Origin of the sequence: Paraburkholderia phenazinium (assembly GCF_900100735.1) — a bacterium.
In the GTDB taxonomy this organism is placed as follows: Bacteria; Pseudomonadota; Gammaproteobacteria; order Burkholderiales; family Burkholderiaceae; genus Paraburkholderia; species Paraburkholderia phenazinia.
In genome coordinates this window covers 55,830-112,441 of sequence record NZ_FNCJ01000008.1, presented here as the reverse complement: position 1 = coordinate 112,441, position 56,612 = coordinate 55,830, and the positions used below count along the sequence as shown (strand labels likewise).

Here is a 56,612-nt window from a genome sequence, read left to right as displayed (position 1 = left end):
GTTGCGCAGGAACGCGTTCAGCGGCCTTCTTCATCAGTTGAACGATGTGTTCTTCGGTCGGGATGTTCGGCGAGTGAATGTCGTACACGCCCGGGCCGATTTCGTTCGGGTAGTTGAAGTTGTCGAATGCGTCCAGCAACTCCATATCCGAGCGCGAGGTCTCGATGGTGATGACGTCGGCGTCCATGTCGGCGATCGACGCGATGATGTCGTTGAACTCGGAATAGCACATATGGGTGTGGATCTGCGTTTCGTCATCCACGCCGTTGGCGGTGATGCGGAACGACGTCACTGCCCAGTCGAGGTATTCCTGCCATTGCGACTTGCGCAGCGGCAGACCTTCGCGCAAGGCTGCTTCGTCGATCTGGATCACGCGCACGCCGGCCTTTTCGAGGTCCAGCACTTCTTCGCGGATCGCCAGCGCCAACTGGTAGCACGACACGGAACGCGGCTGGTCGTCGCGCACGAAGGACCAGTTCAGGATCGTGACCGGGCCGGTCAGCATGCCCTTCATCGGCTTGCTGGTGAGCGACTGGGCGTACTTGATCCATTCGACGGTCATCGCCTTCGGACGGCTGATGTCGCCGAACAGGATAGGCGGCTTCACGCAACGCGAGCCATACGACTGCACCCAGCCGAACTGGCTGAACGCATAGCCGTCGAGCTGCTCGCCGAAGTATTCGACCATATCGTTACGCTCAGCTTCGCCGTGCACCAGCACGTCCAGCCCCAGCGCTTCCTGTTCGCGTACGCTGCGTTCGATCTCGGCGCGCATTGCGGTCTTGTAACCGGCTTCGTCCAGCGCGCCGCTCTTGAACTGGCTGCGTGCATGGCGGATCGTGCTGGTCTGCGGGAACGAACCGATGGTCGTGGTCGGGTAAGCCGGCAGCTTCAACAGTGCGGCCTGCTTGTCGGCGCGCGCCGGGTAGGTGTTCTTGCGCTGACCCAGAGCCGGGCTGATCTTCGCGAGGGCGGCCTTGACTGCCGGGTTGTTCACACGCGGCGACGCACGACGCGCGGCGATCGCGGCGCGGTTGGCGGCCAGTTCTGCCTTGACGGCGTCGCGGCCGTGGTTCAACGCGCTAGCCAGCAGCTTCAGTTCGCCCAGTTTTTGCAGCGCGAAGGCGAGCCACGAGCGGACTTCCACGTCCAGCTTCTGTTCGCTTTCGAGGTCCACCGGCACGTGCAGCAACGAGCACGACGGTGCGATCCACAGACGCTCGCCCAGTTGCTTCGCAACCGGTTCGAGCCAGTCGAGGACGCTCGCCAGATCCGTCTTCCAGATGTTGCGGCCGTTGATCACGCCGAGCGACAGCACGCGGTCCTGCGGCAATTGTGCAATTACGGCGTCGACTTCAGCGCGCGCGTTGATCGCATCCAGATGCAGGCCTTGCACCGGCAGCTTGACGGCCAGCGACAGGTTGTTGAGCAACTGGCCGAAGTACGTCGCCAGCAACAGCTTCACCGTGCCGTTCGCCAGCGCCTGGTAGGCGGTGACATACGCTTGCTGCCACTCGGCAGACAGTTCGGTCACGAGGATCGGCTCGTCGATCTGCACCCATTCGACGCCTTGCGCCGCCAGCGTGCTCAGCAGTTCCGCGTAGACCGGCAAGATGCGCGGCAGCAGGGCCAGCTTGTCGGAGTCGTCCTTGGCCTTGCCGAGCGCGAGGTACGTTACGGGGCCGACGATCACCGGCTTGGCCTTGACGCCTTGTGCCTTGGCCTCAGCCAGCTGTTCCAGCAGGCGCGACGGGTCGAGCTTGAATTCGGTGCTCACGCTGAATTCGGGGACGATGTAGTGATAGTTGGTGTCGAACCACTTGGTCATCTCGCCGGCAGCAACGCCGCCGCAGCATGCGCCGTGGTCTTCGGCACACTTGGCCGAGCGGCCGCGGGCGACGCGGAAGTAGTTGTCGAGGGTGTCGCCGTGGAAGCCTTGCACGCGTTCCGGCAGGTTACCCAGCATGAAGCTCATGTCCAGCACCTGGTCGTAGAAGGCGAAATCGCCCACCGCCGCCAGACCGAGGTCGGCCTGGTGCGCCCAGTGACGCTGGCGCAACTGGGCTCCCAGCGCTTTCAGTTCGCCGAGCGATGACTCGCCTTTCCAGTATGACTCGAGTGCGAATTTCAGTTCGCGCTTCGCGCCGATGCGGGGGAAGCCTAGATTGTGTGTCGTTGCCATCGTGTCGCCTTGATTCGGTCAGGTTGCGGATGGCTGCATCCTAGCGAAGGCGTTTTATGAAGTAAAATGGTGATAATTCAACGAACCATTAGTTTTGCTCATGTGTCATCATGCTTGAGAGAATTCATCTGGCCATCGTCCAGGCGGTGGACAAGCACGGCTCGCTTACCGCGGCGGCGGACATCCTGTGCGTCACGCAATCCGCGCTCAGCCACTCCATGAAAAAGCTGGAGCAGCAACTGGGTACGGATATCTGGTTGCGCGAGGGGCGCAGCCTGCGCCTGACTCAGGCCGGTGAATACCTGCTTGCCGTCGCCAATCGCGTGCTGCCGCAACTGGATCTGGCCGAGCAGCGCCTTAAGCAGTACGCGCAGGGCGAGCGGGGCGCGCTGCGCATCGGTATGGAGTGCCATCCCTGCTACCAGTGGTTGCTCAAGGTGGTCTCGCCTTATCTGGCGCGCTGGCCGGACGTGGATGTCGACGTCAAGCAGAAATTCCAGTTTGGCGGAATCGGCGCCTTGTTTGGCTACGAGATCGACCTGCTGGTGACGCCGGATCCGCTCTACAAGCCCGGCTTGCGTTTCGAACCGGTGTTCGACTATGAGCAGGTGCTGGTGGTGAACCGCGAGCACCCGCTGGCGGGCGTCGAGTATGTGAAACCGGAGCAGTTGACGCGCGAGGTGTTGGTCACGTATCCGGTGGAGACCGACCGGCTCGACATATACAATCAGTTTCTGATGCCGGCTGGCATCACGCCACGGCGCCACAAGGCGATCGAGACCACCGATATCATGCTGCAGATGGTGGCGAGCGGCAGGGGCGTCGCGGCGCTGCCGCGCTGGCTGGTGGAAGAGTATGCCGGCAAGATGAATCTCGTGCCGGTGCGGTTGGGGCGAAAGGGCATCGCCAAGCAGATTTTCCTCGGCGCCCGTGAGACCGACACCGAAATTGATTACCTCAAGGCCTTCATCGAGCTGGCGCGCAAGCCGTTAGCCCCCGATGCCGACACGGCTTTATCAACCTGATCCCAACGTCCATGCTGCTACGCGACCCCATTCACGGCGATATCGAGCTGAGCAGTGTCGAAACGGCGGTGCTCGACCTGCCTGTCATGCAGCGGCTGCGCGGCATCAAGCAGCTCGGCACGGCGCACCTGGTCTACCCGGGAGCGCTCCATACACGCTTTGATCACTCCATCGGGGTGTGTGCCGTCGCGCACCGGATCGTGGCGGGGCTGCGCCGCTCGGGCGTGCAGATTCCCGCTGAACTCGAAGAAGCCATCGGCGTGGCTGCTTTGCTTCACGACGTCACGCACGTGCCGTTCGGCCACACACTCGAAGACGAACGCCGTTTGTTCGCGCGGCACGACAAAGGCTCGCGCCTTGTGGACATGTTCGCGGGTGAGCTGGGCGATGCCTTGGCTCGCCTGGGCATTCGGGACGCGGTGGGGAGCCTGCTTGGCCTGCCATCGCCTGAAAGCGTACCGCGTTGGGCACAGGAGATCGTATCGGGCAGTATCGATGCCGACCTGCTCGACTATTTGCGCCGCGACAGCTTCTTTACCGGTCTCTCCCACGACTACGACGACCGGATCTTCCGCTGCTTTGCCGAGCACGACGCTCGTCTGGTGATCAGGCTGGCCAAGCATGGCATGGACAGGCCCGATGCCCGTTCGGAAATCATCGGCGTGCTGCGGGTGCGATACTTCCTCACCGAACGCGTCTACTATCACCACACCAAGGTGGTGGCGGGCGCGATGATTTCCAAAGCGGTGGAGATCGCACTCGATCATGGCGTGCTGGCCGAGAGCGATCTGCTGGAGCTCAACGACTGGACACTGCTTGATCGCCTCGCGCGTTGCCGTATCGCGGATGCCGCCGCCCTTGCGCGCCGCACCTTGAACCGCGACCTGCTCAAACGCGGCTACGTGGTCTCCGGCCGCAGCGTGCCCCTCGCTCTGCGCAAGGACTGGGTGGCGCGCTACCACGCGTCGCGCATACAGCGCGCGCAGGCCGAGGCGGAGCTGGCGGAAAAGCTGGATCTGCCGTTTGCGGACGTCGTGTTGTACTGCCCGGCGCTGACCGCCATGAAAGAAGCCGCCGTGCCTGTCGAAACCAGCCGCGGACTCGAATCTCTGAACGATGCCGGCAGCGGGACTTTCGCAGAGATAAGCGCACTGCAGGATCGCTATGCCGATCTGTGGCGGTTCTATCTCTTCGTGCCGGCACATGCGGTTGGGCGTGCCGCGCTGATTGCGGCCGAGATGTTCCAGACGCCATGTGAGCTCACCTCGCGGCACGTCTGAATCAGTCAGATTGGCCCCGCCACCTCTTTGTTATTCGTGACGCGCATTTGCCGTTTTTCGATAACACTCCGTTTTTCGTCCCCCTATGATCGTCTGCACCCGTTGCCGGTACGGCGGCCCGTGCGGCCGGCGCTATCGGCATGGCTGCCAGCATCAAGGAGCGCGGAGTATTACCCCAGCCGATCATCACCATAAAGAATACTGATTGTTGTTGATCGGGATTTTTCTCGTTCCTAAGATGAATCGACTGTAAGAAAAACAAGCGGTTACCCGGAGACACTGTCTATGGATGCGCATGCGAAGCCCGAACGGGCAATCAAAACAGTAGAGGATGCGATTCGCCTGGTAGAGGCGAGCCGGCTGACACATATCAAGGTCGGTCTGTCCGACGTCGATGGCGTTCTGCGCGGAAAATATTTGCGCAAGGATAAATTCCTGGCGGCACTGCGTTCAGGTTTCGCGTTCTGCAATGTCGTACTGGGCTGGGACGTGGACGACCAGATGTACGACAACACGAAATATACGGGCTGGCATACCGCCTATCCGGACGCCATGGTGCGCATCGTGCCGGAGAGCTGCCGGCGTCTGCCGCTGGAACAGGGCGACGGCGAAGACATGTTGTTCTTCCTGTGTGAATTCGCAGAGGATGCCGAAGCAATCTGTCCGCGCGGCCTGTTGAAGCGCGTATTGAAGCGTGCGGCCGAGATGGGTTTCGAAGCTTTCGCTGCACTTGAATATGAATTCTTCATGTTCGAGGAGACGCCGCACTCGGCGCGCGAAAAGAATTACCGCGGCCTGAAGAACTGGACGCCGGGCAATTTCGGCTATTCGGTGCTCCGCAGTACGGTCGAGGGCGATTTTTACCGGCAATTGCTCGATATGTGCGAGCAGATGGATATGCCGATCGAAGGGCTGCATACCGAAACCGGCCCCGGCGTGCTGGAGGCCGCGATTGCGGTGGACAGCGCGGCTGACATGGCGGACAAGGCCATCCTGTTCAAGACTTTCACCAAGGCACTGGCCCAGAAGAACAATCTGATGGCCACCTTCATGGCGAAATGGTCGCATGAGCATCCGGGGCAGAGCGGTCATATCCACATGTCCTTGCGCGAGACGAGTACCGGCAAGTCGGCGTTTTACGACGAAAGCCGCCCCTACAACATGAGCGCGAAGCAAGCCAGCTTTATGGCGGGCGTGCAGCGCTATCTGCCCGAATTCATGTCGATGTTCGCGCAGACCGTCAATAGCTATTCGCGCCTGGTGCCGGGTTACTGGGCGCCGCTCGATGCCACCTGGGGCGTCGAGAATCGAACCACGGCCTTGCGCCTGATTCCGGGTTCGGAGAAGTCTCAGCGTGTGGAAGTCCGCATCGGTTCGGCCGACGCCAATCCCTATATCGCCCTGGCAGCCGCGTTGGGCGCCGGCTTGTATGGCATTGAGCAGGGCCTGGATCCGGAGCAGATCGTCAAGGGCAACGCGTATACGCAGGACTTTCCCGCCCATCTGAAGCTACCCAACACCCTGTGGGAGTCTGCGCAGCGACTGCGCCATTCCGAAGCCGCCAAGACCTTGTTTGGCGAAGCGTTTGTCGAGCACTTTGTCGCGACTCGCGAATGGGAAGAGCGGCAGTTCCGTCGGCATGTGACCGATTGGGAACTGGCCCGCTATTTCGAAATTATCTGAGCCCAAGAGTTCAAGCCCACCATGACGAAAGACGAGTTGACTACCATTAGCCCGATCGACGGCAGCGAATTCGTGCGCCGGCCCTATGCGAGCGAGTCGCAGATCGAGCAGACGCTAAGGCGTGCGCAGACTGCCCAGAAAGCGTGGGCTGCAAGACCTCTGTCGGAGCGGCTCGCGCTGGTTGGCCGTGCCGTCGAGCACTTTGTCGAGAACAAGGCGGCCGTCGCCGAAGCGATTACGCGCCAGATGGGACGCCCGCTGCGCTATACCGGCGGCGAGGTGGACGGCTTTGCCGCACGGGCGCGCCATATGATGGCGATTGCGGAAGATGCCTTGAAGCCCGTGCAGGTGGAACCGCAAGCGGGCTTTACGCGGTTTGTTTCGCGTGAACCGGTTGGCGTGGTGTTGACCATCGCGCCGTGGAATTACCCCTTGCTGACGGCGGTCAACAGCATCGTGCCGGCATTGCTGGCGGGTAACACGGTGATTCTCAAGCACTCCGATCAGACGCCGTTGTGCGCGGAACTGATTCATCAGGCCTTTGTTCAGGCCGAGTTGCCCGAGGGCGTATTCCAGTATCTGCATGTCGACCATGAACGTGTGCGTCGGTTGATCCGCGCGAACGAGATCGGCTTTGTCTGTTTCACCGGTTCGGTGGGCGGCGGCCGTATCGTCGAAGAAGCGGCGGCGGGGCGCTTTATCGGTGTTGGGCTGGAACTGGGCGGTAACGATCCGGCCTACGTGCGAAGCGATGCCAAGCTCGATCACGCCGTGGAGACGCTCGTCGACGGCGCCTTCTTTAACTCTGGCCAGTCGTGTTGCGGTATCCAGCGTATCTATGTGGCTCAGCCGCTGTACAACGACTTTGTCGAGCGCGCCGTAGCGCTGACGAAGCAGTATGTATTGGGCAATCCGCTCGATGCGCAAACCACCTTGGGCCCGGTTGTGCGCACGGCGGCCGCGGACGGGGTGCGGGCGGTGATCGCCGATGCTCTCGCCAAAGGCGCCAAAAATCTGCTCGACGAAAGCCAGTTCGGCTTGTCGCGGGCCGGCACGCCTTATGTGGCGCCGGGCGTGTTCGTGAATGTCGATCACGGCATGACGTTGATGAACGACGAGTGTTTCGGACCGGTGGTCGGCATCATGCCTGTTTCCGGAGACGAGCAAGCGATTGAACTGATGAACGACAGCCCGTACGGGTTGACCGCGAGTGTCTTTACCCGCGACGAAGAAGCCGCGCTATCGATCGGGCGGCGTGTCGAAACCGGCACCTTCTTTATGAACCGCTGCGATTATCTCGACCCGGCGCTCGCCTGGACCGGGGTGAAGAATACCGGCCGGGGCGCGACCTTGTCGGTGGTCGGCTACGAGCACCTGACGCGACCCAAATCTTTTCATCTGAAAACCGGCGTCTGACCGGGACTCTCGAAGGAATTTCGCATGTCACTTCCGTCCGTCAACTGGAATTACCCGACCGCAGTCAAGGTCGGCGCAGGCCGCGTTCGCGAATTGCCGCAATGGTGTGAAAGTCTCGGCATGCGCCGGCCGTTGCTGATTACCGATCCTGGTCTGGCGGCATTGCCGCTGATCGGCAGCGTGCTCGATCACTGCCGCTCTGCCGGCCTCGAGTGCGGGCTGTTTCACGATATCAAGGGCAATCCGACCGGCAAGAATGTCGACGATGGCGTGGCGATTTTCAAGGCCGGCGGCCACGACGGTGTAATCGCCTTCGGCGGCGGCTCGGCGCTCGATGCGGCCAAGGCCGTGGCGCTGATGGTTGGGCAGGATCGTCCGCTGTGGGATTTCGAAGATGTCGGCGACAACTATCTGCGCGTCAACGTGGCCGGTATGGCGCCCGTGGTGGCGGTGCCGACTACCGCCGGGACCGGCTCGGAAGTCGGGCGGGCTTCGGTGATCACCGACGACCACGCCCACGTGAAACGGATCATCTTTCACGCGAAGATGTTGCCCGCGGTCGTCATTCTCGATCCTGAAGTAACGGTAGGTTTGCCGGCGAAACTGACGGCGGCGACTGGCATGGACGCCTTGTCGCATAACCTCGAAGCCTATTGTTCGCCGTTTTATCACCCAATGGCCACGGGCATCGCGCTCGAGGGTATCCGGTTGATCAAGCAGTTTTTGCCACGTGCGGTCAAGGACGGTCAGGATCTCGATGCTCGCCTGCAAATGCTGGTGGCGTCGAGCATGGGCGCCACCGCGTTTCAGCGCGGCCTGGGGGCGATGCATGCGCTGGCCCATCCGTTGGGTGCGTTGTATGACGCCCACCACGGCATGCTCAACGCCATCCTGATGCCCTATGTGCTCAAGGCCAACGAATCGGCTATCGCGGAGCGGATCGAATTGTTGGCGCGCTACCTCGAGCTGGCACAGCCGTCGTTCGCGTCTTTCCTCGACTGGGTCTTGACGATGCGCGAATCGCTCGGCATTCCCCACACGCTGAGCGAGATAGGCATCGATGCGCGAGAGGCGGCGAAGGTCGGCGAAATGGCCGTGGTCGACGGCTCCGCCGGGACCAACCCGATTCCGTTTAGTGCTGCCGACTATAGCCGTATTTTCGTAACGGCAGTCGAAGGCATGTTGTAACGCCAATCGGCACGAGTCAGCTTTATTGAGAGGATGGTGTGGCAAGAATCGGCATCGCGGGTTTTTTACACGAGACGAATACCTTCGCCGCCAGCCGGGCGCGCTTCGCTACTTTCGTCGAGGCGGATGCGTGGCCCGGTCTGCTGGTTGGCGAGGAGATGTTCGGCGCGGTTTCGGGCGTCAACCTGGCGATCGACGGTTTTATCCAGGCTGCGCAGCCGTTGCACCAACTGGTGCCGCTATTGTGGGCCTCGGCCAACCCTAGCGGCCCAGTGACCGAAGATGCGTTCGAAGCGATTGCCTTCATGCTCGACCGCATGATCCGTGATGCGGGTCCGTTAGACGCGCTGTTTCTCGATCTGCACGGCGCGATGGTGAGCGAGCATCTGGAGGACGGCGAGGGCGAGTTGCTGCGGCGCCTGCGGCACAGAGTCGGCGCCACGCTGCCGATTGTCGTAGCGCTCGATTATCACGCCAATATCACACCGGCCATGTTCGAACATGCGAGCGGCCTGCTGACGTACCGCAGCTATCCGCATGTCGATATGGCGCAGACCGGGCAGCGTGCCCAGGTGTTGCTCGACCGTTTGCTTGGCGGCAGAGTGTTGCACAAGGGCTTTCGCCAGTTACCCTTTCTGATTCCCATGCCTTGGCAAAGCACATTGACCGAACCGATGCGCGGTTTGATTGCGCTCGGCGAATCGCTGGCATCGGAACAGGTTTTTGCGGCCGAGTTTGTGCCGGGTTTCCCGCTTGCCGATATCTACCATAGTGGCCCCAGCGTGATTGCCTATGGCCATGATCGGATGGCGGTCGAGCGGGCGGTCGCATCGTTGACGCAGGCTGCTCTTGCCAGCCAGGCCGATTTCGGCGGACATCTGTATGCGCCGACCGAGGCGGTCGCATATGCGCTTGAGCAGGGGGTGCGAGCGGAGGGCGCTACTACGGTCATCCTGGCCGACACCCAGGACAACCCGGGCGGTGGAGGGAGCGGCGATACGACCGATATCCTGCACGAACTGCTGCGGCAACAAGCGCAGCGGGTATGCGCTGGCGTGTTGTGCGATGCCCGATTTGTCGAAGCGGCAACGCATGCTGGCATCGGTGCTGTTATTGAGGTTCCGTTGGGTGGGTCTAGCGGCGTAGGGGCGCCTCCTCTGCAGGTTCCGTTTGAAGTGCTAGCACTGGGAACCGGCCGTTTCACCGGCACGGGACCGTTCTATCTTGGCTGCCAGATGGATCTCGGGCCGATGGCACGAGTGCGGTGCGGTGGCCCTCGCGGCGTCGAGATCGTAGTGTCGAGCCGCAAACAGCAGGCCGCCGATCAGGCCATGTTCCGCCATGTCGGCGCCGATCCAGCGGACTACCGCATCCTGGTCCTAAAGAGCTCGGTCCATTTCCGGGCCGATTTTGCCGCCTTGGCCGAGGAAATTCTGGTAGTGGCCGCGCCCGGGGTCAACGTCGCGGATTTGCGCCAGTTGCGTTACGAAAAATTGAGGCCGGGCATCAGGCTGCTTTGAAATCAGCCCAACACAATGGAGGGGAGCAGCCACGGCGCGTTCGCATCGATGATCGGCAGGAAGCGATTCTTCAGCAATTGCACGCTGTCTTGAGCGAGTTGCTGCGGCAGCAAACCCAGATCGTCCTGACGGGCGACCATGGTGAGTTCGCGGAAGAACTCCTCGCCGGGAATCGGCAGCAGGCGAAACGCCTGCGAGAACTTGTTGTCCGGGGTCAGCCCCGACTGCAACAGGCATAGCGGCGTGGTGATGGTCCAGCCGGCATTGGCCATCACGAGAGACATGATGGCGAAGGTATTGTCGAGCTGCAGGCGTACCGGTGGTTGAATCCCCCATTTCTCCAACTGGGTTTCGATGCTGCGGCCAATCACGGTGGTATTGCTGTAGCGGATGAAGTCGTCTCTGACCAGCAGGCTGCGCAGCGAGGGTACGGTTCCTTTGAAGTCGCCGGGCAACACCAGTACGAATGGTTCGCGCAAGATACGCTGACGGTACAGCGAAGGGTTTTTTGAAACCGCATCATCGGAGACGATAATGTCTACGCGTCTGGACAACAAGGCTTCGGCATGTTGATGCGATTGGCCGGTCACCATCGACCAGTTGGAGGTGCGCTGCCGTATTGCGGCCAGCAGCTCGGCGCCGATGCTGGTAGCCATGGAATCGACCAGCGCAATGCGAATATGTTTGAGCGGTTCGCCGTGCGGCTTGCAGAACTCTTGACTCAAATGCCTGGCGTCGTCCAGCAGCGCGCAGGCCCGGTTGTAGAACTGGCGACCCACGGGTGTCAGCATTGGGGGCCGTTGCGAGCGGTCCAGCAATTGCAGATTGAGGGTTTGTTCCAGGTTCGATAGCGTTTGCGAGACCGAAGACTGCGTGAGGTTGAGCCGTTGACCGGCGGCCGTCATGCCACCGGATTCGACGACGAGCACGAAGACTTCGAGCGCCTTCAGATCGAAATTGATGCCATTTTGCATAAGACCGGCTGATTTGCCGCCGCGAGAAGTAGCCAGGAGCGCGTGGGGTGCGCCACACCTCGGCGTAGTGTACCCGCTGTGAGCGGTGGAGTAAAAACGGCACTCAAACCTGACAAGTACGCATATGACTTTATTTTCTGCTGAGCCAGAGCTTGAAGGATCCTATGGGTCGTCGATTGCGGACGCCGCGGCGCCGGACCTTGCAGACGGTTTTTGCGTCAGCACGAGGGTCGCGAGAGATGCGGACGAGCAAGCAAGAAATCTTTCGGGCTGGCGGCAAACCTACGATCAACTGACGCCCGGTGCCTTTTCCGGTAGCGTGAGCGAGTTATGTCTGCTCGACATGACGGTATTCTGTGAAACCACCAGTCATGCGCTGCGGCAAACCTGCGAGGTTGGTTCGGATGCCTACTGGTTCGGCATTCCGTTGAAAAATGATGGCCCAGGTTTGATCGACGGTCATCTGATTGCGGACGACGCGCTCGCGGTGATGCGCGGGCGGGACGAGTTCGAGTTGGTGACGGCGGGCGGATACCGGATCCTGGGCGTGGTGATCGACGAAGCCGAATTACGCACCTATGCCCACGAGGTCGAGCGCATCGATTTTTCTGACGAGGTGCTGAGACGGCAGATTCTCCATGTCGGCGCAGCGCGCAAGGCTCACTTGTGCGAAGCCTTATCGATTCTCTTGCAGACTGCGCAAGAAGATTCGCAGCCGCTTTCCGCTGTCGCAAGCGCTAACGTGCAGTCGTGTGTCCTTGCCATGTTGTTCGATCTGGCGGGCTCGTGGCAAACCGACGATCTGCCTGAAAGCCGCTCGAAATCGGATCGATATTGGATCGTCATGCAGGCGCGTGACTATATCCTCGCCAACCGTAATCGCCCGGTTTCGGTCCCCGAGTTGTGCCGCCAGTTTCACGTCAGCCGGCGTACCTTGCAGTACTGTTTCAAAGAGACCTTGGGCATGACGCCCATGTCGTATCTGCGAGCGATCCGGCTCAATGGCGTGCGGCGCGATTTGAGCTCACCGCAGGACCGGCTGCCGAAAACGGTGCAAGGCGTTGCTGCCGATTGGGGGTTCTGGCATTTGAGCCAGTTCGCGACGGACTATCGCAAGCTATTCGGCAAGCTGCCTTCGGAGTCGTTGCGCGAGGCGGTCCAATAAGGCCGCGTCGCGTCGCGTCGCGTCGCATCGCATGCGGTGCGAGTGCTTTCACCTGCTATGAGCGTGCCGCGCTCGCCCAAGCTGCCGCCGCCTTTGCTCGATCCAAATCCCTCCTTGCCATGCGGATAGTTCCGCAGTAGTATTTTAATCCATAACCATATGGCTATGGATTCAATATGCCGAACGCCCAGGATATGCTCTTCAGAACGCTCGCCGATCCGACCCGGCGAGCTATCTTCGAACGCTTGTGTCGCGAAGGAGAGCAAACGGTCGCCGCCCTGACGGCTCAAGCCGGCGTTTCGCAACCGGCCGTGTCCAAGCATCTTGCGCTCTTGAAGCAAGCCGGCCTCGTGCTCGACCGCCATCAAGGTCGCCAGACACACTACAGCGCACAGTTCGGCGCGCTTGCTCCACTGTTCGACTGGACAAGTCAGATGGCCAGTTTCTGGCAGAGCCGGTTCGACCTCCTCGAAGACCTGCTGAAAAGGATGGACCAATGAACGACAAGCTGACCGAAACGCTCTCCGTCGTCGTCGAACGTGAGATGCCTCATCCGCCAGAAAAGATCTGGCGCGCGCTGACTCAACCACACCTGATCGAGGAGTGGCTGATGAAGAGCGACTTCAAGCCCGACATGGGCCACCGTTTCAATCTTCGTGCAGACTGGGGCGCTGTCGACTGCGAGGTTCTCGTAGTCGAGCCAAACAAAACGCTGTCTTACACCTGGGCGGCCTACGGTCTAGAGAGTGTCGTCACCTGGACTCTTACCCCTACGAGTACGGGGACGCACCTGCGCATGGAACAGTCGGGCTTCAGGCCGGATCAGCAGCAGGCGTACCATGGCGCCGGGTACGGGTGGAAGAAGTTCTTCGCGAACCTTGAGCAGGTGTTGGCGCGGATAGATTGATGCCGGCACAACTAAAAACGGGAGATCCAATGAAGCCTTCGGAACAAATCGACCAACTGATCGCAGGAATTACAGACTGGCGTGGCAAAACGTTCGCTACTGTCCGCAAGACTATCCTCGCGGCCGATCGAGACATCGTCGAGGAATGGAAGTGGATGGGAAGTCCGGTGTGGTCTCGCGACGGAATGATTGCGGTCGCGAATGCCCATAAAGGGAAGGTGAAGGTTACTTTTGCGCACGGGGCGGGCTTGCCGGATCCCGACAAGCTCTTTAACGCGGGCCTTGAAGGCAACGCGAGGCGGGCGATCGATTTTTTCGAGGGTGACGAGGTGAATGAGCGTGCGCTAAAAAAGCTCGTCCTTGCCGCTATTGAATACAACCAGCTCAAATTGAAGAAGAACGCGCCAGCGCGTTCCCGAGCGAAAGCAAAGAGCGAAGAGGCGTGAGGTTGGCGGGCCTCAACTTTATCTTTAGCCGATAGTACGTCTCAATCCAAGAGATTCCATGAGCGATATAGCAGGGACCGCGGGATATGGCGCCGAGGCGGCGAAGCTGGCCATCCAGTATGAAAGCATTAAATTCGAGGATGTTCATAGGGATGTGATTCACTTGATCCCTCTGAAAGCCAGTCACGTGCTCGACATCGGGGCCGGTTCCGGCCGCGATGCAGCGGCGCTTGCCAAGCTTGGGCATCAGGTCGTAGCAGTCGAACCAACGCCGGAGTTGAGGAGCGAAGGGCAACGGCTTCACGCGCTTGCGAATCTCGAATGGGTTGATGATCAGTTGCCTATGCTGCATGTCATGCGCGGCAGGCGTCAGCGATTTGATCTGATCTTGCTGACTGCCGTCTGGATGCATCTCGATGCGTCGGAGCGCGAAATAGCTATGTTCGCGATTGCGGAGTTGCTGGATGAGGGTGGCCTGGTGATTATGTCTCTCAGGCATGGCCCAGTGCCGGTTGGGCGGCGCATGTTCGATGTGTCCGCGGACGAGACGGTCGCGCTTGGGATGCGGGCTGGACTGCACAAGCATCATTGCAGCAGTCGCGAGGATATGCTTGGGAGAGCGGATGTGAGTTGGAGCTTTGTTGGGTTGAGGAGGTAGCAGTGGGATCTGGAAGTATCGTCATCCGCACCGCGATGCCCGCAGACGCTACGGCTCTTCAATCGTTGTATCGCCAATCAGGCTTAATCGCCGGCCAGTGATACAAAGCGACCGCTCCGCGCATGCGTCCTTGCCGGGTGGCGGCCACCTGACGACCGCGAAACCAGAACGCAACCGATACGACCCGTGTGCCGGGCTTTAACATTCCGTCGAGCAGGTTGGCCAGCTTAACCATCGGATTGCGCATCAAATAGCAGGTCACTGCATCGGCATCTGCCAGGTCGCGCTTGTTGAAGTCTCCCCATATCAGCGAAACATTCGGCATCTTGCGGGTCCGGAACCGAGCCACCAGGTAGGGCAGAGGCGATATTTCGATGCCTCGCACCTCGGCATTCGGGAACGCGCGTGCCAAAGCGATCACAAGCGCGCCCCAGCCGCTGCCTAGCTCATAGATGACCGCCCGTTGCGGAAGGTTCGCGTCTTTCAATAGCGCAATGGCGTCAGCGGCTTCAGACGCGCTCAAGGAAAGCGAAGGGACGCCCGTCAATAGCTGAACGACAATGAGCGATAAACAAGCAGTGGTGACGACGAAGATCGCCAGAAACGAAACGATATCTGACATGGCGGGTTGCCGGTTCGCTATGTGCTTTTCAAGTGCCGTCAATTCGTCAGCCGAGGTGACGGCGTTCTATCGGTGCAATGCGCTTAGCCTTCCTGACGAGTAGGGCGGAACAGGATTTCGTTCACATCCACTTCCGGCGGCTGGCTAATTGCGAAGGCCACCGCGCGGGCGAAAGATTCGGCCGGGATCGCGATGTCTTCGTAGAATTTTTGCACAAATCCGGCGACGCCGGGCTCAGTGATACTGCTCGGGAGTTCGGTGGCCACGGCGCATGGAGAGATAACCGAGGCTGGCGAGCATCTGCTGCGGCGAGTCGGCCCGGCGCTGGCCGACCTGGAAGATGGAATCAACGAAGTGGCCTCGGCAGGCGACCGGCCATCTGGATCGATACGGATCAGCGCCGCCGAAGCCGGGGCCAAACCGCTGGTTCGTCATGTCCTGCCGGATTTTCTGGCCGCTTATCCCGGCATCCACGTCGAAATTGTCGTGGACACCCGGCTCGTGGATATCGTCGCCGACGGTTTTGATGCCGGCATCCGGGTTCTTGGCGACGTGCCGCGCGATATGATTGCCGTCGAATTCGGCCCCGGGTTCCGCTTCGCCGCAGTCGCGTCACCGGCTTATCTTTCGCACCACAAACCGCCGAAAACCCCGCAGGACCTGAAGCAGCATAGGTGCATCCGTTTCCGGTTTGCGAGCGGCACGCTCTATCGCTGGGATCTGGAACGCCGGGGCAGCAGCGCCAGCATCGACGTTGACGGTCCGATGACGCTTGGCAATACGAACCTGATGGTCGATGCCGCGCTGGCCGCCATCGGCATTGCGTGGGTTCCGGAGTATCACGTGGTGGAGCACCTCGCGTCTGGCCGACTGGTGCATCTGCTTCCTGACTGGAGCCCTTCGTTACCGGGCTTGTGTCTCTACTATCCGGCCAATCGACATTCGCCGACCACGCTCAGGCTGTTTTCGCAGGCCGTGCGCGAATGGGCCAAGTGGGAGTCTCGTTAGAGGAAACGTAGCAGACCTTTGTACCTTCAATAGATTACGCCGCACCACGCAACCGGCGCGTGGGCTCTGTCCTATGCAGATGCACGGCATAGGTGTCCCAAGGCAATTTGATGCCTTGTTCCGAGCTTTTGGAAATCTGAACCAGAATCCGTCCTGCCTCACCGCGGTGATAACCGCCATGGGTCACGACATGGGTCAGCATTTCTTCGCGCGTCATATACCCATTGTCGCCATCGGTGAAGGCAAACGCAACAGATTCGGACAGCATCGCCGGTGTAACCGTCCGCAGGTAGTCAAGGTACCACTGGTCTGTCGCCGCCAGGTTAGCACGCAGTTCTGCGAGATCTGGGGTGTCCGGCGTATTGTCCGCCTGGAAGTGATGAGGTTCGCCTGTGAGATGAGCGACGAAGATCCTGTTCACCACCAGGCAATGATTCATCAAGCGGATGGCAAGATGCAGTTCCGCAGGATGACGCTCTGCGCTCACGCTATCCATTGCATCGAGGAGCTCGCCATTGGCCCACGCCTGATAGCGGAACATCTTCAGCAGCAATTCACTTACACCCATCGTGTCACTCTCCTGATTCGAACAAAATGTGAGCTTGGCTCCCACATTATTTCGGGAGAGATCTCACATGTCTACTCGCGTTTCCGATCTTGCAGTTGCGCTGCGAAACAAGCCGCGCCAAGCTATTTTCAGGGCCGAGGTACTGGCAAGCGTCGCGGCATGAACTCGCGTTCTGGATTCTTCTACCGCTACGGCGTACCTCGCGAAGGTGCGCCCATCCCACCGGTTTTGCTATCATTACTGTATAAACATACAGCCCCCGTGATTGCCTTTGGTGACAGATGCTCCCTGACGCGCCTTCCGTCGCTCCTGCTGAGGTTCCTTTCGCTGTCGCCGGCGCGCCTTCGGCTACTGCTAACGTCTCCGGAACCTCCTCCGCGCCGCAACCCGTCTCGCCCGCCGCCCTGTACTACCTGCTGAATTTCGAGCGGGCGCTGGCATGGCTCGCCGGGCGCTATGACGACATCTTTAGCCCTGACGAACGCAGTTTCCTCGAAGCCTTCCGCAGCCTGCCCCAAACCTCACGGGCCTTGCTGGTCCGAATGCTGATGCGCAAAGGCACGTTGTTCAGGGCGAGCCGCCTGAGCTACGAGGAGATCGGCTGTCCGCTGCACGCCGCTGCGCCGCTGGTCGCGCTCGGCTGGATCGATCCCGCGCCGCACCTGAGTCTCGATGAGTTGTTCGCGCTCGCCACCCGCCCCGAGCTAGTGCAGATGTTCGCCGGCATCCTCGCGCGCAAGGGTAGCCGCAAGTCGGATTTGCTCGACGGGCTGCGAGCCACGCACGGCGACCCGCGTCCCTTTGATGTCTGGAACCCGCAGTCCACCGACCAGGTTTTCCATGTCGCCATCGCGCCGCTGTGCGAGCGTCTGCGGCTAATGTTCTTCGGCAACATGCACCAGGACTGGTCGGAATTCGTCCTCGCCGACCTCGGCGTGTTCCAGTACGAAACGGTGGCCTTCGCACCGTCGTCGCGGGCCTTCCGTCAGCGTGCAGATGTGGATGGCTATCTCGCCTTGCAAGCCTGCCGGGAAACGCTTGAAACGCTTGCGGAGGGCGAACCCATCGAGCCGTTGCTTGCCGAAATCCACGCCATCGAAACCACCAACCCGTGGCTCGAAACTCGCCGCGCCAAGCTGCTGTTTCTCATCGGCCAGCATTGCGAGCGTTATCAGCAGTGGGACACGGCGCTCACCGTCTATGGCGCTTGCAGGTGGCCGGGGGCACGTCATCGGCGCATGCGGGTGCTGGAGCGCTGCGGCCGTTTCGAGGCGGCTTTGACGCTGGCGTTGCAGGGAGCCGAAGCGCCGGAAAGCGAAGAGGAGCGGCAGCGCGTGGTGCGCATGCTGCCGCGCTTGCAGCGCCGCTTGGGCCACCCAGTTGCGAAGGCAGCTGTGGCGCGCCGCATCGAGCGCAGTGCGCTGGTATTGGTGAGGCCCGCCGCACCGTTTGCCGTCGAATATGCGGCGCGCGACCACCTGAGCAGCGCAGAGGCGCCGGTCCATTACGTCGAGAACGCGCTGATCAACTCGCTTTTCGGTCTGCTGTGCTGGGAGCCGGTTTTTGCGGCGATTCCGGGTGCGTTCTTCCATCCGTTCCAGCGCGGCCCAGCCGATCTCCATGCGCCCGATTTCCATACGCGCCGCGCCGCCCAGTTCGACGCCTGCCTCGCGCAGCTCGACACAGGGGTATATCGCGAGACGATCCTGCGGCACCTCGAGAGCAAAGCCGGGCTGCAGTCGCCGTTTGTGTTCTGGGGTGTCCTCACACCCGAACTGATCACGCAGGCACTCGACCGTCTGCCGGCCGCGCATCTGAAACTGTGGTTCGAGCGCTTACTGCGCGATATCCGCAGCAACCGCTCCGGTCTGCCCGATCTGGTGCGATTCTGGCCGGCCGAGCGGCGCTACGAGTTGATCGAGGTGAAGGGCCCAGGCGATCGTCTGCAGGACAACCAGATCCGTTGGCTGGAATACTGCGCACAGCACAGCATGCCGGTGCGGGTGCTCGACGTTCGCTGGGCCGACGACGCACTTGCAACCGGCGACGAGGCTGCCGCATGAGCTACGTGGTGGCGGTGCGGGCGATGTGCGAGTTCACCGCGCGGCGGGGCGATCTCGACCTGCGCTTTACCCCTGCGCCCACGGCGTCGGAAGGGATTGCCGGGCACGCCACCGTGGCTTCGCGGCGCGGCAGCGGCTACGAAGCGGAAATCACACTCGCCGGCACGCACCGCAGCCTGAGCGTGCGCGGCCGGGCCGACGGCTACGATGCCAGGCTCAACCGGCTCGAGGAGGTCAAGACCTATCGCGGCGATCTCGAGGCGATGCCGGACAATCATCGCGTGCTGCATTGGGCCCAGGCGCTCGTCTACGGGCATCTGCTGTGCCAGACACGCGGGCTTGCCGAACTGCACGTCGCGCTGGTGTACTTCGACATCGCCAGCCAGAAGGAAACCATCCTGACGCAGTTGCATAGTGCGGCTGCGCTGGAGGCGTTCTTTGTCGAGCAGTGCGAACGGTTTATCGGGTGGGCGATGCAAGAGGAAGCGCACCGCAGCGCACGCAACGCAGCCTTGAGCACGCTGGCGTTTCCGCATGGCCAGTTCCGCAGTGGTCAGCGTGAGCTGGCGGTCTCCGCCTATCGTGCCGCGCGCGACGGGCAGAATCTGATGGCGCAAGCGCCAACCGGCATCGGCAAGACGCTTGCGACGATTTTTCCGCTGTTGAAGGCTTGCGCCGAGGATCAGGTGGAGCGGATCTTCTTCCTGACCGCGAAAACGCCGGGGCGTGCCCTCGCGCTGGATGCGATCGAGACGCTGCACGCCAGCGCCGCGTCCGCAGCGGACGCTGCTGCAAGCCTCGACACCGCCGCCACGAGCCCCGCCGCCACGTCACCTCTACCGCTACGCACGCTGGAACTGGTCGCCCGCGACAAAGCTTGCGAGCACCCCGACAAGGCCTGCCACGGCGACTCTTGCCCGCTCGCTCGCGGCTTCTACGACCGACTCGACGCCGCCCGCAGCATGGCGCTGGCCGGGAATCGCCTGGACCGGGCGGCGGTCCGCACGGCGGCGCTCGCGCATGACGTCTGTCCGTACTATCTCGCACAGGAACTCGCGCGCTGGAGCGACGTGGTGGTGGGCGACTACAACTACTACTACGACAGCAGCGCGCTGCTGTATGCGCTCACGCAGATGAACCAGTGGCGGGTCGCGGTGCTGGTCGACGAAGCGCACAACCTGCTCGACCGGGCGCGTCGCATGTACACGGCTTCGCTGGAACAAACGGCGTTCCGGGCCGCCCGTAAGAGCGCACCCGCTGGGCTGCGCAAGCCGCTCGAACGGCTGAACCGCGAGTGGAATGCCTTGAATCGTGCGCAGACCGATGCCTACCAGGTGCATCCGGACATTCCGCCGCGTCTGTTGAGCGCTGCGCAAAACCTGATCGGCGCGGTCACCGAGCAGCTAGCCGAAGCGCCGCTGTCGATCGACGAAACCCAACTGCGTTTCTATTTCGACGCGATGCATTTCGTCTCGCTCGCCGAGCAGTTCGGCGAGCACTCGGTGTTCGACGCAACGCTCGCGCCGGACCGCTTTGCCGCCCGTCCGAAAACCGCCTCGACCCTGTGCGTACGCAACGTGATTCCCGCGCCGTTCCTCGCCCCGCGCTATGCAGCGGCGCGCACCACGGTGATGTTCTCGGGCACGCTCAGCCCGCATCATTTCTATCGCGATACGCTCGGGCTGCCGGAAGAGACGCGCTGGCTCGACGTCGAGGGGCCGTTTCGCGCGGAGCAACTGAAGGTGCACGTGGCCGGTCACGTGTCGACCCGCTGGCGCGACCGCGAGCGCTCGCTCGTACCGATCGTCGATCTGATCGCGCAGCAGTACGCCGCCCAGCCCGGCAATTACCTGGGTTTCCTGAGCAGTTTCGATTATCTGCAGCGCGTGGTGGCGTTGATGCGCGAACGTTATCCGGAGCTGCCGGTGTGGGTGCAAGAGCAGGGCATGGACGAGGCCGCGCGCGAAGCCTTTCTGGCGCGCTTCAGAGCGATGGGCCGCGGTGTCGGCTTTGCGGTGCTGGGCGGGGCGTTTTCGGAGGGCGTCGACCTGGTGGGCGAACAACTGATCGGCGCCTTTATCGCCACGCTCGGCCTGCCGCAGATGAACGACGTCAACGAGCAGATGCGCCGCACCATGGAGGCGAAGTTCGGCAACGGCTACGACTACATGTATCTGTATCCGGGCCTGCAGAAGGTAGTGCAGGCAGCGGGGCGGGTGATTCGCACGGAGCAGGATGTAGGCGTCGTCCATCTGATCGACGACCGCTACCGCCGCCCCGAGGTGCGCCGCTTGCTGCCCCGCTGGTGGCAGGTGCCGTAAGCTCAGGAAGCGGAGCGCTTCGGCGAATCTGCCTGCACTTGCGCCGCTGCTGGCGCTGGTGTCGGCGCGGGTGTTGAGCTTGGCGCTGCCGCCGGCGCCTCAGACGCAAGCGGATCTCCTGCAGCCGTCTCTTGCGGCTCCGCCGTCGCCGCCTGAGCATCGCCCCGCACGAACACCGTCCGCTGCGGATTGGCGATCTGGATGCCGCGTGCCTGAAACAGGTCGAGTACGCGCCGGTTGAATTCGCGCTGCACCCCCCAGCGTCCGCTGTCGCGGCACTGGATCTGCCCGGTCAGCGTGACCGCGGCGCCGTCCACCGAATCCACGCCCCAGAATGCGAAGTCGGACAGAATGCCGTCCTTGAACTGCGGGTCGTCGCGCAACGACGCACCGATTTCCTTGAGCGTCGCAATCGCCAGCTCTACATCCTGGCCATAGATGATGCTGACCTTGACCGCCGCGTTGCCGAGGCCGCGATTGGTGTTGTTGACCGTCGACACCGAACTGAACGGCACCGTGTAGAGCGAGCCGTCGCCGCCGCGTAGCCGCACGGTGCGGATCGACAGATATTCGACCGTGCCCGATACGCCGGCGAGCGTCACCCAGTCGCCTACCTGCATGGCGTTCTCCATCAGCAGGAAGATCCCGGTGATGAAATCCTGCACCAGCTTTTGCGAACCGAAGCCGAGCGCCACACCGAAGATACTGGCGCCGGCGAGCAGCGGCCCGATGTTCACGCCGAGTTCGCTGAGGCCGGTCAGCACCACCACCAGCGCGATCACGACGAACAGCAGGCTGCGTAGCATTGGTAACAGCGTGCGCAAGCGGGCGGCGCGCACCAGATCGCCGGCGGTGGTCCACTTGTGCAGACGTCGCTCGACGGCGACATTGGCCGCTTCCCAGACGAACAGCGCGACGCCGGCGGCCACCGCAATCGTAATGAGCGCGGAAGCGAGCCGGTGGCCGATGGTGCCGCTTTCGAACAGCACCCGCACGTTCGCATCCCACACCTGCAGCAGGACGAGCACCGTAGCGGCGCCGACCACCGACGAGACGATGCGGCGCAGCAACGGGTAATAGCGGTACGCGTGTTGATGCACGAGGGAGTCGTTGGTCTGGCCGTCCTGGCTGTCGAACAGCCGCGCAAGCGCGCCGAAGATCACGATCGACAGGACTCGTGCGCCGACCAGCACCGCAATCGAGATGCCGCCGAGATGCACCAGCGCGTGATAGCCGTTGCGCACGTCGAGCGCCCACACGAACCACAGCGCCATTACCGCGAACACGCTGACGGTAGCCCACGAGTCGGCCAGTGCATTGCCGAACACCGCCAGAGAACGGCTCGCGGCACAATGGGCCCGGATGCGTCGGGCAACCGGCCGGCGGCATTGCAGGATCAGCAGCGAGATCATGACGTGGCCGATCAGTGCGACTACCTTCATCAATGCGAGATGGGCCGCTTCGTTGAGGCCGAGCGCCACCGCGGTTTCGGCGAGCGCCGAGCCGGCGCCGACCACGCTGACGATCGTTACCACCCAGCGCTGTGTAAAGGCCGCCCACGTGGTGCCCATCTGCAGCAGACGCAGACGTGGGGCGTCGGGCTGCAGGAAGAAGCCGCTGACGATCACGATCAGGCGGCACAGGACGTAGATGTCGATGATCGAATCGAGCGCGTGGTCTTGCGGTGTGCCGTCGTCGGTGAGGATAGACATCAGCAGGCTCGCTGCGCCGATGAATACGGCGAGCGGTACGAACCGGACCAGCATGCGCAATGCGGCGCGCGGCAAACGGCGCAGCAGCGAGTAGTGATGCGCGGCGTGGCGCTTGACCGACGTGTCGCTCGACGGCGGTGCAGCGGGAGCGGCTGCTGCCGCTGTCGCTGTCGCTGCCGCAGAGGCCGCAGCGTCGGCCGCCTGCGTGACCTCGGAGGGTTCGTCGAAGAACAGCTCACGCGGATCGACGTTGCGGCGGATCGCCAGTGCGTGAATAGCGCGCCGTAGCAGGCGGCGTGCCAGCCACTCGAGCGCGAGAGCGGGCAGCAGGGCGCCCAGCAGCGTCAGCACAATGCTGCCCAGCTCCGCCCGATGTTGCGGGCTGCTCATCAGATCGGTCCACCAGAACCGCACGGACGACATGTCCAGCAGGGCCGCCAACGAGCGGCGCAGCGCGAGCGCTACCTGCACGGCGCCATGTGCACCTTGGCGCGCCAGTTGCGAGGCCAGGCCATTCGACTCGAACGCCTCATGGACCGTGGCGGCCGCGCCGCTTGCCGCCGCCGGCGCGGAAGCGAGCGCTGCGGCAGAGGCAGGCGCGGGGGCGCTGAGCGCACCGGCAGCGGCGATCGCATGCAGCGTGTCCTCGATCTGCGCCCGCCGTTGCGGATCGTTGAGGACGGCCAGCGCCTCGCGGGCCTGCTCCGGCGTCAGCGTGACAGCAGGATGGGGCGCGGCTGCGGCGGGCTGCGCAGGTGCGGCAAGGGCCGGTACGGCGCACAGAATCAGAAACCAGACGACAAGTAGTTTGCGCATAGGGGAATCAGCAGGACGGCCGTGCGGCGCGGCGCCGTCCGGATACAGGCCGGTTCGGCCGAAATGACGGAGATATAAGACGACAGCGGCCCAGCTACACAAGTTCCGCACGACGGGGACGGATCGGGTATCAATCAGTCACTCCCCCGGTTATGTCGGTGAATCGTAAGCAGGGCTCAGGCGTCGATTATGCCCGTCCCGGACCGCGCGGTGCGCCGAGCGCGCCGTCCACGAGGGGTGTTCCTGCATTGCGTGTTGTCATGCACGCGTGCCATTATCGACGCTCCACCCACGGAGAAACACCATGGCGACGCAAGCACCTGACGACCATGCCGCCGGCGCGCCCGGGCAAGCGGCTTGCGGGACTCTGCCGGGCCAGGTGGTCTTCGTTCTGCAGGGCGGCGGGGCGCTCGGGGCTTATCAGGCCGGTGTGTACGAAGCACTGCATGAAGCGCAGATCGAGCCCGAATGGGTCATCGGCACGTCGATTGGGGCGATCAACGGTGCGATCATCGCCGGCAATCCACCCGAACAGCGTATCGAGCGCCTCAAGCACTTCTGGGATCAGGTGGCCTATCACGGTAGCGCCACCGCCGGCTGGCTGCCCTTCCTCGACGCCTGGCTGCGCAACGTGTCGATCATGACGCGCGGCATCCCGGCATTCTTCGCGCCGCGCCCCAGCGCCTTGCTTGGCCTGCATGAACCGGACGGCATGTGGCCGGCGGCCTTGTATTCGACGCAGCCGCTGCGCGAGACGCTGCTCTCGCTGATCGATTTCGCTTACCTGAACAACCAGCAGACCCGTTTGACCGTGGGCGCGGTGAGCGTCGGCAGCGGGCGCATGCGTTACTTCACGAACCGCGACGCGCCGCTCGATGTCGACCATATCATGGCGTCGGCTGCGTTTCCGCCAGGTTTTCCGTCCGTGCGGCTGGAAGGCGAGACCTGGTGGGACGGCGGCATCTACTCCAATACCCCGCTCGAAGCCGTGCTCGACGACCATCCGCGGCGCGATTCGGTGATTTTTGCGGTGCAGTTGTGGCCGGCGCATGGACCGGAACCGAAGTCGGTCTGGCAGGCCATGAGCCGGCAACGCGACATTCAGTATTCGAGCCGGGCCGAGAGCCACCTCGAGCGGCAGAAGCAGATCCACCGGCTGCGGCACGTGATTCGCGAACTGGAGCACTACATTCCCGCCGAGCAGCGCGACGCCGCAGAGGTGAGGGAGTTGCTCGGCTGGGGCTGCGGCACCACCATGCAGGTGATCGAACTCGACGCGCCGCGCCTCACAGGCGACGACCTGCACAAGGACATCGATTTCTCCGCGGGCGGTATCCAGCGGCGCTGGAAGGCCGGTTACGAGAACACCGTACGCATGCTGGAGAAGGCGCCGTGGCGCGAGCCGCCCGATCCGATGGAAGGCATTGCCGTGTACCGCTCGGATCCCGAGGCCGATCCCACTGCTCGCTGAGCGCCGCAGCGGCGCTGGTAAGCCGCAAGGAACGTACGCGGCCGTCTGCGGCTTTCGGGTTCAATCAGCTCGTTCAATGATGCGACACAGTGAGCGAGGGTAACTCCCGCTCACTCTCTTCGTCGTCCTGCGGCGCCCCTGCGTCTGCCGACGCGCGGCCCGCGGCCCCTTCCTGATTGATGCGATTAGCATGTATCAGCCGGTACAGCGTGGCGCGCGAGACGCCCAGATCGGCTGCCGCCTCCGAGAGTTTGTAGCCGTGCCGCTGCAAGGCCTGCTCGATCGCATCCTTCTCTGCCTTGCTGCGAATTTCGGCCAGCGTCACGGCCGGCGCATTGGCGGATTGCGGCAAGCCGAGATCGGCAGCGGTGATAAACCGTCCTTCGCTCATGACGACCGCACGCCGCACGCAATTGATCAGTTCGCGCACGTTGCCGGGCCACGCATAGTTGGACATTGCGACGACCGCATCGCTCGAAAAGCCGCGAATCTTGCGGGCGCCGTCTTGCTTGTACATGCTGAGCGCATAGTTCGCCAGCAGCTTGATATCGCCACCCCGCTCGCGCAGCGGCGGTTCGATCAGCCGCAGCACGCAGAGGCGGTGATACAGGTCGGAACGGAAGCGCCCGTCTTCGACGGCCTTCTCCAGATCGACGTGGGTGGCCGAGATAACCCGCACATCCACCTTGATCTCGCTGCTGCCGCCGAGCCGCTCGATCGTGCCTTCCTGCAGGAAGCGCAGCAGCACCGCCTGGCACTCGTGCGGCATGTCGCCGATTTCGTCGAGAAACAGCGTGCCCTGGTGCGCGCTTTCGATCCGCCCGGTCTTGCGCTGCACCGCGCCGGTAAAGGCGCCGCGTTCGTGGCCGAACAGTTCGGCTTGCAGCAAGGTAGGTGGAATCGCCGCGCAGTTGATCGCCACGAAGGCCTGAGCGGAGCGCGACGAGCGCACGTGGATGGCGCGCGCCGTCAATTCCTTGCCGGTGCCCGATTCGCCGGCGACAAACACCGGCGCATCCGTGGCTGCGCACTTATCGATGTGCCGGTAGAGCTGCAGCATCGCCTCGCACTGACCGACCATCTCGTGCCGGCCCATCGAAGGCTCCGGCGTGACGCGGGCCTTGCGCAGGTTCGACAGGCCATGGGCATGGCCCAGCGTGAAGAGGAGCCGCTCGTTCAGGCACGGGCGGGTGACGAAATCGAAGCAATAGTCGAGGATAAAACGGCCTACCAGTTCGTTCTCGGCCTGGCCCGGGGCGATCTGCGCGACCCAGTTGGCCTCGCCGCGCCGCATGCATGTCTCGAGGGCCGACAGATACTGGGTCGTACAGTCTTCCGGCAATTCGATCAGGCCGACCTTGATATTGTCCCGCTCGATCATGCGCTCGGCGATGGCGGTGGTTTTGGCATGGACCACCTGCCAGCCGCACGCGGAGAGGAACTTGGCGAGAATTTCGTCGGGCCTGGCGGAAACGCACAGCACAGTGCGCTCAATGTCATGCGGCGTGTCAGAGACGTTCATGTTACCCCCGGTTCGATACAGCGCTCACGGTTGCTGGGCTGGGTCATGCGAAGGATGCTTCAGGCGTAACCACTGGCCGGGATCGCACCAGTCCTGCAGCGTTGCGCACAGCACCTTGCGTTTCGCTTGCGGCGGCCATTCCGTGCCTCGGCGCGGATCCCGCATGGCGGCCGGCTGACACATCGCGCCCACGGCCGCGTTGGCCGCTCACCATGAAATCTATGACACGCTGAATAATTTGTTCGAACGAACGCTTATTTTTCATTTCATCCCCCGATGACGACCGTTGAGAGGTTTTCTGCCGGTTTCTCTATATTGCGCTCTAAGCGGCGCATGGGCCAAAGATAGATCAAAACAATTGCGCTTGCCATACGAGCAAATCTGGATGAGGCACATGGCACGGCCGTTCGCCCTGACGGGGCGCGAGATGCAGCATGTTTCAAATCTGACTCAATCTCAAGAATGCCGCGCACTAATCGTGTGACGGGATTGTTGATAATTTGAGCGGAATATTTGACCGGTCGCCGTATTTTATTGAAACAAATCCGGTGAGATTCCATTGAACCTCTATTCCCACATAGCTTTGCGCAGCCACGCAAGGAGCGCCGGCGAGCTGTCAGGGCGCGCCGCGCCTGATCCGCGCCTCATCCGGTTCTGCGCGCTGGGTGGCCGGCCAATTCTGACCGATCCTCGCAGGTCGGGGTGCTGGCCACTGGTTGGTTGATTCTAGCGTGCGGCGGGCGTCTCACAATTGAGACACTTTGGGCTGCGTGCGGTAGCCCACATATCGGTCATCGAGCGCTTGCCGCTGATCCGGTGAGCGAACCCTGGGTGCCGCCGGACGCCCCAGGCTCAGAACTTCGCGCGGTGCGTCGCTGCCGCGGCAGGACACCCTTACCGGCCCCGTCGTTGGCTTCCGCAAATTTTCCTCCGCGGCCGAGTCGCAACGTTGCAACAGTTTTTTCGCTGCGCGGCGCCCGGCCTGTCGGGCCGGCCGGTGCGCTGGCCGCTACCCCGGGCGTAGCAACGTGTTGTGCGTGCCTGGCACGGTCGTCGCTACATGTCCTGCAACCGGCAACGCAGCAAGCACGCGAGGCCGGACCAGAAGGGCAGGACAAAGCAGGGCGGGGCACGACAAGCGGCGCGGGGAAGCACGGGCAGGGCGGGGAAACCGGGAGCGCGAAGACGCTCAGCAGGGGGCGCAAAGACGCTCGACAGGCAGTGCGGAAAGGCACAGGGAAGGTATAACAAGACGTACCATCAAACCCATCTCAACGGGCGCGACGGGGCCAGCCAGGAAATGGCGCGACGAGGCCAACACGGCAAGCAAGCCTTCACAGAAAGGCTTAGCAGGAAGGTTTTTACTACGGGCGAATCAACAGCCCGATCGGCAGCCACCTGACGGGGGCGGGTGTTCCCCCGCCAGGTGCAGACCGATTGCATCGACGCTTTGCGGGGACGGCATATGCCGGGCGGCAGATCGGAACAACACGATCGCCACGGGGAACGGAGCGGCCGATTGCAGCGCGGTACGACGCCGGCGTTGATGATCCCTCGCTTTTCTCTTTTGCCTCGCCGACCTTCGGTACGAAGGCGGCTTTCCGGCAACCATCCCGACAAACCGCTCCTGTTCGATTCTGTTGGAGTACCACCCGCGCAATCCTGCCAGGCAGTTAAATAAGGAGTGCGACATGAAAAATATAAAACGAATGGGGACATTGGCGGTGACGCTTGCCGGCACGCTGGCGATGGGGCTGTCTGCCTCGCGCGGCATGCAGCCGGTGGCGGCGCCGGCGGCAAGGATTGCGGTGGCTGCGGTCGATATCGACCTTGGCCAGCATCTCGCGCCGCGCTTCATCAAGCTGATCGATTGTCCCCCGGGCCATGTTCCGCCCGGCGCGTTTGACGATCCACGCAAACTCGATGGCCGCGTGCTGAAGGCGAGCTTGCGGCGCGGCGAGCCGCTCGTAGAAGAGACGCTGCAACCTGTGGCCTCATCGAGCGGCATGACCGGCGTCGTCCACGCGGCTCTGCTGCCGTTCAGCGTGCGATTGAGCGGAATCGACGGCGTGCAGGGGCTGACACTGCCGGGCAATCATGTCGATATCGTCGCCGAAGGGCGGGCGTCCGGCGATGCTGCGCATGGTGTCGCGCAGACGGGTGCTGCTACGACGGTGCTGCTGCAGCAGGTGCTGGTGTTGTCGGTGACGCGCCACGTGGACCGCTTCGCCGTTTGGCCGCGCGCGACCGAGGTCGTCACGCTTGCGGTGACGCCCGCCGACGCCGCGCGGATCGAGCTGGCGCGCCGCACAGGAACGCTGTCGTTACAGCTTCACAACCGGGCAGATCGTTACAGCGACGATGCTGACGAGGCGGCCTGGCTTGCGCTGCTCGACGAGCCGGCCTTGCGCCTCGCGCCAATCAGTTGGACGAAACGGGGCGGGGCCTAGGCGCTGCAGTTTCCCGAATCGGCCGCCGCACCACGCGGCGCTTCAGCTTTTCTCATACAGCCGCTGCCGCTCACGTCATATCGTGAGCGTTGCCGGTGCGTCTCGGGCCCGCCAGGGCGACATCATCCTTTGCAATCTCTGCTCAAGCCTTTCCCGGTTCGCTTGCACACAATGTAAGAACTCTTATATGATGTTCGAACTCATACATCATTGGCGGCGGGCAGAGCTTGCGATTGCACGGGCAGGCCGTGGCGCCGCTAACCCACGGAGGGTGCCGCAATGGCCGAATGTATTTTTCTTGCCGGTGCAACAGGCGCGATCGGGCGCCGCCTTGCGCCTTTGTACGTAGCGTCGGGCTGGCGCGTGGTCGGCACGACGCGCTCATCGGCGAAGGCGGCGCTGCTGCGCGAGCTAGGCGTGGAACCGCTGGTTGTCGACGTGTTCGATGCCGCCGCGTTACACGACGCGCTCGCCGCGGCGCGACCGCAAGTGGTGGTGCATCAACTGACCGACCTGCCGCCCGCTCTCGACCCGGCTCGCATGGCCGAGGCGGCGCAGCGCAACGCCCGGATTCGCTCCGAAGGGACCCGCAATCTGGTGGCTGCCGCGGTTGCTGCGGGCGCGCAGCGCATGCTCGCGCAAAGCATCGGCTTCGCGTACGCGGACGGCCCGCTACCGCATAACGAGGACGATCCGCTCGACAGCGATTTCGACGGCCCGCGCGGCGTCACCTTGCGCGGGGTGGCGAGCCTCGAACAGCAGGTGCTGCAAGCCCCGCTGGAGGCCATCGTGCTGCGCTATGGGCGGCTCTATGGTCCCGGTACCGGGTTCGGGACCGCTTCGGGCGCAGGCCCGGTCCACGTCGATGCTGCGGCGCGCGCCGCCGAATTGGCGCTGACGCGTGGCACGCCAGGCATCTACAACATCGCCGAAACCGACGGCACGCTCGACTGTGCCAAGGCAGAGCGGCTGCTCGGCTGGCGCGCGGACTGGAGAATCGCACCATGATCGCTGAACCCGTAAAGCTGGAAGCCGGACTCGAGATACGCTATGTGGACCACCCAGCCGAAGCCGCCGCCTGCTTTGCGCTAATGCACGAACTGCGGCCGCACCTCGCCTCCAGCGCGGAATTCATCGAACGCTGGCAGCGCCAGGTAGCGGTCGGCTATCGTCTGCTAGCGCTGTGGCGTGGCACGAAGCCGGTGGCGCTGGCGGGCTTCCGGGTGCAGGACAATCTGATTCACGGTCCGCATTTCTACGTGGACGATCTCGTTACCGAGGCCGCCGCGCGTAGCACCGGCTACGGCCAGTTGCTGATGGACCGGCTCAAGGCCGAAGGGCGTGCGCTCGGCTGCGCGAAGCTAGTGCTGGACACGCCGCTGACCAATACGCTTGGCCACCGCTTTTATTATCGGCAGGGGCTGCTCGCTACCGCCTTGCGTTTCAATACACCGCTTTAGGAGGAATGGGCTACATGAGCGTTCTGTTGCATATCAGCGCGAGCACGCGCGGCGACGCATCGCACAGCCGCAGAATCGGGCGGCAACTGGTCGACGAGCTGCAGCGGAGGCACGGCGGCCCGTTGCGAGTCATCGCGCGTGACCTCGCGGCCCAGCCTCCGGCGTATCCGGACCGCTCCTTTGTCGAGGCCGCGCTGATGCCGCAGGCGCAGCGCGGTGCAACGCAAGCAGAGGCGTTAGCGTTATCAGAAGAGTTGATTGCCGAGCTGGAAGGCGCCGATGCTCTGGTGATCGATACGCCCATGCACAATTTCACGGTGCCGGCGGTACTCAAGGCGTGGATCGATCAGGTGGTGCGGATCGGCCGGACCTTTGTCAGCAGCCGCGAAGGGAAGGAGGGCCTGTTGCAGGACCGGCCGGTGTTCCTGGTGGTCGCTTGCGGCGGCGCCGTACCGGAGCCGCCGACGCCAAGCGGTCAAATCGACTTTCTCACGCCTTACCTGCGTTACGTGCTGGGAACAATCGGACTGCGAAACGTTTCGGCGCTGCGTTTGACGAGCCTCGCGCGCGGCGCTGGCGAGATCGCCCAGGCCGACGCCCATGCGGCAGAGTGGATAGCGGCTGCCGCGGCTGGCTGGGCAGGACAGGACCGGCATCGGAAAATCTGACGCATCCGCCGGATTATTTTCTGTAAATTATGCCGCTTTATGCCTTCGATCTGAATAAGGCCATTTGACCGGGCCGGCTGAATAAAAAGGCCGCCAGAACTCCAACAAATACTATACATGGCCGGTCGCCCTCATTTAGAATCCGCACATCCGTGAATATGAGCGGAACATGATGCTTATGCAATTCACATGAATTTGACGTTTCGTCAAGCTGTAGTGAAATCGTCATTGTTCAGCGTTAGATAAAACGATATGTGGCCATCACGCGAACGGGCAGGCGACGTTCGCGGCATGGCCATTTTGCCGCTGGTTTGTTATGCATGGCTGTATGCGGAATGGGTCGGCCGTGTGCCGTCTGAATCAACGGGTGTTTGCGTGCTGCCGGCAGTGTTCGGGGAATCCGCACAAGTGCGGCGCAAATGCGATTTTCTCCTGAATATCCGCACGCCATTGCGGGCAGGCAGCATCCCAGGCGTGATTCGATTATTTCATTGAGTTTTAAACAAGGAGCAGCGATGGGTTGGCGTAATCGTTTTAATCATATTGAAGCCCAAGGGCAGTCTGCGTTGCCGGGTTTGCGTCAGCTGGCCGCCGTGGTGGCTGCGTGCGTGGTGCTAGGTGCGTGCAGCACGTCCAATGACGCCGCCAACGACGCCGCAGCAAAAGCCGCAGCCGTCCCGGTCGGGGAACTGGCAAAGGGCACCGTGATTCCGGTCGGCAACGCGCCGGAGGGTCTGGATATCAGCGCCGACAGCAAGTGGCTGTACGCAACCAGCAACGGCGACAACACGCTGGCGGTGGTGGATCTGGCGAACCGCAATGTGAGCAAGACGATCGACGGTCACGCGCCGGTCAAGACCTCGGACGACTGCCCGGACAACTTCTGCCGCGGCGTCGGCGCGGTTGGCGTGGCAGTCGATGCGAACGGCCGCCGCGCTTATGTGAGCTCGCTGCGTCCCGATTCGCTGGCGTTCGTGGATCTGGACAAAGGGCGCATCCTGCGCACGGTCCGGGCCCAGCGCTTTCCGCAGAATGTCGTGCTGTCGCCGGATGGCCGCCGTGCCTATGTGATGAATGTCGTGTCGAACACGGTGTCGGTGTTCGAGACCGCCAATGGCCGTCCGCTCGGCCGCTTCGCGCTGAAGGGCGGCGATGCGCATGACCAGCCGTTCGGGCGTCCGGTCGGCATGGTCCTGTCGTCGGACGGCAAACGCCTGTTCGTCACCAACGGCGTGGCGGGCACAGTCGAGGTGTTCAATACCCTGAATCGCAGGCTGATCGGCAGCATCGATGCGGCCGGCGCACTCGATGTCCAGGTCGACCCGCATAGCGGCAATCTGCTGGTGCTCGCGCGTGACGGCATCGTCGAATACGATGCGCAGACCCTCAAGCCTGCCAATACGCTGCATTTCTGCGGCACGCCGACGGCCTACCATTTCGTGCTGAGCCCGGACGGCAATACGCTGGCAGTCTCGTTGTCGCAAGACGGTGTGGTGACGACCGTCGCGCGTGACAGCGGCAAGGTGAATGGCGGCTACGCAGCCGGTGACAACCCGCAGGCGCTGCGCTATACGCCGGACGGCGCGACCCTCGCGGTCGTTTCGAATGGCGGCGTGGTCCTGTTCAACGCGTCGGATCGTAGCGGTGCGCGTGCCTATCTGGCCAAGCACGGCGAACTGTTCTGCCCGGCGCCGCAGGCAAGCTGAGTGTTGTATTGAGTCAGTCGTAAGGGCGCCGTGATCGATCCTTCACAGGGTTGGTCCGGCGTCTCTGCTCTCCGGTATGCCGTACCATAGCGGATGCCGACGATGAGCGAGGGCCACGCTCTCCCGGCGTGCCGTGGCGGGCGTTGGCTGCCCTCAGATGATGGCCCTTTGTGCCGGCCACACCGAGACGCCCGCTGAAGCGATCGCAAAGCGATGCTGGGTGCCCTGGCGCAAACGCGTGTCCTCGCTGGCAAGATCGAAATACGCGCCGGCTATTTCCACATGGATATAACGCTCGCCACGGCGCAGCTCGATGGCGTCGATCGTGCCCAGGTACGGACCGTCGGACGTCGCTACCAGCGCGTGTGACGACACCCGCCACATGGCCCGCTGGCCCGCCGCAATCGAACTCGCGGTTGTTTTCACCCGCAGGCCGGCGCCGATTTCAAGCCATCCATCCTCGCGCATTACGCCTTCGCCCACGTTGTGCAGACCGAGCAATTCGGCCACGCGCATGGTCGCGGGTTGCTCGTAGACCGTTTCGATCGGACCAGCCTGCAGCACGCGTCCCTGTTCGATCACCAGCACTTCGTCGGCCAGCAGCGCGGCTTCGTCGGGATCGTGAGTCACGATGATCGTCACCGCCGCAATCTCGCGCTGCAGGGTCCGTAGCGACTGCTGCAAACGCCGGCGGCGCGGCGTATCGAGCGCGGCGAACGGCTCGTCGAACAGCAGAAGCTGGCTGTGACGCGTCAGCGCCCGTGCCAGCGCGACCCGCTGACGTTGACCGAACGACAGTTGATGCGGCAGCCGCCCAACCAGCGCAGCGAGGCCCAGATGCTCGAGCCAGTAGCGCGCGCTGACGGCGTCCGCGTCGACCGGGAAGGCCAGTTGCTGGGCCACTGTCATATGCGGGAACAGGCCGTAGTCCTGCGGCATGTAACCGATCTGGCGGCGCTCCGGCGGCAAGGCATCCAGATCCGCGGCGCCGAGGCGTACCGAGCCGTGCTCGTTACGTTCGAGTCCGGCGATCAATCGCAGCGCCAGCGACTTGCCGGAACCCGATGGGCCAATGATCGCAAGCCGCCGGGTGGCCGGCGTCCACGCGATGTCGAGGTCGAAGGCGCCGAGATGGCGGGTCAACTGAAACGCAAGGCGCAGCGGCTCCTCGTCAGCCGGCGCCGAGTGGCCGACGAGCGGATCGGCCACGTCCTCGCCGTTTTCCAGTGGCGCGATGGCGCCCGTCACGCGACGGCTATAGATCGACAGTGCGGCGCACACAATCGCGATGGCGAGCGTGGGCAGCAGCAACGGCATCATGGCCGGCAATCCCTGGCCGCCGAATACGACATAGGTATAGACCGGCAGCGAGTAGGGGTGGTACGCCACCATCACCGTCGCGCCGAATTCGCCGAAGGCGCGCAGCCAGGCGAGCGCCAGTCCGGCCCGGATTGCCGGCCAGGCGACCGGTAGCGTGACGCGAAAGAAACGGCTGCCAGCATGATGGCCGAGGGTCGCGGCGACGTCGTCGAAGACCGGATCGACGGCGGCAAACGCGGATTTGGCCGCGATGATCAGGAAGGGCGCCGCGACAAACGTTTCGGCCAGCACGATGCCGGCGAACGAATCGGTCAAGGCGCCGCCCGTCAACTGGCCCACCCAGCTATACGGTCCGAGCAAAAACAGCAGCAGCACGCCGCTCGTTAGCGGCGGCAGCGCGAGCGGCAACTGCACGACAAAGCCGAGCAGCGCCACCTTGCGCGAGTTGGAGCGAGCCAGAAAATAGCCGAGCGGCACCCCGCCAATCAGAATGACGAGCGCGGCGACGCTGGCGCTCGCGGCGGAGACGGCCACCGCCGACCACGTGGCGTGCCAGTCGACATTGGCCCAGTCGGCCGCGCCCAGCTGCGGCACGCTGGCGATGAACGGCGCGCACAGATACGCCGCCAGCAGCGCGGCCAGCCAGAAAAGCGGCCGGGCCGCGATACGCTTCATGGCTTACTGAGCCGCATCGATCACCGCCTGCACCGACGGCGGCACAGCCTGGCCATTGCCGGTGACGGCCGGCTTGATGACATCGACGCCATGCGCCTTCAACAGCGCGCGGCCTTCCGCGCTCAGCAGGAAGTCCACGAAGCGGACTGCGCCGGTGCTATTGGGCGCATCGTTCAGGATAGTCAGCGTATAGCTGGCCTTGGCTTTCAATTCCGGTGCGGGCTGCAGCGCCGGGATTTTCAGGTCGGACGTCTCGGTGGAGTAGAAGAAGCCGGCGTCGAGCTGGCCCGATTGCAGCCGGCCGACCAGGGTTTCCTCAGGCAACACCTGGGCGGGATTGTCCGGCGCGCCCAGCGTCTTTTCGACGAGATCAGGCTGATGGTAGAGCTCGGCGGCCCTGGTCATCATCTCGACTGTGAATGCGCCCTTCGGATCGAGCTTGGGATCGGTGCGGCCGATGCGGATGCCCGGCTCCTGCAGCACCTGGTCCCAGCGCTTCGTCTTGAAGTCGGCGGCGAACTTGCTCTTCGGGTTGTAGCCGATCATCAGCGGCGACTCGGCGAAATTGACGTACCAGCTCACGTGGTCGCCGTTCTCGGCGCCCATCAGGCTCTGGTTGACCTTCGGGCTGGCGCTGATGAACACATCGCCGCGGCGCAGCTTGCCCTTGATCTCATTGGCGATCTTGTTCGAACCCGCTGCATAGCCGCGGAACTGCAGGCCAGTGGCTTTCTCGAAGGCGGGGCCGACGCTGCGCTCCATCAGGTTGACCAGCGAGCCTGCGTAAAGCACGTTCACGGTGCTGTCCTGGGCGAAGCTGGGGGTGGCGGCCACCACGCCGGCGACCACTGTGAGAGATGCAAGCAGCTTGCGAATCATGCCGTTTCCCGTAGCGTTATAAAGACCGATATATTACGACGCCATCGTGCGCAGTGGGTCGCTTCGACGGGCTCGCGGGTATAGATCGGGCCATATGTCGGGTATGCCGTGCGGCCCCTTGCCGCGCCGGGCGGGGAGGTTCGTAATATATGTGAGAATATAGCGCGGCGTGGTGGGTGTGCCGCACGATGTGGGCACGCCTTGTGCCACAAGCCGTATTCGTTGCCGGAGGATCCGCCAGCATGGACTCGATGAACCTGAGCGCCGAACTCGCGCACGAGCCGGCGCTCGCCAGCGATTTTGTCCTGAGCGGGCGCGTGCTGCGGCCGCTGTCGCTATCGCTTGACCAGCTCAGAGCCTACGAAAGTGTTCTGGCATCACCGTTCGACCTGCGCTGCTTTACGACCAACCGCTATATTCGCCGCGTCGGCCGCTATCGGGGCGTGCGTCTGACCGATCTGATCGCCGAAGCCGGTTTGCGTAACGAGGCGCCAGGGGATTTCAAACGGATGGTGTTCGTCGCGGGAGCCTGGGATGGTTACGCGGTAACGTTTTCGTGGCACGAATTGTTCAACACGCCGGTGGGCGAGCACGCGCTGATTGCTTACGAGTGTGACGGCGAACCCCTGAGTGCGGAAGAGGGCGCGCCAATACTGTTTTCGGGTGCGGACATCATGGCGGCGCCGCGGCACGTCAAGCGCCTGGCGCGGATCGATGTGCAGGTACTGCGGCCCTTGTAATGCGCTAGAAAGCTGTGCATGGGGTTCAACCGGTTTTTGGCTGCACCGGTGCGCATTCGCCCGGCGGTAGTCGTACCATGAGTCAATCGCTGCGCGACGCTCATACCATGCCTGACGACACGCTCTCCAGTTCACCGGCCCGGTCCCGCGCCCGGTTGTGAAGACTATGGGTTTTGCTTTCCGCATGCGTCCTAAGGCGATGCCGAATCTGTCTCGAGGGTGTTGCTGAGTTGCATGGAGGGGTGTTGCCTGGCAAGCCGCTTCGTGTATGCTTTCGCGCATGGCCGAATCCGCGAAAATCAAACCTGCCCCGGCGAAACCGGCAAAACCGGCGAAGAAAGCCGCCGCCAAAACCGGCGTTAAAGCCGTCGCTCAAGCCCCCGCGAAAGCTCCCACCGCAGCCCGCGGCAAAGCGCGGCCGGAGGTGCGCTTCCGCATGCGTATCCGCAAGGCCGGCACCGTTGCGCTCGGACCGGGTAAGGTCGAATTGCTCGAAGCCGTGCGCGAACATGGCTCCATCTCGGCTGCGGCCCGCAGCCTCGATATGTCGTACCGGCGCGCATGGTTGCTGATCGACGAACTGAATCAGTCGCTTAAGTCGCCCGCCACCGTTTCCGAGCAGGGTGGACAGAGCGGCGGCGGTTGCGTACTCACATCGGTTGGCGAGAACATTGTCCGCCTCTATCGCGACGTCGAGGCGCAAGCCGAAAAAGCTTGTGCCAAAGAGATTGCCGAACTGATCCGGCTGATGCGGGCCTGAAGGGCCTCACCCGGCGAGCCCAAGCCAACCCTCGGCCAGCCTCACTTGGCCTCACCCGTGCCGCAGGCAAAACGCCGATGGCGGCCGCGCATGCGGCACGACGTTTTGCGAAGCACCCCGGTCGGTCTGCAAGCGCGCGATTAAATCGATGAAACTGGCCACGCTCGCCGTTCGCAGCGGGTGATAGTCCACCTGATGACGTTCGCATACGCGCTTGAGCATATTCATCGAATCGTGGTCGATGCAGTCCACCGGAAACACCACGAGGTCGGCGCCCGGTAACGCAGCCGCCAGCAAGCCCTTGCGATCCTCCACGCCGCCATCGTGCACGACCAGTTCGCCGCCCGCCGAACCCACGAGCGCCTTGAGCGCCGCGTTCGAGCCCGGCCGGCCGCCGACATACACCACACGCTTGCCCTCTACGCCGGCGAGCCCTGCGTGGCGCGTGTCGGGCTGATCGAGCGCCTCTAGTGTGGCGCGCTCTAGCGCGTAGCATTCCGACTGCACCACCTTCAGCAACGCCAGCGCCTGATCGCGACTCTCGCGCAGTGCCTGCGCCGTACCCTGATCCTCCAGCGCACGTTGCTCCGCGGCTTCGCGGCGGCTGGTGTGGAGCGCGAGACGCTGCTCGGATTCCTTGAGTTTGTCCTGCAGCGTTTTGACTTCTTCCACCAGACTTGCCGTGTCGGCGGATGGCTGACGCCCAGCCTGGGCAGTCAGTTTGACGACCTGCTCGGTCAACTGTGCAATCGCCGCATCGCGCTGGGTGCTGATCTCGTGCAGCCGGTTCTGTTGCCGCTCGACCTTGTCGCGCAGCGCGGCATTTTCCTCTTCGAGCGCTACGAGCCGGCGAATATCCGCGCGATTGGCCGCGCCCACGAGGTGCGACAGCATGTGCAGTTCGCCGAAGGCCGCCTGACGCACCGGCATCGTCGCGTACGGATGGGTCATCAGCGCCCAGTAAGCGGGCGGAATGTCGCCGTTCTTCAGCGATTCATTCCATAGCGCTACCAGCGCCGCTTCGTCGCGCGCCTGATCGAAGCGGCGGATCGCGCCGGCGTAGCGTTCGTCGAGCGCCTTGTGCAGCGCCTTGCCGCCCGCGCCACCGGCAATCGCCAGTTCGACGGCGGCATGGTGAATCTCGAGGTCGGTCGCGCGCTGGCGATCCAGATCCGTGAATCTGGGGACGAGCTTGCGTAATTCGTGGGTGGTCAGGCAAGTGCCGATGATCGAGCAGTGCATATGCGAGTCCAGCTCCGCGAGACGGGTGCGGCGCCGTGCACCGGCGAGCTGCGCGGAGGACGGGCCGGCGCAACAGGCATCGGCCGCGCGCAGGCGGCTGCCTGCGCTCTCGTTGGCGCGGGCATCGGCGGGGCGAGCGAGGCGAAACGGGGGAGCTTGCATGACGACCTCGAATGCGGTTTCAGTGGCAGGCCGCGCCGGCCACGGAGGCCGGATGATCCCGAAGCTGCCACTATCAGTCTCAGTAGCGCAATATACCATTGAATATAACGCTAGGCATGCGAGGCACCCTTACGTAAACGGACAACAGGGTGCTTTCCGGCGAGAAAGCACCCCTGCCATCCGTACGACGCACTGGCTGTTTACTTCGGTAACAGAACCTTGTCGACGACCATGATGATGCCGTTGCTCTGGTAGACGTCGTAGGTCGAGATATCGGCGGTATGGCCGCCTTCGTCGGTTACCACGATGTTATGCGGGCCGTTTTCGGAGAACGTCAGCATTTCGCCGTTGACGGTCTTGAGCGATGTTTTGCCACCGCCCTCCTTGATCGCCGCGTCGAGCTTGCGGAAGTCGTAGCGTCCCGGAATCACGTGATAAGTCAGGATGCTCGTCAGCGTGGCCTTGTTTTCCGGCTTCACGAGGTTGTCGACCGTGCCCGGCGGCAGCGCGGCAAACGCTTCATTGGTCGGCGCAAACACGGTGAAAGGTCCAGCGCCTTTCAGCGTATCCACGAGGCCGGCTGCTTTGACGGCGGCGACCAGCGTCGTATGGTCCGCGGAATTGACCGCGTTATCGACGATGTCTTTGCTCGGATACATCGCTTGTCCGCCGACCATGACGGTTTCGCTGGCGGCATAAGCGCCCGCGGACAGTGACAAGGCGGTCAAGGCAACATAGATCATGCGTTTCATGGTGGTCTCCCAAGAGCACAACGCGCAATTGCGCTGCGTTAATGGCATATACGGAGAGTTGCCTCAGTCGGATGCAACGCGGCGTCGTGCATCGTCAAGAAACGCGCGCACAGCCGGGGCGCGTTCGAAGCGCCGGAAGGCGAGCGCAATTTCGGAGGGGATCGGCTTGCCGCTGATCGGACGGTACACGACGCCAGGCAAGGCGATGCAGTCGGCGAGCGTGTGCGGCACGACAGCCACATTGCCGCCCAACGACACACAAGCCAGCACCGCAGCCAGCGTGCCGGGGCGCGGACCGAGCTGCGGGGAGAAGCGGCCGCGTCTTGCGAGTTCGTAGGTGCCGGCTTCCTGCTCGGGCAATACGAAGCGTTGATCGCGCAATTGCGCCGGCGTGAGCGACGCCATCTGCGCCAGTTCGGAATCCGCCGGCAGGGCAAGGACAAAGGTGTCGCGGTACACCGTGACGGTCTGGATGCCTTCCATGGATGGCAGGGGCGGGCGGACATACGCGGCGTCGAGCTGGCCGTCGTTGAGGAGGGCCGGTACGCGTTCCATCGGCACCTCGCGGATCATCACCTCGATGCGCGGATGCGCTGCACGGAAGCCGCCTACCGCTTCACGCAATACACCGGCATACGCAGCCGATGCCACATAGCCGATTTCGATCCGTCCCAGCTCGCCACGCTCGGCGAGCGCAGCGCGTTCCGCGCCGCGCGCGAGATGGTCGAGCGCCGGCAGCACCTCCGCGAGATACGCCTCGCCGGCGGCAGTCAGCGCCACCGAGCGTTTGGTTCGATGAAACAGGCGCGCGCCCAGCAACCGTTCGGCTTCCTGAATGTGTTTGGTGAGCTGCGGTGCGGCGATCTCCAGTTCATCTGCGGCCCGCGCGAAATGCAGATGTTTGGCGACGCAGACCACACAGCGGATATGGCGCAGTTCGAGCTGCCGCATCGTATTGCCTCAAGAGTTAATTATTTTGTCATTCTATGATAATGACAGGCAATAGAGGCACGGCTAGGATGGGATCGATCTTTTCCAGTCCTGGTGGACCTTATGTCTGAACATCGTGACAGCGCGCGCTATATCCTGGCCACGGCCTCCGCAACCTGCGCCCTCATCGTCCTCGACACCAACGTGGTGGCGGTCTCCTTGCCCTCGATTGCCCGCACGTTTCAGGCGAGCTTTGCGGACGTCGAGTGGGTGGTCAGCGCCTATATGGTCGCGTTTGCGTCATGTTTGCTGCCGGCGGGCGGTCTGGCCGACCGCTTCGGTCGCAAGCGCATGCTGCTGCTGGGGCTCGCCGTGTTCTTCCTGGCGTCGCTTGGCTGTGGCCTCGCGCCATCGGCGGCGTTGCTCGATCTCGCCCGCGCTGCGAAGGGCGTTGGTGCGGCGATGTTGCTTACCGCTGCACTCGCGGTGATCGCCAATACGTTTCATGAGGGTCCCGAACGGATTCGCGCATGGGCCGTATGGGGCACCTGCATGGGACTGGCGACCACCGTCGCGCCGCTGGTTGGCGGTGTCATCACGCAATGGCTGGGCTGGCGCTGGATCTTCCTGCTGAATTTGCCAGTGTGTGCGGTGCTGGCCGCCAGCGCGTCGCGTTTCATCAAGGAATCGCGCAATCCTGCAGCCGGACCGATCGACGCCGCCGGCAGCGCCTTGTTCGGTCTTGCACTGGCACTGGGCATCTGGGCCTTGATCGAAGCGCCGGCAGCGGGCTGGGCGAGCTGGCTGACCGGTGCGAGACTCTCGGCGGCCGCGCTGTTGCTGGTTGGGTTTATCCAGGTGCAGCGGCTGCGCGCGCATGCGATGGTCGATCTCGCGCTGTTTCGCCAGCCGCGTTTTGTGGCCGCTGTGCTGGCCATGTTCGGCTATGCCGCTTGCGCGCAGGTGATGATGACGTTCCTGCCGTTATATTTGCAGAATGCCTTCGGGCTATCGGCGATTGCGGCCGGTCTGGGGATGCTGCCGTTTGCGTTGGCGATGGTCGCCGGTCCGTATCTCGGCGCCGCGCTGGCGCGGCAGGTTTCTTCGATGACGCTGCTGAGCGCCGGCCTGCTGCTGATCGGCGCGGGCAATCTGCTGACTGCCAGGGTTGCCGGTGCGGCGAGTTATGGCCTCGTGGCACTCGGCATGGTGACGACGGGCCTCGGTGCCGGGCTACTGAACGGCGACACGCAAAAGGCGATCATGGCCTACGTGCCGCGGAACCGCACCGGGATGGCCTCGGGCATCAGCACGACCACGCGCTTTACGGCCATTGTGACGTCGGTCGGCGTGCTCGGTGCGGTCCTGGCGGCGCGGACCAAGGCCGCGTTTTACGCGCGGCCCGAGGTGACGCCCGCCATCCGGCGCACGCTCGATACGGATTTCCTGTCGCGCGTGCTGGCCGGCGATATCGCGCAGGCGAGCCTGCATTTGCCGCCTGCCGTGCGTGCGTCTCTTGCCGGTGCTGCCCATGCGAGTTTCGCCAGCGGCTTTGCAGCGGCGCTCTATCTGGCGGCTGCGGCGGCTGCGATGATTGCCGTGGCGGTGCGGTGGCTGGCTAACCGCGCGTCTGAGGAAGCGCCTGCGCACGTGTCCGGCTGCACGCCTTCCCGCGAACCTTCCTGATCGGGCGGCTAGCCTTCCAGGCCGATCGCCGCGCCGCGCGGGCTGAGCGTTTAACTGGCAAAATGCTCCACTTGCAGTTCTGATGCGCCTGGCATCAATGCTGATTCGCGCCCCCTTGGGCGCGGCTGCGGCGATTGCGACGCGTTAGACCGGCTTGCAGTGCCTGCGTCGCGACGACGCTACCTTGAGATCACAACGGGACCAATATAACGATGAGTCATCCCAACACCGAGTTGATCGAACGATTCTACAAAGCCTTCCAGCAGCGCGACGCCGAAGCGATGGCCGCGTGCTACACCGATGACATTGTCTTCAGCGATCCGGCCTTCGGCGAACTGCGTGGCGAGGAGGCTCGCGACATGTGGCGCATGCTGGTGGAGCGCGCCCAGGAGTTCTCGCTAATCTACGACTCAGTCGATGCCAATGAACGCACCGGCAGCGCGCATTGGGCGGCGCGCTATCTGTTCAGTCAGACGGGACGCACGGTGGTCAACCGGATTCAGGCGCAGTTCGTGTTTTGCGACGGACGTATCGCCGAGCATCGCGATAGCTTCGATCTGTGGCGCTGGTCGCGTCAGGCTTTGGGCTTCAAGGGCGCCTTGCTCGGCTGGACACCTGCGGCGCAACGTGCAATCCGCGCGCAGGCTCGCAGAGGCCTCGACGCTTATCGGGCGAAACGCGCCTGAGCGCTGGCCGGACGCGTTAGCCATCCGGCCTACTTGCACGAGCGGGTCCCGATGATGCAGTATTTCGTCAGCGTGAGTGCCTCGCTTGAATAGCCAGCGGAGCGCCGCGCGCGGAACCGTCAACACGCGTCAACACCGATCAGCACCTGTCAACACCAATAGGACGAGTAACGATGCCTGTCGTGGATGCGGCCTGGGAGGACTGGCTGGCCACCAATGCGAAACGTGGCTGTACTGTGGATTCGATGGTGGAAGCCATGGTGCGAGCCGGCTTCGACTCGTTTTCCGCCAGCGTTGCGGTGCAGCACGCGATCAGTGCGTTGGGCGGCCAACCCGCGGTGGTGGCTGACGGCGCGGGAACTGTCGGCCATCCGGCCACGCCGGGCATGGTCCACGCCGACGCCGGCATGCAGGCCAGCGTCGTCAAGCCTGCCCCGAGTGCTTATAAGTACGACGCCGCGCCCGTGGCGCGCGGCAACCTGATTCACGCGTTCGACCGCGACGTCAAAGTGCTGATGCGCTGCGAGCGGCCGCAAGTGATTGTGTTTGGCGAGGTGCTTTCGCCAGACGAGTGCAACGAGCTGATCGAACGTTCGCGCCACCGGCTCAAGCGTTCTACCACCGTCAATCCGGAGACCGGTCAGGAGGACGTAATCCGCAACCGCACCAGCGAGGGCATCTGGTTTCAGCGCGGCGAGGACGCGTTGATCGAGCGGCTGGATCAGCGCATTGCCAGCCTGATGAACTGGCCGGTGGAGAACGGCGAGGGCCTGCAGATCCTGCACTACAACACGAGCGGCGAATACCGTCCGCATTTCGACTACTTTCCGCCGGATCAACCGGGCAGTGCGGTTCACACGGCCCGCGGCGGCCAGCGGGTGGCGACCCTGATCGTCTACCTAAACGACGTGGCGGACGGCGGCGAAACGATTTTTCCGGACGCGGGACTGTCGGTTGCCGGCAAGCAGGGCGGCGCGGTGTATTTCCGCTACCTGAACGGCCAGCGGCAACTCGATCCGCTCACCCTGCACGGCGGCGCGCCGGTGCTGGGCGGCGAGAAATGGATCATGACGAAGTGGATGCGGGAGGGGCCGTACCTTTGATGCCGGCCCGGCCCGGGTTGAGGGTGTGGCCCCAACCCGCCTGTAGCGCCTTGCTGTGCCAACCGGCACAGCCCGCTTTATGCAGCGCGACCTACTTCATGCAGCACGGCGTCGAAGAAATGCGCCTGCGCATCGGCATCTGAGCGCGCATAAGCCCGGTTGATGCCGCTAATCACCGCGCGGATCGACGCGGTAATCAGATTCGCGTCGATGCCCACGCCGAACGCGTTGCCCACCACCTGCGCACCCGCCATTTCGGCAATCGCAATCGCCTTCGCGTCGGCGCCTTGGGTGAGCGCACGTTCTTCGTAGTGCTGGATTCGCACCGGTGTACGCAGTGCGTGCATCAGCGCATCGAGCGGGCCGTTGCCTTCGCCGGCCAGCACGGTGCGCTCGCCGGCGATCTCCACCGTCAGCTTGATGCGTTCGCGACCTGCGTCTTCAGACAGCGAGTGGCTGATATAGCGCAGCGGCGCCTCGCTGCGCACATACTCGTCCTGGAACACTTCCCAGATCTGCTGAGCGGTGACTTCCTGGCCGCTGTCGTCGGTGAGTTGCTGGACGGCCGAACTGAAGTCCACCTGCAGACGGCGCGGCAGCACCACGCCATGGGTCTGCTCGAGCAGATACGCAATACCGCCTTTGCCCGACTGACTATTGACGCGAATGATCGAATCGTAGGTGCGGCCCAGATCGCGCGGGTCGATCGGCAGATACGGGATTTCCCAGCGTGCGTCGTCCTTCTGCACGGCAAAGCCTTTCTTGATCGCGTCCTGGTGCGATCCCGAGAATGCCGTGAAGACGAGGTCGCCGACGTACGGATGGCGCGGATGCACCGGCAATTGCGTGCATTCTTCGGCGGTGCGGGCGACTTCATTGATGTTCGAGAAGTCGAGGCCCGGATCGATACCTTGCGTGTACAGATTGAGCGCGAGCGTCACGAGGTCGACGTTGCCGGTGCGCTCGCCGTTGCCGAACAGACAGCCCTCGACGCGATCGGCGCCTGCCATCACCGCCAGTTCCGCCGCCGCGACCGCCGTGCCGCGATCGTTGTGTGGATGCACGGACACGATGAGCGAATCGCGCCGGGCCAGATTGCGGTGCATCCATTCAATCTGGTCTGCGTAGACGTTCGGTGTAGCCATCTCGACCGTTGCCGGCAGGTTGACGATGGCTTTGTGTTCGGGCGTCGGTTGCCAGACGTCGAACACGGCGTCGCACACTTCCTTGGCGAATTCGAGTTCGGTGCCGCTGAATACTTCCGGGCTGTATTGCAGCGTGAACGCCGTTTCCGGGTTGGCCTCGACGAGCCGCTGCATCGTGCGCGCCGCGTTCACCGCCAGCTGCTTGACGCCGTCGCGCTCCAGTCCGAAGACGATCTTGCGGAATTCCGGTGCGGTGGCGTTGTACAGGTGAACGATCGCGCGGGGCACGCCGCGCAGCGATTCGAAGGTGCGCTCGATCAGGTCGTCGCGCGCCTGGGTCAGCACTTCGATCGTGACGTCATCCGGAATGTGGCCGCCTTCGATCAGTTCGCGCACGAAGTTGAAGTCGGTTTCGGAGGCCGACGGAAACGCCACTTCGATTTCCTTGAAGCCGATCTGTACCAGCGTCTTGAACATGCGCATCTTGCGTTGCGCGTTCATCGGCTCGAACAGCGCCTGATTGCCGTCGCGCAGGTCGGTGCTCATCCAGATCGGCGCATGCGTGATGGTGCGCGACGGCCAGGTGCGCTCAGGCAAGTTGATGGGGGCGAAGGGGCGGTACTTGCTAGCAGGATTTTTCAGCATGATGGGCTCGTGAGTTCAGAAAAGACGGCAAAGGATCCGTGGAGCGTAAAAGGGACGAGACTGGAACGAGACGAAGCGCGGCCGCCGGTTGGCAACCGGGGCAAGGTCAGCAAAGCTGGGGAATCAGAGGCGCTTCAGATGCGTTAGATGCAGGAAGCGCGTAGCAGCAGACCTAGCCCGGTAGAGCGGGCTAGTAGTAGGAGGGATAGCAGGGTCTGTGCGGCAAACATGGGCGTAATAGAATCACAAACAGCAGTTCGCGTCAAGCAATGCTTGTATGGTCCACGGGTTGAGCAGGGTCCGAGCAAAGCCTGAGCGCAGCCTGAGCAAGGCTCGTAAGACCCGCAAAACCTGGAAAAGCCCGCGGCAAACCCCAGGCAAACCCTGTACGAGAGCCGTCGTCATTGCCGCGCCGTAGTGCCCAGTGGGCGCGCAGCCAGATCTTTCAGCGCCGTCCAGCAATTGCTGTAACCCATGCGCAGGATCATCAGGCCGATCACGCCTGCGGCGACATGGTCGAGTATTGGCACGCCCGCCATGCTGCCGAGGATACCGAGCGTGGCAACCAGCGCCGACACCGCGTCGACCCGCGCATGCCACGCGCTCGCGAGCAGCACGCTCGAATGGCTGAGCTTGGCCTCGGCGCGCATATAGCGGAACAGCGTCTCTTTGGCGAGCATTACGAACACCGCAACGAGCAACGCGCTGATCCGCACCGTCTTGCTGACGCTCAGGATGGTGGCGGGCTCGATGCTGTGCCACAGCATCTCGACAGCAGTGCCGATCAGCAGCACGCCGATCAACAGGGTGGCGAGGGAAGCATGGAAGCTGCCGTCGGCGCCGGCGGCGCGCCGGCCGGACGCGGTGCTGGCGCCAAGGAACAGAACCGCAATCACGACACCGTCCGCGGCGAGATCGCTGAGCGTATGGATACCGTCCGCCACCAGGCCGTCGGAATGGGCGAAGTGGCCGATGACAATCTGCATCGTCATCAGAGCGGCATTCAGCGTGGCGCTCACATAGGCAGCCTTGAAGGAACTGCCGCGCGACTGGCGGGGACGCTCTGACAGCGATGTCATTGGGTGGACGATCTTGTAGTAATTCCAGCAAGCTAACCGTCCAACGTTGCGCGGATGTGACAGTGCGGGCGAGCCGGCCGCCTGGAACACGCTTTCCAGTTCCTATACGAGTGCACAAAATGCATTGGGCACAACCCCGGGTTGCCTGAGCCATGCGCTGCGAAAAAGCAGCCCGTGTCTTCGGAATTTTCCCGCAAATGGGATTGATAGGATCACATACCATTTTCGGTTTGCCGGCGCATGGCCCGGGCCATATGCCAGCGGAACGCGCAAACCGAATGTGAGATGAGAACGTATGCCTGAAGTCAATGTTGCTGTGGAAGAGTGGCTCGCCGATCACGCCAGCCGCGGCTGCGATGCGGGAGCGATGATCGACGCCATGGTCCAGGTCGGCTTTGAGCGGGCAGTGGCGGATAAAGCCGTGCACGACGCGCTGTTGGTCGCCACCGGCCGTTATACGGAAGACAACTTTCCGCATGGTGTCGAAGCCGCGAATGGCGAATACCGCTACGACGCTGCACCGGTCGCCGAGGGCAATGTGATCCGCGCATACGATCGCGACATCGAGGTGCTGAAGCGCCACGCGCGCCCGCAAGTCATCGTGTTCGGCAACGTCCTCAGTGCGGACGAATGCGTGGAATTGATCTCACGCGCCCGGCCCAAGCTCAAGCGGTCGACCACCGTGAATCCCGAGAACGGCAGCCAGGACATCATCGCGAACCGCACCAGCCAGGGCATGTTCTTCGGCCGCGGCGAGGATCCGTTTATCGAAGGTCTGGAGCGGCGGATTGCCAGTCTGATGAGCTGGCCGGTCGAGCATGGCGAGGGGTTTCAGATCCTGAACTATCAGGTCGGTGCGGAATACCGCGCCCACTTCGACTACTTCCCGCCGCAGCAGGCTGGCAGCGCCGTCCATACGGCGCGCAGCGGCAACCGCGTCGCGACTCTTGTGTTGTATCTCAACGACGTGCCGGGCGGCGGTGAGACGTTCTTCCCGGACGCGGACATTTCGGTGGAGGCCAGGCAGGGCTGCGCGGTGTATTTCCGCTATATGAACGCCCAGCGCCAACTCGATCCGCTGACGCTGCACGGCGGCGCGCCTGTGCTCGAAGGCGAGAAATGGATCATGACGAAGTGGGTGCGCGAGCGCCCGTTTGTCTGAGGCGGAGTTTGCCACGACCTGAAGCGCGTCGTGAGGCCGTGCGGCAAGCAAGAACGCAGCACATCAGTCTTCCAGATATGGCAGCATGCACGTCTCGAACGACGCCGGCGGGGGCTCGAGCCTGCCTCGTCGTCAAGTCACATTGACGGAGACGGCATCATGCATAAGAAAGACACACGCCGCAGCGCACTCAAGACGTTCGGCCTGGCCGCCGGCGCCGCCCTGCTCAGCGCAACTGGTCAATCGCGCGCCGCGCCAATGAGTGCCGCGTCGTTGCTGCCGGAGGGCGCCGCAAGTCTTCGGCAATTGACACGGCGCCTCAACGAGGCGCCGCGCCGCCGCGACTTCAAGGCGGTGCCGATGATTCTGCAGAGTCCCGATCAATGGGACCATGAGGCGCTCTCGGAGGTGTTTGCCTATCGCGGCGGTGCGCGCCAGGTATGGGATAACACGGAGATCGCGGGGCCATGGCTCAATCTGATGCGCAATACATTGAACGCGCAGATCTGGTCGTATAAGCATCCGGGCTTTCTGGCGGTGTCGGCTACCCATGGCAGCGCGCATCTGGCATTGTTCGATCAGATGATGTGGGACAAGTACGGGCTCGCCAGTTTCGCCGGCACCGGGTTCACGAAAAACACCTTGCTCGAAGAACAGGCCGCCGGCACCGCCGATCCGGCCGACTACGAACTCGCCGACGGGGCCTTCTCGTTACACGACAACAGCATTCCGGCCTTGCAACGGCGCGGGGTGGTGTTGCTCTCGTGCCATAATGCCATCTGGGAATGCGCGGCGCGTCTGATCGCCGCGGACAAGAATCCCGACAAACTATCCATCGACGCACTCGCCGCCGAGCTGACCAACCATGTGATTCCCGACGCGATCGTGACGCCGGGCGCGGTGGGCACCCTGGTCGAACTTCAGCAGGCTGGCTTTCATTACGCCCGCTCGTAGCCGATTGCGCATGCCACCTGGCATCCTTCAACCGCATCCCAGGCAAATCATGAGCAATACAGCCACCCTCCGCGCCAGGCTGGCGCAACTGTTGCGCGCGGGCCTCGCCTGCGCGCTGTGTGGCGCCGCGGCGTTCTCGCATGCCGCCGCGCCGGCTGCGGATCAGCCGGATATCTTTCCGCCCTGGCAGCACGGCAGGAATAACGATGCACAGAACCGCGGGCTCGAATTCACCGCGCCGCAAATCGATGTGCTGGCCGACTTTCACGGCGATCTTACGGCGCCGAAGCTGGTGCTGTATGTCGGCGGCAACTACTTCTTCGCCATGGCGCCGCTCGTCGAGCGCTTCGAGAGCGACTACCCGGAGTTTCGCGGCCGGATCTACTGGGAGACGCTTCCGCCTGGTCAACTGGTCAAGCAGATCGAGGAAGGCGGCACGATCACGGTCGGCAATATGACCTGGACGGTCAAGGCCGATGCCTACTTCGCCGGGCTGGAGAAGGTCAAGGAGCTGATCGCGGATGGCACGCTAAGCGGGCCCGCCGTGCCATATGTGACCAATCAGCTGACGATTATGGTTCAGGCCGGCAATCCGAAGAAGATTGCTTCGCTTAGCAATCTGGGCGCGCCTGACGTGCGTCTGGCTATGCCGAACCTTGAGTTCGAAGGCGTCGCGCGCCAGATTCAGGCGTCGCTCAGGAAGGCGGGCGGCGATGCGTTGGTGTCCACCGTATATGACGCCAAGGTGCACGACGGCTCGACTGTGCTGACGCAGATCCACCACCGCCAGACGCCGCTCTTTCTGATGCAGGACCGCGTCGATGCCGGGGTCGTCTGGCAATCCGAAGCCGTGTTCCAGGAGCAGATCGGCCATCCGCTTAGCCATGTGGACATTCCCGCTGCGCAAAACACCATAGGCGTCTACGCCGGGGCGGAAGTGCGCGGCGCGGCTCACCTGGAGGCTGCGCGGAAATGGCTGGCGTTTATCCGCTCGCCGGCCGCGCTCGAGATCTTCGAGCGCTATGGCTTTCGTCCGTATCAAGCGGCAAACTGATTGATCCTGCAGCGCGGGCTGCCTGAAGCGTCATCGGCAGACCCGCGCATAGAAATAGAACGAAGGCTTCAGACATATGAACCCACGCCGTATCTACAGAAAAGCAGTCCGACTGGCGGGCTGCTTCATTGGCCTCGCCGCTGTGTCGAGTTTGTCATTTGCTGCGGCCGACAGCGTGCCGGCTGGCAAGATCATAGCGCTACAGGGCACGGCCAACGGCGTTACTGCCTGTGTCGGCTGCCACGGCGCCAACGGCGAGGGTAATACGGCGGCGGGTTTTCCGCGCCTGGCAGGCTTGAGCGCGTCTTATCTGGCGGATCAACTGACCGCGTTTGCTTCGGCACAACGGCAAAACGCAATCATGCAACCCCAAGCCAAACTGCTGTCGCCGGACGAGCGTGTGGCCGTGGCGCAGTATTTCAGCCAGTTGCCGGCGCCTGCGGGGCTTCCTTCTGCGGATCGTCAAGGCATTCAGCCCTCGGATGCTGGCGCTTGGCTCGCCACGCGCGGCCGTTGGGACGTTGAACTGCCGGCCTGCGTGCAGTGTCATGGACCGGCCGGCGTTGGCGTTGCGCCGACCTTTCCGCCGCTGGCCGGCCAGCCGGCTGCATACCTCGCCAGCCAGTTGCTGGCGTGGAAAAAGGGGTTGCGCCCGCCGGGTCCGATGGGCTTGATGCCGGCGGTTGCTGCCAAGCTGTCTGATGCAGATATCACGGCAGTTGCGGCCTACTATGCAGGCGAGGCGCCGACTCCGGGTGGCGCCGGCAACGCTGCAGGCGCCGCCGCAGGCACAGTTACGCCGCAAGGGAGCGGGCAATGAACCCAATCAACCGTCACGCACGGAATTCCCGGTTTGCCGCAATCGTCATGGTGCTGGCACCAACGTTGACGCTGGCGCCGCTCGCCGCACAGGCGGCCGATGGCGGCGCAGTCCCCTCGGCCGCACCGGTTGCGGCTTCGTCGACGCCGGGCGCCGCGCAGGCTCAACACTTCACGCCTCCAGCAGAGACCGCGATGCCCAGCGGCGACTTCGGCCAATCCGTCAAGCTAGGCGAGCAGATCTTCATTCACACGAAAGAGTATGCCGGCCAGTACGTCGGCAACTCGCTGAACTGCGCGAGTTGCCATCTGGACGCGGGCCGTAAAGCCGATTCCGGTCCGTTGTGGGCCGCGTACATTTCCTATCCCGCGTATCGGAGCAAGACCGGCCACGTCAATTCCTTTGCCGAACGTATGCAGGGATGCTTCGACTACAGCATGAACGGCAAGGCGCCGCCGCTTGGCGACCCGGTGCTGGTCGCACTCGAAAGCTACGCGTTCTGGCTGGCGAAAGGCGCGCCGGTCGGCACGGACCTGGCGGGGCGCGGTTATCCGAAGCTCGCCGCTCCGGCGCAAAAACCGGACTACGCCCGAGGTGCGCAGTTGTACGCGCAACATTGCGCGCTGTGCCACGGGGCGGGCGGTCAGGGGCAGTCAGTGGATGGCAAGACCGTATTCCCGCCGCTGTGGGGCGCCCAGTCGTTCAACTGGGGCGCGGGCATGCATGAGATCCAGAACGCCGCGGGTTTTATCAAGGCCAATATGCCGCTGGGCCTGAGCGGTACGCTGACCGATCAACAGGCGTGGGATGTGGCGACCTTCATGGACAGCCAGCCGCGTCCGCAAGATCCGCGTTTCACCGGCTCAGTGGAGGCGACGCGGGCGAAGTACCATGATTCGCCCTGGTCGATGTACGGCAAGACAGTGAACGGGCACATGCTGGGCAGCGAGTAGCCGGCCGCGTTAGTGGCGGTTGCTTATTTGCCGCCAACGCGCCGTATGGCGTCGTACACAAGACCCTACACGCTCACGACGCGTCCTGGCGCCGCGAGCCGCCGCCGACGCTCTGGCCGGCGTCGTGCGCCATCTGCCAGTAGCCCCACATCGACACCAGCGTGAGCAGCCCGGCGCACAGGAAGGCGATGCGGAAGTCGTCCAGCGTGAAGACACGCCCCGAGGTCTCGCCGTTGAAGACGGCCGCGCCGCGCAGCGCCACTGCGCCGAAGGCAATGCCGAGGCCGATCGTCATCTGCGCCGCCGCGCTCCACAGCGTGCTGGCCGCGCTCATTTGCGGCTGGGCGACGTCCGCATAGGCGAGGGTGGCGAGCGTCGAGAACTGCATCGAGCGCGCCACGCCGTACACGAACACCACGAGCAATACCCATGTGAGCGGGGTGTCCGGCGTCAGCAGGCCGCAGGCGATCGTAAACACGCCCGCCACCGCGACGTCAACAATCGACACCAGCCGGAAGCCATAGCGCTGCAGGATGCGCGTGGTCAGCGCCTTCATGCCCAGATTGCCGAGCGCGCTCGCCAGCAACAACAGCCCCGACTTGAACGCGGACAACCCGAAGCCGATCTGGAACAGCAGCGGCATCAGATACGGTACGGCGCCGATCCCGATGCGCGTGAACGAACCGGTCACCACCGTCACGGAGAAGGTGGGAATCTTGAGCGTCGAGACGTCGATCAGCGGATGCGGATGACGCTGTGCATGGCGGAACGCGATAAAGCCGAACACCAAACCCGCCGCCACGAAGGCGCCTGCCACCCAAGGGTTTTCGCCGGGCTGGCTGGCGAGTTCCGCGCCGTACAGGATCGACGTGAGGGTGGCGCCGCTCAGCAGCAGGCCGACGAGATCGAGCGGCCGGCGTTCGCTGCCGCGCAGGTTCGGCACCAGCGCGACGACCGCCGCCATCACCGCGATACCGAACGGCACGTTCAGCAGGAAGATCCAGCGCCAGTTCGCATAGGTGGTGATAAAGCCGCCCACCGGCGGCCCGACCACCGGCGCGACAATCGCCGGCCAGGTAATGGTGGAGATGGCCTGCATCAAGCGGCTTTTCTCGGTGCTGCGTACCACGATCAGCCGGCCCACCGGCACCATCATGGCCCCGCCCATGCCCTGCAACAAACGCGCGGCAGTGAATTCCGCGACGTTTTGCGACATCCCGCACAAGATGGAGGCCAGCGTGAACACGGCAATGGCGCTAAAGAACACCGTGCGCGAACCGCAGCGGTCGGCCACCCAGCCGCTCACGGGAATGAAAATCGCCAGCGCCAGCATATAGGCCGTCATGCCGAGGCTGAGGCTATTCGGCCCGACGCCGAAGGAATGCGCCATTTGCGGCAAAGCCGTGGCGATCACCGTGGTGTCGAGGTACTCCATAAAGAAGGTTGCCGCAACGATATACGGCAACCAGCCGATGAAGCTGGGGCGAGCCTGGCTGGCGGTCATGGCGTCGCCTCTTGCGGCTGGACTGTCTGTGCTTGAAGGACGGCGTGGGTACGGGCGCGCGACCGCCCGTGCTGATGTTGGCTTCGATTCATGCTGTTGCTGCTTCCTCTAAAGCGTGTGTCCGACTGGCGGCGCCTGTGCCCGAACTGCCGGAAACCACCGGTGAAACAAGCGTCCGTGCGCGGCGCAAATGTTGAAGTATTGCTCAAGTCGGCCAAGCGCTGCATCCGAAGCGGGCGATTTTGTCCCGCTGAGGTTGTCCGGGCACCCCGCGCGCAGGCGGCTGTGGCGGCCGTTCCGGGTTTTTCGTGTGGAAATAGGCAATAGCAATCGTCATGATTTAAACAATCAACTTTTTCTATTAAGTGTTTCTAGACATACTGTCCTCACTTTCTCCACCACGTAACCAAGAGGACGCAACAAATGCCGATCATCAACAGCCAAGTCAAACCTTTCAAGGCAACCGCTTACCACAACGGCGACTTCAAGACCGTCACCGAAGAAAGCCTCAAGGGCAAGTGGTCCGTCTTCGTGTTCTACCCGGCGGACTTCACGTTTGTGTGCCCGACCGAACTGGGTGACCTGGCCGATCGTTATGCCGAATTCAAGAAGCTCGGCGTTGAAATCTACAGCGTCTCGACCGATACGCATTTCACCCACAAGGCATGGCACGACACGTCGGACACGATCCAGAAGATCCAGTATCCGATGATCGCCGATCCGACGCTGGCCATCTCGCGCAACTTCGACGTGCTGATCGAAGAAGAAGGCCTGGCGCTGCGTGGCACCTTCGTGATCAACCCGGAAGGCGAGATCAAGCTGTGCGAAATCCACGACAACGGCATTGGCCGTGACGCCGGCGAACTGCTGCGCAAGGTTCAGGCTGCGCAATACATCGCGGCTCACCCGGGCGAAGTGTGCCCCGCCAAGTGGACGCCGGGCGCAGAAACGCTGACCCCGTCGCTCGACCTGGTCGGCAAGATCTAAGCCGCCGCGCCTTAGCTCAGCTTCATCGCAATACGCGCCACTTGCTGGCGCTTCCACGTGCGGACCGCATCACGCGTCATGCAGCTTGCATGCGGTCCGCACGGCTCCTCGCCATGCCATACGGTGGCGCGCGGAGCCCAACCCCTCGTCACGGAATTCGAATCGCCATGCTGGACGCCAATCTCAAGACTCAGTTGAAATCGTACCTGGAAAAGGTCAGCCGGCCGATCGAGATCATCGCCTCGCTCGACGACAGCGCCAAATCGCAAGAACTGCTGGCACTGCTCGACGACATCGCGTCGCTGTCGGAACGCGTCACCGTGATCGAGCGGCGCGGCGACGCGGAGCGCAAGCCCTCGTTCTCGATTGGCGAACCCGGCAAGGAAAGCGGCATCCGCTTCGCCGGCATCCCGATGGGACATGAATTCACCTCGCTCGTACTGGCGCTGCTGCAGGTAGGCGGCCACCCGGTCAAGCTCGACGACGCAGTGATCGAACAGATCCGCGAACTCGACGGCGACTATCAGTTTGAAACCTATTTCTCGCTGTCGTGCCAGAACTGCCCGGAAGTCGTGCAGGCGCTGAACGTGATGGCTTTGATCAACCCGCGCATCCGCCACGTGGCGATCGACGGCGCGGTGTTCCAGAACGAAGTCGAAGCGCGCCAGATCATGGCGGTACCGACCATGTTCCTGAACGGCGAAGTGTTTGGCCAGGGGCGTAGCGGCGTGAAGGAAATTCTCGCCAAGCTCGATACCGGCGCAGGCGCCCGTGCAGCCAGGGAACTGGCGAAGAAGCCGGTATTCGACGTGCTGATCGTCGGCGGCGGCCCGGCGGGCGCCGCTGCGGCGATTTACTCGGCACGCAAGGGCATCAAGACGGGCGTGGTCGCGGAACGCTTCGGCGGCCAGGTGCTCGACACGCTCGCTATTGAAAATTTCGTCTCTGTTCAGGAGACCGAAGGACCGAAGTTCGCCACGGCGCTCGAGCAGCACGTGAAGAGCTACGAAGTGGACATCATGGATGTACAGCGTGCCGAAGCGCTGATTCCCGGCCGCATCAACGAAGTGCGTCTGGCAAGCGGCGCGGTGCTGAAGGCGAAGACCATCGTGCTTGCCACCGGTGCCCGCTGGCGCGAAATCAACGTGCCCGGCGAGCGCGAGTACCGCAACCACGGCGTGGCCTACTGCCCGCACTGCGATGGCCCGCTGTTCAAGGGCAAGCGCGTGGCGGTGATCGGCGGCGGTAACTCGGGCGTCGAAGCGGCGATCGATCTGGCCGGCATCGTGCGCGAAGTCACGCTGTTCGAATACGGTGCGCAACTGCGCGCTGACGAAGTGCTGCAACGCAAGCTGCGCAGCCTCGCCAACGTGACGATCGTGACCCAGGCGCAGACCACCGAGATCACCGGCGACGGCAAGAAGGTCAATGGCCTCGTCTATAAGGATCTGCGCTCGGGCGAAACCAGGCAGGTCGAGCTGGAAGGCGTGTTCGTGCAGATCGGTCTGGTGCCGAACACCGAATGGCTGAAGGGCACGCTCGAACTGTCGAAGCATGGCGAGATCGTGGTCGATGCCCGTGGCGCTACCTCCGTGCCGGGCGTGTTTGCGGCTGGCGACGTGACCACGGTGCCGTTCAAGCAGATCGTGATTGCGGTGGGCGAAGGCGCCAAGGCCTCGCTTTCCGCCTTCGATCATCTGATCCGCAACAGTGCGGAGGATGAAGTGGAAGTCGAGGAAGAGGCCGCACTCGCGGAAGGTTGAACTCTCTTCGTGAACGGCGGGCGTGGTTGATCACGCCACGCCATGCCTGTTGCATTGCAATGAAGCCCGCCTTTCGCGGGCTTCATCGTTTTCGGCTGCCGTGCCGCAAAGCGAGGAGGTTGCCAGGCAACGCCGGTCGCCCTACGCCCGTTTCATTCAGACGCTTGACACAGGCCACTGCTGGCGCGGCCGCCGCCGCTTTGTTTGGAGTCCGATGCCTGGATTGATTGCTTGGCGAAGTGACGCGCCACGCCATATAAATCTGAAAGCCGGACCAGGCCTTTCGTTGCAAGCGCTTCCGCGTACGCGGACGAGGGGCACCATAGAACAAGGAGGGAGACAATGGCATCTATGCAAGCGGCGCCCAAGCGTTGGGTCGACGGCAAGCGCTATCTGTGGCTGCTCGGCGCGCTGACGATTACGTTGCCGCTGCACGCGGCCAATCTCGCGCTGAAGACCGGCTGGCATATCTTCTGGTGGTTCGGCCCGATCTTCGTGTTCGGCATTATCCCGGTTCTTGACTACTTCATCGGCGACGACCCGAGCAATCCACCCGAGGAGATTGTCTCCGTCCTTGAGCGCGAGCGCTATTACAGGCGCATCGTTTACCTCGCCACGTTTATCGAGTACGTGTCGTTTTTCGGCGCGCTCTGGATTGTCGGAACTCATGCGCTCGCCTGGTACGACTATCTCGGCTTTGCGCTGTCGCTCGGTGCGGCGACCGGCGTCTCGATCAATACGGCTCACGAGCTCGGTCACAAGACGGATCGCTTCGAACGC

48 protein-coding genes and 1 pseudogene (2 of these 49 cut by a window edge) are annotated in these 56,612 nt (G+C 63.1%); 34 read left to right on the top strand and 15 right to left on the bottom strand.

Translation table 11 applies throughout. The features are described from left to right. On the bottom strand, nucleotides 1–2,182 hold the 5' portion of the coding sequence (metE, locus tag BLQ92_RS19070; RefSeq protein WP_090686096.1) for a 5-methyltetrahydropteroyltriglutamate--homocysteine S-methyltransferase. The gene continues 110 nt to the left of window position 1, outside the view; only the first 2,182 of its 2,292 coding nucleotides appear in the window; the start codon lies at nucleotides 2,180–2,182; its stop codon lies beyond the left edge, outside the window. Between the two features lie 110 nt (nucleotides 2,183–2,292). Between metE and BLQ92_RS19065 the strand changes: the two genes are divergently transcribed. The 6 genes from BLQ92_RS19065 (at nucleotide 2,293) to BLQ92_RS19040 (ending at nucleotide 10,294) form a co-directional block, all read left to right on the top strand. Further along, complete coding sequence (locus BLQ92_RS19065; RefSeq protein ID WP_090686095.1) at nucleotides 2,293–3,207, top strand: LysR family transcriptional regulator; 915 nt, start codon at nucleotides 2,293–2,295, stop codon at nucleotides 3,205–3,207. Nucleotides 3,208–3,218: 11 nt separating this feature from the next. Further along, nucleotides 3,219–4,487, top strand: coding sequence for an HD domain-containing protein (locus BLQ92_RS19060; protein ID WP_090686094.1), 1,269 nt, complete (start codon nucleotides 3,219–3,221; stop codon nucleotides 4,485–4,487). Nucleotides 4,488–4,772: 285 nt separating this feature from the next. Beyond that, a complete protein-coding gene (locus tag BLQ92_RS19055; protein ID WP_090686093.1) occupies nucleotides 4,773–6,170 on the top strand; it encodes a glutamine synthetase family protein in 1,398 nt (465 codons plus the stop codon). 21 nt (nucleotides 6,171–6,191) lie between these two features. Continuing rightward, complete coding sequence (locus tag BLQ92_RS19050) at nucleotides 6,192–7,586, top strand: aldehyde dehydrogenase family protein (protein ID WP_090686092.1); 1,395 nt, start codon at nucleotides 6,192–6,194, stop codon at nucleotides 7,584–7,586. Nucleotides 7,587–7,610: 24 nt separating this feature from the next. Beyond that, nucleotides 7,611–8,774 (top strand): iron-containing alcohol dehydrogenase, encoded by a 1,164-nt coding sequence (locus tag BLQ92_RS19045; protein ID WP_090686091.1) that lies wholly within the window; start codon nucleotides 7,611–7,613, stop codon nucleotides 8,772–8,774. Between the two features lie 38 nt (nucleotides 8,775–8,812). After that, nucleotides 8,813–10,294: a M81 family metallopeptidase gene (locus BLQ92_RS19040; protein WP_090686090.1), complete on the top strand. Its 1,482-nt coding sequence runs from the start codon at nucleotides 8,813–8,815 to the stop codon at nucleotides 10,292–10,294. A 2-nt stretch (nucleotides 10,295–10,296) separates the two neighbouring features. Here BLQ92_RS19040 and BLQ92_RS19035 read toward each other — a convergent pair whose 3' ends face one another. Next, complete coding sequence (locus BLQ92_RS19035) at nucleotides 10,297–11,268, bottom strand: LysR family transcriptional regulator (RefSeq protein WP_090686089.1); 972 nt, start codon at nucleotides 11,266–11,268, stop codon at nucleotides 10,297–10,299. 124 nt (nucleotides 11,269–11,392) lie between these two features. On the opposite strand from BLQ92_RS19035, the gene BLQ92_RS19030 reads away from it, so the two are divergent. The 5 genes from BLQ92_RS19030 (at nucleotide 11,393) to BLQ92_RS19010 (ending at nucleotide 14,444) form a co-directional block, all read left to right on the top strand. Then, nucleotides 11,393–12,433, top strand: a complete 1,041-nt coding sequence (locus BLQ92_RS19030) for a helix-turn-helix domain-containing protein (protein WP_090686088.1) — start codon at nucleotides 11,393–11,395, stop codon at nucleotides 12,431–12,433. Between the two features lie 176 nt (nucleotides 12,434–12,609). Continuing rightward, nucleotides 12,610–12,933, top strand: coding sequence for an ArsR/SmtB family transcription factor (locus tag BLQ92_RS19025; protein ID WP_090686087.1), 324 nt, complete (start codon nucleotides 12,610–12,612; stop codon nucleotides 12,931–12,933). Beyond that, nucleotides 12,930–13,340, top strand: a complete 411-nt coding sequence (locus BLQ92_RS19020) for an SRPBCC family protein (protein WP_090686086.1) — start codon at nucleotides 12,930–12,932, stop codon at nucleotides 13,338–13,340. The genes BLQ92_RS19025 and BLQ92_RS19020 overlap by 4 nt, the downstream gene beginning before the upstream one ends. Before the next feature lie 29 nt (nucleotides 13,341–13,369). Then, complete coding sequence (locus BLQ92_RS19015) at nucleotides 13,370–13,786, top strand: DUF1801 domain-containing protein (protein WP_090686085.1); 417 nt, start codon at nucleotides 13,370–13,372, stop codon at nucleotides 13,784–13,786. 58 nt (nucleotides 13,787–13,844) lie between these two features. Next, on the top strand, nucleotides 13,845–14,444 hold the full coding sequence (locus BLQ92_RS19010; protein ID WP_090686084.1) for a class I SAM-dependent methyltransferase: 600 nt from the start codon (nucleotides 13,845–13,847) through the stop codon (nucleotides 14,442–14,444). A gap of 58 nt (nucleotides 14,445–14,502) precedes the next feature. Here BLQ92_RS19010 and BLQ92_RS19005 read toward each other — a convergent pair whose 3' ends face one another. Next, nucleotides 14,503–15,066, bottom strand: coding sequence for a class I SAM-dependent methyltransferase (locus tag BLQ92_RS19005; protein WP_090686083.1), 564 nt, complete (start codon nucleotides 15,064–15,066; stop codon nucleotides 14,503–14,505). An 83-nt stretch (nucleotides 15,067–15,149) separates the two neighbouring features. Then, nucleotides 15,150–15,353: pseudogene (locus tag BLQ92_RS19000) on the bottom strand (oxidoreductase); the annotation flags it as partial. Here BLQ92_RS19000 and BLQ92_RS18995 point away from each other — a divergent pair. Then, on the top strand, nucleotides 15,325–16,074 hold the full coding sequence (locus BLQ92_RS18995) for a LysR substrate-binding domain-containing protein (protein ID WP_244106273.1): 750 nt from the start codon (nucleotides 15,325–15,327) through the stop codon (nucleotides 16,072–16,074). The pseudogene BLQ92_RS19000 and the gene BLQ92_RS18995 overlap by 29 nt on opposite strands. A 34-nt stretch (nucleotides 16,075–16,108) precedes the next feature. Here the strand turns inward: BLQ92_RS18995 and BLQ92_RS18990 are convergent, their stop codons facing one another. Beyond that, the gene (locus BLQ92_RS18990) at nucleotides 16,109–16,642 is read right to left on the bottom strand and encodes a DinB family protein (protein WP_090686082.1); all 534 of its coding nucleotides are present in this window, start codon (nucleotides 16,640–16,642) and stop codon (nucleotides 16,109–16,111) included. A gap of 281 nt (nucleotides 16,643–16,923) precedes the next feature. Between BLQ92_RS18990 and BLQ92_RS18985 the strand changes: the two genes are divergently transcribed. Then, nucleotides 16,924–18,705, top strand: a complete 1,782-nt coding sequence (locus tag BLQ92_RS18985) for a VRR-NUC domain-containing protein (protein WP_090686081.1) — start codon at nucleotides 16,924–16,926, stop codon at nucleotides 18,703–18,705. Further along, the gene (locus BLQ92_RS18980; RefSeq protein ID WP_090686080.1) at nucleotides 18,702–21,026 is read left to right on the top strand and encodes an ATP-dependent DNA helicase; all 2,325 of its coding nucleotides are present in this window, start codon (nucleotides 18,702–18,704) and stop codon (nucleotides 21,024–21,026) included. Before BLQ92_RS18985 ends, BLQ92_RS18980 begins: the two co-directional genes overlap by 4 nt. A 2-nt stretch (nucleotides 21,027–21,028) precedes the next feature. Here BLQ92_RS18980 and BLQ92_RS18975 read toward each other — a convergent pair whose 3' ends face one another. Next, entirely contained in the window at nucleotides 21,029–23,554 is a 2,526-nt protein-coding gene (locus BLQ92_RS18975; RefSeq protein WP_090686079.1) for a mechanosensitive ion channel family protein, read from the bottom strand. 304 nt (nucleotides 23,555–23,858) lie between these two features. Between BLQ92_RS18975 and BLQ92_RS18970 the strand changes: the two genes are divergently transcribed. Then, the gene (locus tag BLQ92_RS18970) at nucleotides 23,859–25,025 is read left to right on the top strand and encodes a patatin-like phospholipase family protein (RefSeq protein WP_090686078.1); all 1,167 of its coding nucleotides are present in this window, start codon (nucleotides 23,859–23,861) and stop codon (nucleotides 25,023–25,025) included. Between the two features lie 73 nt (nucleotides 25,026–25,098). On the opposite strand, the gene BLQ92_RS18965 is transcribed toward BLQ92_RS18970, so the two are convergent. Continuing rightward, nucleotides 25,099–26,547, bottom strand: a complete 1,449-nt coding sequence (locus BLQ92_RS18965) for a sigma-54-dependent transcriptional regulator (protein WP_090686077.1) — start codon at nucleotides 26,545–26,547, stop codon at nucleotides 25,099–25,101. Nucleotides 26,548–28,238: 1,691 nt separating this feature from the next. Here BLQ92_RS18965 and cpaB point away from each other — a divergent pair. From cpaB to BLQ92_RS18940, 6 genes are all read left to right on the top strand, one after another. Then, the gene (gene cpaB, locus BLQ92_RS18960; protein WP_090686076.1) at nucleotides 28,239–28,997 is read left to right on the top strand and encodes a Flp pilus assembly protein CpaB; all 759 of its coding nucleotides are present in this window, start codon (nucleotides 28,239–28,241) and stop codon (nucleotides 28,995–28,997) included. A 279-nt stretch (nucleotides 28,998–29,276) separates the two neighbouring features. Next, nucleotides 29,277–30,005: an NAD-dependent epimerase/dehydratase family protein gene (locus BLQ92_RS18955; protein WP_090686075.1), complete on the top strand. Its 729-nt coding sequence runs from the start codon at nucleotides 29,277–29,279 to the stop codon at nucleotides 30,003–30,005. Then, nucleotides 30,002–30,457, top strand: coding sequence for a GNAT family N-acetyltransferase (locus BLQ92_RS18950; RefSeq protein WP_090686074.1), 456 nt, complete (start codon nucleotides 30,002–30,004; stop codon nucleotides 30,455–30,457). The genes BLQ92_RS18955 and BLQ92_RS18950 overlap by 4 nt, the downstream gene beginning before the upstream one ends. 14 nt (nucleotides 30,458–30,471) lie before the next feature. Continuing rightward, on the top strand, nucleotides 30,472–31,125 hold the full coding sequence (locus BLQ92_RS18945; RefSeq protein WP_090686294.1) for an FMN-dependent NADH-azoreductase: 654 nt from the start codon (nucleotides 30,472–30,474) through the stop codon (nucleotides 31,123–31,125). Between the two features lie 291 nt (nucleotides 31,126–31,416). Then, the gene (locus BLQ92_RS40070) at nucleotides 31,417–31,620 is read left to right on the top strand and encodes a hypothetical protein (protein WP_175772524.1); all 204 of its coding nucleotides are present in this window, start codon (nucleotides 31,417–31,419) and stop codon (nucleotides 31,618–31,620) included. Nucleotides 31,621–31,640: 20 nt separating this feature from the next. Then, nucleotides 31,641–32,831 carry a YncE family protein gene (locus tag BLQ92_RS18940; RefSeq protein ID WP_090686073.1) on the top strand — a complete coding sequence of 397 codons (1,191 nt, stop codon included), beginning with the start codon at nucleotides 31,641–31,643 and terminating at the stop codon, nucleotides 32,829–32,831. Nucleotides 32,832–32,984: 153 nt separating this feature from the next. Here BLQ92_RS18940 and BLQ92_RS18935 read toward each other — a convergent pair whose 3' ends face one another. Both BLQ92_RS18935 and BLQ92_RS18930 read right to left on the bottom strand, forming a co-directional pair. Further along, nucleotides 32,985–34,826 carry an ABC transporter ATP-binding protein/permease gene (locus BLQ92_RS18935; protein ID WP_090686072.1) on the bottom strand — a complete coding sequence of 614 codons (1,842 nt, stop codon included), beginning with the start codon at nucleotides 34,824–34,826 and terminating at the stop codon, nucleotides 32,985–32,987. A gap of 3 nt (nucleotides 34,827–34,829) precedes the next feature. Then, nucleotides 34,830–35,705, bottom strand: a complete 876-nt coding sequence (locus BLQ92_RS18930) for an extracellular solute-binding protein (protein WP_090686071.1) — start codon at nucleotides 35,703–35,705, stop codon at nucleotides 34,830–34,832. 242 nt (nucleotides 35,706–35,947) lie between these two features. Between BLQ92_RS18930 and BLQ92_RS18925 the strand changes: the two genes are divergently transcribed. Both BLQ92_RS18925 and BLQ92_RS18920 read left to right on the top strand, forming a co-directional pair. Then, entirely contained in the window at nucleotides 35,948–36,445 is a 498-nt protein-coding gene (locus BLQ92_RS18925; RefSeq protein WP_090686070.1) for a molybdopterin-dependent oxidoreductase, read from the top strand. A gap of 280 nt (nucleotides 36,446–36,725) precedes the next feature. Continuing rightward, nucleotides 36,726–37,205, top strand: a complete 480-nt coding sequence (locus BLQ92_RS18920) for a winged helix-turn-helix domain-containing protein (protein ID WP_244106272.1) — start codon at nucleotides 36,726–36,728, stop codon at nucleotides 37,203–37,205. Between the two features lie 51 nt (nucleotides 37,206–37,256). Here BLQ92_RS18920 and BLQ92_RS18915 read toward each other — a convergent pair whose 3' ends face one another. The 3 genes from BLQ92_RS18915 to BLQ92_RS18905 all read right to left on the bottom strand — a co-directional run bounded on the left by BLQ92_RS18915 (nucleotide 37,257) and on the right by BLQ92_RS18905 (nucleotide 40,312). Then, nucleotides 37,257–38,609: a DUF2325 domain-containing protein gene (locus BLQ92_RS18915; protein ID WP_090686069.1), complete on the bottom strand. Its 1,353-nt coding sequence runs from the start codon at nucleotides 38,607–38,609 to the stop codon at nucleotides 37,257–37,259. Nucleotides 38,610–38,809: 200 nt separating this feature from the next. Next, nucleotides 38,810–39,361, bottom strand: coding sequence for a fasciclin domain-containing protein (locus BLQ92_RS18910; RefSeq protein ID WP_090686068.1), 552 nt, complete (start codon nucleotides 39,359–39,361; stop codon nucleotides 38,810–38,812). 63 nt (nucleotides 39,362–39,424) lie between these two features. Then, a complete protein-coding gene (locus tag BLQ92_RS18905) occupies nucleotides 39,425–40,312 on the bottom strand; it encodes a LysR family transcriptional regulator (protein ID WP_090686067.1) in 888 nt (295 codons plus the stop codon). 102 nt (nucleotides 40,313–40,414) lie between these two features. On the opposite strand from BLQ92_RS18905, the gene BLQ92_RS18900 reads away from it, so the two are divergent. The 3 genes from BLQ92_RS18900 to BLQ92_RS18890 all read left to right on the top strand — a co-directional run bounded on the left by BLQ92_RS18900 (nucleotide 40,415) and on the right by BLQ92_RS18890 (nucleotide 43,766). Next, nucleotides 40,415–41,977 carry an MFS transporter gene (locus BLQ92_RS18900; protein WP_090686066.1) on the top strand — a complete coding sequence of 521 codons (1,563 nt, stop codon included), beginning with the start codon at nucleotides 40,415–40,417 and terminating at the stop codon, nucleotides 41,975–41,977. A gap of 212 nt (nucleotides 41,978–42,189) precedes the next feature. Then, entirely contained in the window at nucleotides 42,190–42,663 is a 474-nt protein-coding gene (locus tag BLQ92_RS18895; protein WP_090686065.1) for a nuclear transport factor 2 family protein, read from the top strand. 173 nt (nucleotides 42,664–42,836) lie between these two features. Further along, entirely contained in the window at nucleotides 42,837–43,766 is a 930-nt protein-coding gene (locus tag BLQ92_RS18890; protein ID WP_090686064.1) for a 2OG-Fe(II) oxygenase, read from the top strand. A 77-nt stretch (nucleotides 43,767–43,843) separates the two neighbouring features. Here the strand turns inward: BLQ92_RS18890 and leuA are convergent, their stop codons facing one another. Continuing rightward, the gene (leuA, locus tag BLQ92_RS18885) at nucleotides 43,844–45,556 is read right to left on the bottom strand and encodes a 2-isopropylmalate synthase (protein WP_090686063.1); all 1,713 of its coding nucleotides are present in this window, start codon (nucleotides 45,554–45,556) and stop codon (nucleotides 43,844–43,846) included. Nucleotides 45,557–45,957: 401 nt separating this feature from the next. Then, nucleotides 45,958–46,635, bottom strand: coding sequence for a cation diffusion facilitator family transporter (locus BLQ92_RS18880; protein ID WP_090686062.1), 678 nt, complete (start codon nucleotides 46,633–46,635; stop codon nucleotides 45,958–45,960). A gap of 295 nt (nucleotides 46,636–46,930) precedes the next feature. On the opposite strand from BLQ92_RS18880, the gene BLQ92_RS18875 reads away from it, so the two are divergent. The 5 genes from BLQ92_RS18875 (at nucleotide 46,931) to BLQ92_RS18855 (ending at nucleotide 51,578) form a co-directional block, all read left to right on the top strand. Further along, a complete protein-coding gene (locus BLQ92_RS18875) occupies nucleotides 46,931–47,797 on the top strand; it encodes a 2OG-Fe(II) oxygenase (protein WP_090686061.1) in 867 nt (288 codons plus the stop codon). A 159-nt stretch (nucleotides 47,798–47,956) separates the two neighbouring features. Next, nucleotides 47,957–48,751: a thiosulfate dehydrogenase gene (gene tetH, locus BLQ92_RS18870; RefSeq protein WP_090686060.1), complete on the top strand. Its 795-nt coding sequence runs from the start codon at nucleotides 47,957–47,959 to the stop codon at nucleotides 48,749–48,751. Between the two features lie 49 nt (nucleotides 48,752–48,800). Then, the gene (locus tag BLQ92_RS18865; RefSeq protein ID WP_090686059.1) at nucleotides 48,801–49,805 is read left to right on the top strand and encodes a substrate-binding domain-containing protein; all 1,005 of its coding nucleotides are present in this window, start codon (nucleotides 48,801–48,803) and stop codon (nucleotides 49,803–49,805) included. A 76-nt stretch (nucleotides 49,806–49,881) separates the two neighbouring features. Beyond that, on the top strand, nucleotides 49,882–50,625 hold the full coding sequence (locus BLQ92_RS18860) for a c-type cytochrome (RefSeq protein ID WP_090686058.1): 744 nt from the start codon (nucleotides 49,882–49,884) through the stop codon (nucleotides 50,623–50,625). A gap of 47 nt (nucleotides 50,626–50,672) precedes the next feature. Next, entirely contained in the window at nucleotides 50,673–51,578 is a 906-nt protein-coding gene (locus BLQ92_RS18855; RefSeq protein WP_090686292.1) for a c-type cytochrome, read from the top strand. Nucleotides 51,579–51,651: 73 nt separating this feature from the next. On the opposite strand, the gene BLQ92_RS18850 is transcribed toward BLQ92_RS18855, so the two are convergent. Then, nucleotides 51,652–53,082, bottom strand: a complete 1,431-nt coding sequence (locus BLQ92_RS18850) for an MFS transporter (protein WP_090686057.1) — start codon at nucleotides 53,080–53,082, stop codon at nucleotides 51,652–51,654. A 423-nt stretch (nucleotides 53,083–53,505) separates the two neighbouring features. Between BLQ92_RS18850 and ahpC the strand changes: the two genes are divergently transcribed. The 3 genes from ahpC to BLQ92_RS18835 all read left to right on the top strand — a co-directional run. Next, the gene (gene ahpC, locus BLQ92_RS18845; protein WP_090686056.1) at nucleotides 53,506–54,069 is read left to right on the top strand and encodes an alkyl hydroperoxide reductase subunit C; all 564 of its coding nucleotides are present in this window, start codon (nucleotides 53,506–53,508) and stop codon (nucleotides 54,067–54,069) included. Nucleotides 54,070–54,236: 167 nt separating this feature from the next. Continuing rightward, complete coding sequence (gene ahpF, locus BLQ92_RS18840) at nucleotides 54,237–55,832, top strand: alkyl hydroperoxide reductase subunit F (protein ID WP_090686055.1); 1,596 nt, start codon at nucleotides 54,237–54,239, stop codon at nucleotides 55,830–55,832. 342 nt (nucleotides 55,833–56,174) lie between these two features. Then, nucleotides 56,175–56,612, top strand: the beginning of a protein-coding gene (locus BLQ92_RS18835) for an alkane 1-monooxygenase (protein ID WP_090686054.1). The gene runs 726 nt beyond the window's last position; 438 of the gene's 1,164 nt are visible here — the first part of the coding sequence; the start codon lies at nucleotides 56,175–56,177; the stop codon falls past the right edge of the window.

What these genes read in the sequence shown, in the direction of transcription:
- BLQ92_RS19065 (WP_090686095.1), top strand. Translation starts at nt 2,293, where the DNA reads ATGCTTGAGAGAATTCATCTGGCCATCGTCCAGGCGGTGGACAAGCAC.
- BLQ92_RS19060 (WP_090686094.1), top strand. Translation starts at nt 3,219, where the DNA reads ATGCTGCTACGCGACCCCATTCACGGCGATATCGAGCTGAGCAGTGTC.
- BLQ92_RS19055 (WP_090686093.1), top strand. Translation starts at nt 4,773, where the DNA reads ATGGATGCGCATGCGAAGCCCGAACGGGCAATCAAAACAGTAGAGGAT.
- BLQ92_RS19050 (WP_090686092.1), top strand. Translation starts at nt 6,192, where the DNA reads ATGACGAAAGACGAGTTGACTACCATTAGCCCGATCGACGGCAGCGAA.
- BLQ92_RS19045 (WP_090686091.1), top strand. Translation starts at nt 7,611, where the DNA reads ATGTCACTTCCGTCCGTCAACTGGAATTACCCGACCGCAGTCAAGGTC.
- BLQ92_RS19035 (WP_090686089.1), bottom strand. Translation starts at nt 11,268, where the DNA reads ATGCAAAATGGCATCAATTTCGATCTGAAGGCGCTCGAAGTCTTCGTG.
- BLQ92_RS19030 (WP_090686088.1), top strand. Translation starts at nt 11,393, where the DNA reads ATGACTTTATTTTCTGCTGAGCCAGAGCTTGAAGGATCCTATGGGTCG.
- BLQ92_RS19025 (WP_090686087.1), top strand. Translation starts at nt 12,610, where the DNA reads ATGCCGAACGCCCAGGATATGCTCTTCAGAACGCTCGCCGATCCGACC.
- BLQ92_RS19020 (WP_090686086.1), top strand. Translation starts at nt 12,930, where the DNA reads ATGAACGACAAGCTGACCGAAACGCTCTCCGTCGTCGTCGAACGTGAG.
- BLQ92_RS19015 (WP_090686085.1), top strand. Translation starts at nt 13,370, where the DNA reads ATGAAGCCTTCGGAACAAATCGACCAACTGATCGCAGGAATTACAGAC.
- BLQ92_RS19010 (WP_090686084.1), top strand. Translation starts at nt 13,845, where the DNA reads ATGAGCGATATAGCAGGGACCGCGGGATATGGCGCCGAGGCGGCGAAG.
- BLQ92_RS19005 (WP_090686083.1), bottom strand. Translation starts at nt 15,066, where the DNA reads ATGTCAGATATCGTTTCGTTTCTGGCGATCTTCGTCGTCACCACTGCT.
- BLQ92_RS18990 (WP_090686082.1), bottom strand. Translation starts at nt 16,642, where the DNA reads ATGGGTGTAAGTGAATTGCTGCTGAAGATGTTCCGCTATCAGGCGTGG.
- BLQ92_RS18985 (WP_090686081.1), top strand. Translation starts at nt 16,924, where the DNA reads ATGCTCCCTGACGCGCCTTCCGTCGCTCCTGCTGAGGTTCCTTTCGCT.
- BLQ92_RS18980 (WP_090686080.1), top strand. Translation starts at nt 18,702, where the DNA reads ATGAGCTACGTGGTGGCGGTGCGGGCGATGTGCGAGTTCACCGCGCGG.
- BLQ92_RS18975 (WP_090686079.1), bottom strand. Translation starts at nt 23,554, where the DNA reads ATGCGCAAACTACTTGTCGTCTGGTTTCTGATTCTGTGCGCCGTACCG.
- BLQ92_RS18970 (WP_090686078.1), top strand. Translation starts at nt 23,859, where the DNA reads ATGGCGACGCAAGCACCTGACGACCATGCCGCCGGCGCGCCCGGGCAA.
- BLQ92_RS18965 (WP_090686077.1), bottom strand. Translation starts at nt 26,547, where the DNA reads ATGAACGTCTCTGACACGCCGCATGACATTGAGCGCACTGTGCTGTGC.
- cpaB (WP_090686076.1), top strand. Translation starts at nt 28,239, where the DNA reads ATGAAAAATATAAAACGAATGGGGACATTGGCGGTGACGCTTGCCGGC.
- BLQ92_RS18955 (WP_090686075.1), top strand. Translation starts at nt 29,277, where the DNA reads ATGGCCGAATGTATTTTTCTTGCCGGTGCAACAGGCGCGATCGGGCGC.
- BLQ92_RS18950 (WP_090686074.1), top strand. Translation starts at nt 30,002, where the DNA reads ATGATCGCTGAACCCGTAAAGCTGGAAGCCGGACTCGAGATACGCTAT.
- BLQ92_RS18945 (WP_090686294.1), top strand. Translation starts at nt 30,472, where the DNA reads ATGAGCGTTCTGTTGCATATCAGCGCGAGCACGCGCGGCGACGCATCG.
- BLQ92_RS40070 (WP_175772524.1), top strand. Translation starts at nt 31,417, where the DNA reads ATGGCCATTTTGCCGCTGGTTTGTTATGCATGGCTGTATGCGGAATGG.
- BLQ92_RS18940 (WP_090686073.1), top strand. Translation starts at nt 31,641, where the DNA reads ATGGGTTGGCGTAATCGTTTTAATCATATTGAAGCCCAAGGGCAGTCT.
- BLQ92_RS18935 (WP_090686072.1), bottom strand. Translation starts at nt 34,826, where the DNA reads ATGAAGCGTATCGCGGCCCGGCCGCTTTTCTGGCTGGCCGCGCTGCTG.
- BLQ92_RS18930 (WP_090686071.1), bottom strand. Translation starts at nt 35,705, where the DNA reads ATGATTCGCAAGCTGCTTGCATCTCTCACAGTGGTCGCCGGCGTGGTG.
- BLQ92_RS18925 (WP_090686070.1), top strand. Translation starts at nt 35,948, where the DNA reads ATGGACTCGATGAACCTGAGCGCCGAACTCGCGCACGAGCCGGCGCTC.
- BLQ92_RS18920 (WP_244106272.1), top strand. Translation starts at nt 36,726, where the DNA reads ATGGCCGAATCCGCGAAAATCAAACCTGCCCCGGCGAAACCGGCAAAA.
- BLQ92_RS18915 (WP_090686069.1), bottom strand. Translation starts at nt 38,609, where the DNA reads ATGCAAGCTCCCCCGTTTCGCCTCGCTCGCCCCGCCGATGCCCGCGCC.
- BLQ92_RS18910 (WP_090686068.1), bottom strand. Translation starts at nt 39,361, where the DNA reads ATGAAACGCATGATCTATGTTGCCTTGACCGCCTTGTCACTGTCCGCG.
- BLQ92_RS18905 (WP_090686067.1), bottom strand. Translation starts at nt 40,312, where the DNA reads ATGCGGCAGCTCGAACTGCGCCATATCCGCTGTGTGGTCTGCGTCGCC.
- BLQ92_RS18900 (WP_090686066.1), top strand. Translation starts at nt 40,415, where the DNA reads ATGTCTGAACATCGTGACAGCGCGCGCTATATCCTGGCCACGGCCTCC.
- BLQ92_RS18895 (WP_090686065.1), top strand. Translation starts at nt 42,190, where the DNA reads ATGAGTCATCCCAACACCGAGTTGATCGAACGATTCTACAAAGCCTTC.
- BLQ92_RS18890 (WP_090686064.1), top strand. Translation starts at nt 42,837, where the DNA reads ATGCCTGTCGTGGATGCGGCCTGGGAGGACTGGCTGGCCACCAATGCG.
- leuA (WP_090686063.1), bottom strand. Translation starts at nt 45,556, where the DNA reads ATGCTGAAAAATCCTGCTAGCAAGTACCGCCCCTTCGCCCCCATCAAC.
- BLQ92_RS18880 (WP_090686062.1), bottom strand. Translation starts at nt 46,635, where the DNA reads ATGACATCGCTGTCAGAGCGTCCCCGCCAGTCGCGCGGCAGTTCCTTC.
- BLQ92_RS18875 (WP_090686061.1), top strand. Translation starts at nt 46,931, where the DNA reads ATGCCTGAAGTCAATGTTGCTGTGGAAGAGTGGCTCGCCGATCACGCC.
- tetH (WP_090686060.1), top strand. Translation starts at nt 47,957, where the DNA reads ATGCATAAGAAAGACACACGCCGCAGCGCACTCAAGACGTTCGGCCTG.
- BLQ92_RS18865 (WP_090686059.1), top strand. Translation starts at nt 48,801, where the DNA reads ATGAGCAATACAGCCACCCTCCGCGCCAGGCTGGCGCAACTGTTGCGC.
- BLQ92_RS18860 (WP_090686058.1), top strand. Translation starts at nt 49,882, where the DNA reads ATGAACCCACGCCGTATCTACAGAAAAGCAGTCCGACTGGCGGGCTGC.
- BLQ92_RS18855 (WP_090686292.1), top strand. Translation starts at nt 50,673, where the DNA reads ATGGTGCTGGCACCAACGTTGACGCTGGCGCCGCTCGCCGCACAGGCG.
- BLQ92_RS18850 (WP_090686057.1), bottom strand. Translation starts at nt 53,082, where the DNA reads ATGACCGCCAGCCAGGCTCGCCCCAGCTTCATCGGCTGGTTGCCGTAT.
- ahpC (WP_090686056.1), top strand. Translation starts at nt 53,506, where the DNA reads ATGCCGATCATCAACAGCCAAGTCAAACCTTTCAAGGCAACCGCTTAC.
- ahpF (WP_090686055.1), top strand. Translation starts at nt 54,237, where the DNA reads ATGCTGGACGCCAATCTCAAGACTCAGTTGAAATCGTACCTGGAAAAG.